This window comes from Paenibacillus sp. S02 (assembly GCF_019454065.1).
GTDB lineage: Bacteria > Bacillota > Bacilli > Paenibacillales > Paenibacillaceae > Paenibacillus > Paenibacillus polymyxa_B.
Window position 1 is genome coordinate 5964559 of record NZ_CP073682.1, and the last position, 57671, is coordinate 6022229.

A 57671-nucleotide genomic window follows, 5' to 3' on the forward strand; every position below is an offset into this window, starting at 1 on the left:
AGTTTTGCATAAGTAACAATTTGGTCTGTGGTTAGATTCAAGGAAACCACGGTATGGTGACCGCCGCCGTTCTCAATCCATGCTTTAACCCCATCTTGGAAGTTTGGCTTCACGTTCCACAGTACACGGGCCACTGGAAGATTTGGAGCAGGAACTGTCGGTTCAAATGCAGTAACCTCATTGATCAGCAGTTTATAATGCGTGCCAAAGTCAGCCATGGAAACAACTACACCGTCTCCTGCCTTGCCGTCAAACACCAGACGGGCTGGATCTTCACGATCGCCGATACCTAACGGAGAAACGATGATTTTAGGCTTGTTGCTTGCCAACGTTGGGTCAACTTCAAGCATATGGGATTGAAGGATCGATTCCTGACCAGCCGCTAATTCATAGGTGTAGTCTTCCATAAAGCCAGTGGATTGGTTATGGCTCATTACTTTAAGCAGACGATCGAGCGCTGCCGTCTTCCAGTCTCCTTCACCGGCGAAGCCATATCCTTGTGCCATCAAACGTTGAACGGCAAGACCAGGAAGCTGTTTCATACCATAGAGGTCTTCGAAGTTCGTAGTGAAGGCAGTATAGCCGCCATGATCCAGGAACCGTTTAAGGGCAATTTCATAGCTTGCTTGCACTCTTACGCTGGCTTCCCAAGCTTCCTTGCTGTAAGTACCATAATCAAATTCATAGAGTTCGGAGTATTCCGCAAACAAAGCATCAATCTCTTCTTCTTTCACAGCATTGACGTACTGAACAAGGTCGCCAATTCCGAAGTAGTCAACGGTCCATCCAAATTGAATTTGAGCTTCGACCTTATCACCTTCCGTAACGCCAACGTTACGCATGTTGTCGCCAAAGCGGGCAACTTTGATATTGAAGCTTTCGTTATAAGCAACCGCCACATCCATCCACTCTGCGATTTGCTTCTGCACTTCCGCACGTTCCCAGTAACCTACAACCACTTTATTCTGTTTCTTCAGACGGGCATTGATGAATCCATATTCACGGTCACCATGAGCTGCCTGATTGAGGTTCATGAAGTCCATGTCAATCGTAGCCCAAGGAATGCTTTCATTGAACTGTGTAGCAAGATGAAGCAGCGGCTTCTGCAGCAATTTAGTACCGCGAATCCACATTTTTGCAGGTGAGAAGGTATGCATCCAAGTGATGACACCGGCAACCTCGTCACGATAGTTGACTTCTTTCATGAGGGTGGTGATTTTGTCTGCACTAACCGCCAGATCCTGCAATACAAGCGGATAAGGCAGAACGCCACTCTTATTTAAGGCATCGGTCATTTCTTGTGCGTGTGCTTTGACTTCCGCTAATGCTTCTTCTCCATACAGATGTTGTGAACCTACGACAAACCAGAACTGTTTTGTACCTACTGTTGACATCATTCATCCTCTTTTCTTAATTTTTTAGTTTATATTACTTTTGCCCGTAGTACGCGTCTTTCCCATGTTTGCGTAAATAGTGTTTATCTAGAATGCGCTGCGGCAATTCTTCAGCAAAATGATTCAATTCTCGTGCGAATAAATTCATTTTCGAAACTTCTTCCAACACGACGCTATTCATTACCGCCGATTTCGCATCTTTGCCCCAAGTGAAGGGAGCATGACCCTTAAGTAGAACACCCGGCACTGCTAAAATATCCAGTCCGCGCTGCTCAAAAGTCTCGATGATGACACGGCCGGTTTCCGCTTCGTAACCACGATCAATCTCCTCTTGTGTCAAGAAACGGGCGCAAGGAACAGAACCATAGAAGGTGTCTGCATGAGTAGTCCCCATTACAGGTACATCCAGACCTGCTTGAGCCCAAATGGTCGCCCAAGTCGAATGCGTGTGTACAATACCGCCGATCTCTGCATAATGCTTATAAAGTACAGCGTGAGTCGGTGTATCTGATGAAGGTCTCATTTCTCCTTCAACAACATTGCCATCAAAATCAACAACCACCATATCGCTAGGTTTCATCGTGTCATAACTAACACCACTAGGTTTGATAACGAATAAGCGGCTCTCACGATCAACAGCGCTTACGTTACCCCAGGTGTATTTCACGAGTCCATGTTTAGGCAAATCCAGATTGGCTTGATATACTTCTTCTTTCAGTTGCTCTAACACGTCAATTCCTCCAGTTTTCCACTAGATTATCTACAGCAGCCTGTTCAATCGCCAGGCCTTGTGTGTAGCGTTCCATGAATGCTTCGAATCCCTTAACGTCGGAACTGTCAGGAGAAATTTCTTGCCCCTCAGCATCTCTAAATACTTTTTGGTCGAGGAAGTCTTCCAGGCTTTCTTGCTGAGCCTTGTTCATCATGTAAGAAGCCAGAATAGCAATACCCCACGCCCCGCCTTCTCCAGCTGTTGACATCACTGATACAGGGACATTCATGGCAGCCGCAACAATTTTTTGTCCGACAATAGGGGTTTTAAATAAACCACCGTGAGCCAGAATGCTGTCAATTGCGACATTTTCTTTCTTAGTCAAAATATCCATTCCGATTTTCAAAGCAGCAAACGCAGTGAAAAGATGAGTCCGCATGAAATTGGCCAAATTGAAACGGCTCTCAGGGGAGCGGACAAACAATGGCCGGCCTTTCTCTATTCCGGTGATATTCTCTCCTGACAAATATCCGTAGCTAAGTAAGCCGCCGCCATCTGGATCTGCTTCCAAAGCCTTGTTCAGCAACACACTGAATAATTGATTCGGATCCGCCTTTTGCCCCATTGCCTCATAGAACTCACGGAACAATCCCAGCCAAGCATTGAGATCACTTGAACAGTTGTTGGCATGAACCATTCCGACTGGATTACCATTCGGTGTAGTCACCAGATCAATTTCCGGATATACCGCTGAAAGATCCTTCTCTAATACAAGCATGGCAAAAACCGAGGTTCCCACAGAGACGTTGCCAGTCCGTTTTCTCACACTATTCGTAGCGACCATCCCTGTTCCCGCATCACCTTCTGGAGGACAAAGCGGAATACCTGGTTGTAAATTTTCGGATTTATCTAAGATTTTGGCTCCCGCGGCGGTTAGTACACCTGCCTGCTCGCCTGAAATATAAACTTTAGGGAGAATTCCTTCTAACTTCCAATCGTAACCTTTGGCTGCAATAAGTTCATCAAACTGCTTAACCATCGATTCGTTATAATCATGTGTAGTCTCATCAATTGGGAATATGCCCGAAGCATCTCCGACGCCAATGGCCTTATTGCCAGTCAGCAGCCAGTGGATATATCCAGCTAACGTCGTCATAAAATCAATTTGAGGGACATGTTGCTCTTCGTTCAATATAGCTTGATACAGATGAGCAATACTCCATCGCTCAGGGATGTTGAATTGGAATTTATCAGTTAACACTTTTGCTGCAGCACCAGTTGTCGCATTCCGCCAAGTACGGAACGGAACAAGCAACTCGCCCTTGCTGTCAAAAGCCATATATCCGTGCATCATTGCAGAGAATCCTATAGAACCAACGGTACGAAGGGTGATTCCATATTTCCGCTCAACCTCTTGCTTCATTTCACTATAAGCCTCTTGCAGACCCGTAATAATACTCTCTAAGTTGTACGTCCAATAACCGTCTACCAAGAGATTTTCCCACTCATAGCTTCCAGATGCGATTGTTTCAAAATGATGATCAATCAGCACTGCCTTAATACGTGTGGATCCAAATTCGATACCAAGTGAAGTTTCTCCCTTAGTAATCGCTTGTTTAATGTCTTGATCCATGCTCACGTTACTCCTCTCTCTGAACAACTGTTATAATCGCAATAATTGAAAGAAGGCGCTTTCTTTAATTTACAACCTTAGTATATTTTTTGTTCGTACATTTGTCAACACGAATACATAGTTATACATACAAATATTCTGATAAACCGAGTATTTATCTACTTTTCCTTTATTATTAATGCATGTTAGGCTATGGATTATAATAAGCTCATAATTATGCTAAAATATGTACATACAAATATTATGGGTAGGTAAATTAGTATTAGGACAACCAGGAAAGAAGGAATAAAGTGAAACCAAAGTATCAGGTCATCCTTGAGGATATAAAGAGCAACATTCTATCAGGAGCATACAGCGTAGGAGAGCAAATTCCAACGGAATCGGCCTTGCAGGATATGTATAAAGTTAGTCGCCAGACGGTACGAAAGGCTATTTTAGAACTATCCAACGAGGGTTTTTTAAGAAGTGAAAAAGGATCGGGCACTTACGTCAGCAACCAATTCCGATCAAAAACCGGCGGGAATTCCAGTAATAAAACCATCGGAGTCATCACGACCTATATTTCCGATTACATCTTCCCTTCTATTATTCGCGGGATTGAAGCTAGATTGAATGAAGATAATTATTCATTGCTATTAGCTAGTACAAATAATGATGTCGCACAGGAAAAGAAAGCTTTGGAGATGATGTTGTCCTTTGGTGTGGATGGCTTGATCATTGAGCCTACGAAGAGCAATCTATATAATCCCAATATCTCTTACTATTTGACGTTCAAGGAGCAGGATGTTCCGTTCATCATGATTAATGCTTATTATGAAGAGTTGGAAGTTCCTTTCTTTTGTCTCGATGATGTACAATCCAGCTATCTGGCAACAAAAGAATTGATTGCTAACGGACACACACACATTGGTATCATTGCCAAAATGGATGATTTACAAGGAAAGCATCGAATGAAGGGCTATATCAAAGCGCTTGGAGAAGCCAAATTACGGTTTCACCCAGAGCAAGTGCTCTCATTCTATACAGAGACGAAGCAGGACCTGTCCGCCAACTTAAAAAAATTCCTAACCGAACAAAGAGACGGGTTAACCGCAATTGTCTGCTATAACGACGAGGTAGGATTAGAAGTTGTACATGTATGCAGACAACTTGGTATATCTGTTCCCGAAGACATATCCATTATTGGTCAAGATAATTCCTATATTTCCAAGAATGCAAACATCAAACTTACGACATTAACACACCCACAGGAACAAATGGGACGTGATGCCGCCGATTGGGTTATTAAGAAACTGCAAGGAAAGAAGGATCTACGCAACCATACCTATTATCAACCTGCATTAATTGAAGGGGAGACGGTAAAGAAGAGACTGAAGTAGATAGTGCTCACATTACCTCCAATTATGAACCGCCAGTTTGCCATTAATATTAGGGTATGCTGGCTTGAATTTATGGCGGGAACGTAAGTTATAATAAATTTCATACAATTGGAGGTAAACATGAATCTAAAAAGGATAAAATATTTTATAGATCTCGTTGAATGTAGTAACTTCACAGAAACAGCAAAGAAGAATTTTGTATCGCAAACTACGATTAGCCAACAAATTGCCTCACTTGAGAATGAGTTCAACATTCAGTTAATTGATAGAAAACAAATTCCGATTGAGCCCACCAAAGCGGGATGGCTGTTTTATGCAGAGGCCGTCGTGCTCTGGAAGCAATATAATCATATGAAAACAAGTATGGAAAATTTTCAAAAATATAATACCCAACTATTAAGTATCGAATATGCTGCAATCACAGATATCCAAAGCTTGTTAAAATTCATCCCTTCATTTAAAGAAAATCATCCAAAGATTAAACTTGAATTAAATAAAGTATTGCTAAAGGATATCGCTGAGTATCTGCAAAAAGGAATACATGACGTAGCCATTGCCTTTGACTCAGAGTTTAAAGGGAAAGAAGAAATCCTAACCCATACATTATATAGTGGACGCTACTGCGCGGCTGTAAGTAAACAACATCCCCTCTTCAGTTTTGAGTCCATCTCAAAGGAAGAATTATATAAGTATCCGCTTGTCATGCTGAATCCAATGGTTATTGGAGACTCCTATTATTTAATGATTCAACATGCCATGGAAGACGGTTACCAGCCCAACATCCTTAGAACCGCAGACGATGTCGAAACAAAGCTGTTTTATATCATCACAGAGAATTTAATTGGCTTTTTCCCAGATAACTATGATCTTGCTGACCTGAAAGAAGAGGTCCGACTCATTCCCATACAAGGTTCACACCATACTTTTAAAATCGAAATAGGCTACTTGAAAAATAATTCTAATCCAGCATTATACTCATTCCTGCAACAAATAAAAAATTCGTTTTAGCAATAGCCCATAAGTTTTTTGTATTATACTTTGTTATTTTTTTCACATAATATATAAGTATAGTAGATCATTTCAGCAAGGAGTGACGACAAACATGGGTAAGTTATTATTAACGGGTGTGGATGGCAATCTGGGCAGACAAGCAGCTGAATTTTTATTGAAATTAGTAGAAAAAGACCAAATTATTTTTTGTGCATATGATCCGGCATCTTTACAAGAGTATGCAGAACAAGGTATTGAAACACATGTGACCAATTTCAATGCAATAGATGGTCTTGCAGAAGCTTTTGCTAATGCAGATAAGCTTGCTTTAATCTCTATGCCTTTTGTGGGGGTAAAACGCCAAAATGCACACAAAAACGTGATCGATGCGGCGAAAGAAGCTGGAGTAAAACAAATCATCTATACTTCATTGGTTAACGCGGCGGATGAATCCAATCCAAGTATTGAAAAACTGGACCACGTCTATACGGAAGATTATATCAAAAGTGTCGGGTTAGATTATATTTTCCTGCGTAATTCGCAATATGCGGAAGCCATGGTTACCAATTACTTCACCTATGTGAAGTCTGACGGCGTGTTGAAAAATAATCAGGGTGACGGCAAGATGGCCTATATCTCACGGAAAGATTGTGCCAAAGCTGTCGCTTATGCATTAGCAGCAAGCAATTATCATGAGGCGATATTAAATATAAATGGTCCTGAATTAATAACAATGTCCGACTTTATTGAGATTGGAAATGAAGTAACGGATCATCATATTACTTACAAGCAGATCACGGATGAAGAAAACTACGCCATATTTGATGCCATGGGTGTTCCCAGAACAACGGATGGCAAATTTGCGGAGGACTCCGAAGCCCCCTTCTCTTCTGAAGGTATGGTTACCTTTGGACAAGCTATTCGCTTAGGAAAAATGGATATATTTACGGACGACTTTAAGAAGCTGACGGGCCAAGATCCCGTAACAGTGAAATATATGTTTGAACATGCGAATGAGTACCAAGTGGGTGAACGACACTCCAAAGATAATTAATCCAAGTCATGATCATGTTGCGGAGAGATCGGAAGCTGATTTACATCCGATTTCTCCAATTGCGCTTTTGCCTACTTTAGTATTCTCCTTTAATTACAAAAAACGAACCCCGAATTGTTCCAGCTAGTTTTGACTTCTGCCTAGCAAACTTAAACTTCCCTTCTAGCTCCTTTGGTACCTCCATCCCCTCAGAAAGCTTAAAACCAACGGCCCGCTTCTTAGTGTCATCAACCGTATACATGACGTTGACCTCAAGACCATCCTCATAAAAGACATAAGCAAATTTAATATTTTCCACTTGAAAACGTGACGTTTCTAAAGGTTTGGCCGCAAACTCAATATCACGTTCTTTCAGAATTCGGTTCACATAATCAAGGGTCTCCTGACTTTCACTAGCTGACACAACCGTAAATTCATGCTTGTATTTGTTCATAAAGTAACGGGCTTCATTAGCACGCAAACCAGCAAGCGCTTCCACTACAGGTGAAGACTCTAAACCGACCGTAGACACATTATTAAAATCAACGATATAGGGCATTTCCATCTCTCCTTTTATCTCATTATGCCCAAAAATACTTGCCGCTACTTATGGTACGGTTCTGGCGCTCACAACTTACTGGTACACATAAATCGTCACCGATCCAAAGGAATATTCTCTCCAACTTCCTTCTGTCTGAGGGAACATGGGCGTTGGGAAGCATGTCAATTTGAACTCAGTTAGGGTATGATCGGCAGCAACAAATAAGAATCAAATTCATCCCCTGTATATAGAGTAATGTCTGCATCCCAAACCCTGTCACCCCCCGTCTGAGTCAGCAGTGCGCAGCCACTTTGATTCTGGCTTCCAATTTCCAGGAGCAATCGGTTTCCTTTAGCTACAACAATTGCGCTATCCCATATCTCAATATCCAAGCAATAGACTTCTCCTGGAACCAGCTTTTGAAACTCATCGAAGGTGTAATAAGGCTTATACTCCGTAGATAATTCATCATCAGTTTTACGTAAGGAAGCGCGCAGCCAGCCCTGGCTAATTGGGAATTTCTCTGTTAGTGCTCCTGAGTTAACGACCTCATTGCCTAGTGAGTCAATATTTCGCAAAGATACGAAAATGTCCATATCATCTGTAGTTGACGATGCCCACAAACGGAGTTTGATAGGCCCAAGAATTTCTGTTTCGTTATCAAACAGATCGGTTTCAAACAGAACACGCTTTGAATTGTTTTCCTCTCTCGAGAATTCTTTCACCATAAAAGGCTTCGCCCAGTGCTTTGACTCGCACTCCTTATCGCCTTCATAGCAAAGCTGGGCCTTGGCTTGCGGAGGCTCTTGCGAAAGCAGATTCGAGCTTGCATCAAGGTAAAAGCGGGTCCATTGGGTGCGCTTAAGCGGATACTCGTTCTCGTAGCGCCATGTGTAGTTATTGCCTCCGCGAGGAATGGCAAGCTTCACTTTCGGTTCTCTCATTATGCCAGTATCGATTCCTTTAAGCCAATAATCCAGAAATTTTTTCTGCAGTTCCCGACCCTGAGCGGTGTAAAATGCACCAACATGGCTCCCGATATGTACTTCAAGCCACTTGTGCTCTGATACCGCATTCTGAAAACCCAGGAAATTTCCACGGGTATGCATTCCGGCGCTAAACCAGTTGCTTGCGGATAATAAAGGCACCTCTACTTTACTCAAATCAGAAAATCGATTCGTCCACGATTGATCACGTAATGGATTGTTTTTTACCATCTCCGGGAAATCAGTGCGATTGGCTTGCAATTGTTCTTCCGAGAATTTTCCATCGGGATTGTATTGATGCGCCAAAACTCCGTTCTTCCACCAGAATGAAAGAAAACCGTTCGCCTGGATTCCGCCCGGATAACAGAATTCTGCATAATAATCTACTGTACCTTCCCAAGGTATGATGCAAGCTAAATGAGGAGGTTGTTCGGATGCCACAGCCCATTGACTCATAGCCAAATAGGAGATGCCCAGCAGTCCTATCTTTCCATTGCTCCATGGTTGCGTTCCAGCCCATTCGATTGCATCATAATAATCTTTCTTCAAAGAATTTGATAATATATCCAGCTTTCCTGGAGAATTACCGATACCACGTTCATCTACTCGCAAGACAATATAGCCTTGCGGCACCCAAAATTCAGGATTTGGTGTTTCCCAACTAATTAAGGGCCCTTTATCCTGCGAGTGTGTATATTCTATTGCGATCGTTGGATTAGCCGGAGCAAATTGCGAGAAATGCAGATCCTTTCCATACGGACACATCGTCATGATTACTGGAAAACTCCCATCCACATTAGGCTGATAAAGATTTGCAGCGAGATAATTCCCGTCTCTCATAGGAATCTGTACTTCTTTCCAAGTAAGTTCATAAAAGTGATTACTTCTTTCGTTAATGTCGATAGGTAATGGATTCATAGCTTGCCTCCATTTGATAGTTTTTCTTCAAACCAGTCAATCAATAAGCAGCGTGCTTCTGTAAAGTTTTAGTACACGTGTACTAAAATCAGTATATTCCTGCAAATACAGCAACTCAACTCTGGTCTTTATGGGGAATGGCACTCTTGGCTGAGGATTTTCGCAAATTATCTCTCGAATTCTTCCGTATTCTTAATCAAGCTACTTATTTCGGCTTGAAGGAACAATTTATGATATAATGCTTTTGATTTCAAGTGCATAGCACAAACGCTCTAAAGGAGATAGAAATGGATATTAATTTAAGGGATAAGATCCTTGAGACTTCAATTGAATTATTTAATAAAAAAGGATATGCATATGTAACATTGAGGGATATTTCCGATGCGTTAAATATAAGTCCTGGTAATTTGACATACTATTTCAAAAAAAAACATGATCTTATGATTGGTGTTATGGCAATGCAGTATGAAGAATACCAAAACTTAAATTTCTCAGCGGAGGTTTCTATCGAAGGGCTGAATCAACAGTTTTTAATTCTTAATGCATTCCGTAAAAAATATTTCTTTTATTTTTCCAGTTTTACAGAATTGCCTAAGTTGTATCCGGAGATAGCTAAAATGCAAATTAAGGTTGTTAATGATTTCTATACGCTTTTTACCAACATATTTAAGGGGTTTGTTAATAAAGGAATTATGAAAGAAGAATTATATGCCGGGCAATATGAAGATTTGTCTATTTCTTTACTATCGATAAATATGTATGGCACACAGGAAATAATTCTTCTCCAAAAATTTCTTACAAATCCAAAAAACATCTTGTCCATCCTATGGAGCCTTATACTGCCTCATCTAACCAAAGAAGGAATGGCCATGTATTGTCGGATAACGCAGGTTGATAAAACTATCCCCCCCAAGCTATGCTACAAGCCAGATCAATCGGATGGAGGCTTGGAAGGCTCAACATGAGGCCGCCAAGGCATCTTTTTGTAGCGGCAAGTTTTTGAATAAGGACCATCCCGATAAAAGGATGGCCTTTAGGACCGCTAATCTACTATTTTAATTGCCTCGATATAAAGTTCGATTCTCACTTCATTCCCGACAACAATCCCGCCTTTTTCCAGATGCGAGTTGAATGTCAAGCCAAATTCATTGCGTTCGATACTGGCTGTTGAATGAAATCCTACACGTTCCCGGCCGCGAGGGTCTTTGTTTAGTCCTTCAAAAACGGTATGAAAAGTGATGGGTTTTGTTACTCCATGCAAAGTTAGATTGCCCGCAAGTTCATATTGCCTTTCGCCAGCAAGGACGCAGCTGGTGCTTTGAAACGTAATGGTTGGATACTTGGCTGCATGAAGGAAGTCGTCGCTCTTCAGGTGCTCATCTCGTTGCGATTGGCGAGTTGTGATACTATTTGCATCTATGGAAGCCTGAATACCCATGGTTGTTAAATCGTTGGGGTCAAAACTCAAGATCGCTTGGAAATGCTCGAATACTCCTTTGATTCTATTAATCATTAAATGCGTCACCGAAAACTCGACGGAGCTGTGGTCCCGATCCACTTCCCAATTGATATTGCTCATAATAAATTCCACCTCTATGGTAAGATTTGAGAAAGGTCACCCTATCTCCAAAACACTGCGCTATTCGCATGCTCCTAATATACAAAAACGCTACTGACAACGGGATGTCAGTAGCGTTTTAGCATTTTTTCGGCTTCCTCGTATATCCGATTTCGAAATGTTCAAGCTCCGCGACGTCATAATTAAATCGAAGGTGAAGCTCGCAGGTATCGATCATCTGAAGACTGATACTCTAAACTTATCCGTTGACATTTTATGGAGAATACTGTATATATTCAAAGCCAATACGAAAGACAGGAAGGGAGGATCTGCATGCACAGAGTGATCAAAATCAAATTTATGCTCTTTTACGGTGAAGCACCTGAAGCAAAATGTTACGGGTACTTGGAGTTGAATCAGGATGGCAATATGATCGCGCTCTACAATAGGTACGGTGAGGAAATAGACATGTATGGCGGACATGAATTTGTTAGGGTACGGACACTTGGCAAATTTGATGACCAAGACCGTGATAATTTTTATTCTTTGTTAGAAAGTGATGGTGTAGGATAATCTGCACGATAGGCTGACGATTCCGGTGCCAAGGCACTACGAAAAGTCAGCCTTTTTGATTCTATTTGCCTTGTAGAGTTGACCGGCACGTTATCATAATCCCCTAACCTCATCTTGTCAAGAAATAATGCGCGAATGAGCGACACCGTGGAGGAGCCCCCCTTATGCTTTCGAAATATGAATGAATTTCCGAGTATGCTGAGCAATTTCGCTTTTTCCAATTCACCCCACTTCACGTAGAATGATCTTCAGGCGTTGCGGGATAAGCGATATACAAACAATGGACGGAACTTAATGAACAATCGGGAGGTAGAAGATGGACAATCAGGCTCAAGATGCAAGAGGAATGAAGAGAGGGGCAATATTAACCGCTCTACTCATCGGTACATTTGTCGCGTTTCTTAACGAAAATTTACTTACCAATGCGTTTCCTGCGTTGATGAGAGAATTTAACGTTGCTGCTTCGACCATACAATGGTTATCGACGGGTTATATGCTCGTGATCGGCGTACTGGTGCCGGTGACCGCATTACTACAGCAATGGTTCACGACTCGCCAGATGTTTATGTCTGCGATGGCGTTATTTTTGACCGGTACCTGCTTGTGTGCAGTATCCCCGGGATTCGGAATCTTGCTGATGGGCAGGGTTGTTCAGGCTTGCGGGACAGGATTATTGATCCCGTTGATGATGAATACGATTCTCGCCCTCTATCCTCCAGAACGCCGGGGTGCCGCCATGGGTCTCATGGGGCTGGTCATCATGGTCGCCCCTGTCATCGGGCCGGCTTTGTCTGGCTTAATTATCGATACCTTTCAATGGCGATGGCTGTTCTACATGGTGATTCCTGTCGCACTGTTTTCGATGACTTATGCATTCATTTACTTAAAGAATGTGACAGAACTGACCAAGCCAAGGGTCGATCTTGTATCCATTGTGATGTCAACCGTCGGTTTCGGCTGCGTCACCTATGGCTTCAGCCAAACAAGTGTCTCTCTTGAGCCAGAAGGTTACGGATCGATTGCAATAGGTAGCCTTTTCTTGCTCTTGCTTGTATGGCGCCAGCTTAAGATCAAAGAGCCGTTGATCGATCTTTCCGTATTCCGGCATTCCACTTTTTCTCTGGTTGCGGTATTGATTGTAATTCTGATGATGGTTCTATTCGCCACAACAACATTGCTGCCGTTCTATATGCAGGATGTGATGAAGTTGACCGCATTCGCGACAGGCTTACTTCTAATGCCAGGTAGCATTTTGAACGGAATGCTGATGCCGGTATCGGGGAGATTACTCGATAAATTCGGGCCGAGACTCGTAATTGTGCCCGGACTGTTCCTGATCGCCATATCGTTGTGGCTGTTTACCGGCATCGACAGTGATACAACACAAGGTTCCGTTCTCTTCAATCATATCCTCTTATTCTTAGGCATGTCGTTCGTCGTCATGCCGGCTCAGACGACAGGATTAAATCAACTTCCACGTCACCTGGTTTCTCATGGCACAGCCATATACAATACGCTCCAACAGATTGCAGGGGGAATTGGCATCGCATTGTTCGTCGGCATCATGTCGTCTGGAGCCAATCGTTATCTTCACCATTCGCTCAATCCCACTGCGATGCATGAGAAGACACAAAGCATGGTTTCCGGTCTACAAACAGTTTTTTGGATTGAATTTATTCTGGCAATACTTATTCTGGTGCTGGGTTGGTTTATAAAAAAGCCACCTGAACATAATTAATTCATTACTAGGCACAGATTGAATCATAAGTTTAACACCGTACAAGAAGCATGGGGCTGTCTCATAAGGGGCGGCCTTTTATTGCGTTGTACCTTAGAATCCCGACTATAAGGAGAGCTGATTTCTGCCTAAAAGTTTATTTTCGAGAATCAAGAATAAACATAGATGCATCTTGTCCCATGAATATTTTACTTCCATTATAAAAAGTTTTGGATTGAATATCTCTATAACCTATTTTAGTCATAATGTCAGCCAGCTCTTCTTGATTAAATCCGTTATGAACTATATCTGAAACTACTTTTTCATTTTTATTAAAATCTACAATTAGTAAATGTCCTCCTTCATTTAGAACATCAAATAATCTGGATAAAACGAATTCAACATCATGAATATGGAGCAGAACCTGAGCCATAAAGATATAGTCAGCATGAAGATCCGATAGACCTTCCTTTTCAAAATCAAAGCATATTGTATCTGCATTCTGAATATTAAAATCAGTAATTTTTTGTTTTATTTGATTAATCATGTTTTGTGAAGTATCCAGAAAAAGCATAGAATTAAAATCGTTTAACAAGTTCATTCCGACAAGACCCGTTCCACACCCAAAATCAATAGCATTCTTACTATTAGCGTCAACTACATATTCACGAATGGCATCAGATGATGCCTTTGCAATCTGAATTCTTTCAGAAGTGTCATATACATTAGCTATCATTTCAAACTTATCCGTATTTCCCATTTTACCTCTCCAATCTGCCTTAATAAAATCCTGAATACAACAATATAGAATGATATTCTATCAAGCATTAGCATTTAGTCCACTTTCTTATTAGTGCTTATGGAAAAACAAAACCTCTGTATGAATGGAGGAGACAACCTTGGGGTGGTTCATGTACACCTTCATTACGATTCGTCTTTGTCGAAATAATCATCTGGCAAATGCAGTTCTCGCAAACAACCGATAAATTTTTCTCTGAAATTCGGATTGCTTTTATATTTCGGCCATACCGCCTTATAGTAAGGCAGCAACTTCTCATGTGGAATAATGCCCCAGTATAAAATCGAGTTATTCAGAACCTGCGGGCCGCCCCCCATCAACATCTGTTCAATGATCTGCCAGCTTCCCTGCTTGTTTTCGCAACTGCGCGCGGCATAGATGGCAGTGGTCTGCATTTTCGGGTCAGCGTGACACAAGAAAGGCGCAAAGTTCTGGAGAGTAATCGCACCGTAATCTTCCAAGATATACCCTGCATAACGCAACGTTTCCGGGTCGTGAATCCTGTCAAGCCTTTGCAAGATCACTTGGATAAACTCCGTTAAATCCTCAGTTTTACTGGAAGCGTGCAGAATCTGTAAAGCTTGCAGAAAATCCTCATGTTCATCCGATTGCAACAGCTCCAGAAGATATTTTCTACCCGCGTCAAAAGAAGTTTTGCAGATGAGCCAAATGGCTGTGGTCCGATTTTTTGGGCTTTGCTCCGCAATATTTTTCAAAAAAGCAAGGGTTGGCTGAGAGACTTTCTTAAACTTGAACATTCCATCAAGCGCTTTTGCTTGGATTTCTTCGTTTGGAGCGCTCTGATAAATCTGGATCAGCGCATTCTCATCACCCGGCATTCGACTGCCAAACCACCCGATATCATAATCCAGAATAATTTCATCCAGCCAATGCTCGTACCAGTCCAGAAAGCTGTCTTCATAGACAAAGAAAAAAGGATGATCGGGATGAAAATCGGAGGTGTACACAATTCTCCCCCTGTATTTCCCTTTAAGTACGAGATACATATCATATTCGCAGCCTTGGGTGCCTATGCACAACATACCGCCCAACACCTTATTACAGGTGTCGTCGTATTCCTCATCGGAAATGTCCTCATCCTTGGTCAGGGGCTCAATTAGATGGTTCCATTCCTCTTTGGTCATCCCGGGATGCAGAACGGATTTGGCAAGGAGCGCCTGGCGCTCGGTGTAGGAAGTTGCCTTTTCAATTGAATAAATTCCATAGTAGGGGCCAGCACCACCGTTGCCGATTTTCGTTAAAAATTGCGCATAAGGCTCAGGAAGTGTGACCTGATTGTGGGCTTGCCAGTCCGCCAGCTCTTTTGCTGTAAGCTTCTCTTTAACCCTATATTGATGTGAGGATGCTCCAAACACCGAGAAATCCGCGTCTTTGCGCATGGCTTGACTCAGTTTGTTTTTTATTCGATCCAGTTGCGTTTCTTTCTTCCCAAACCACATATTTGAACCCTCCTGTTGACCATAGCCAGGTTTCCTTTGTTTGCTTATCCAGTAATTTTATTATTTTTTCTATGGGTCATACCTCTTTAAAATGATATGTATCTAGAGTACCACAGGAAAAATCCATATGAATGGAACCTATATGTGGATTAGACTATAATCACCTTGTTATTCATGTAAGCCACTCCTCATTTCATGGAAATTAACGACATAATTATTTAATTAAACTCATCAAACGCAGCTCATTTTAAACAACATATAGTGAGGGAGAAAGTAATGAAAAGCCAATTAAGAAATATTACAGTCGACGGTTATGCCTTCGTTTATTGGTACTCAGGCGGGTCTCGCTTCATCCTAAACCTATCTCCGAAAGAGAATAAAAACATCAAAATCACGCTCATCTTTCAGGCGAATCCTCCTGAAGAAGAGCCTCATACTTTTTGGTCCTTTTATGACATTTCAGCCCAAAATAATGAAATAGAAACTGTCCTCCATCTAGGTAAACCCAAACATATTGCTGAAATCATCTCTTACTTGATGGCAAAACGACAAGAAATTTGGGTCCAGGGGAAGCCTCACGTTCTGGATAATGCCTGGGATTTACTAAAGGAAATGGGCTATTCCAAGTTAAAACCGATTTGGGTTAGACAGTGGTAGTGATAATGGTTTGTGGACTAGCCCCCTTTGACCACTCAAAGGGAGCTTAAAGTTCATAGATATACGATTATTCGTTATCCGGCGTGGCCGGACTGGCCGAGGGCATCAAGCCTTTAACGGCGCCGAGAAACGGGCGAATGGACTTGATCATGCCGTAGCCCATCTTCACGACCGGGACAAATTTCTGGATCATGCCGAACAGCCGCAAGCCGCCGCCGAGCATACCGCCAAGCCCTCCTGCACCTGCAGTGGAGCCGCCAAGGCCGCCTAACAGCGAGCCCATCATCGGCAGGAATGCCGACACCTTGGCGTCCGGCTTACGGGAGCGCGAACGGCCAGACGGTTTACGTGCGCCGCTTTTCCGGTTGCTGAGACGGACGCCCGAGGCATGCGAACTGGCTCTGCGTTTGAGAGATCGGGAATTTTGCCTCCCGGAAGAAGCGCGTGGGGGAGCTCCAGCACTGGCAAGTGTCAAGCCGCCGCGATTAACGTCGGTGATGTAGCCGACGTAAGTCTCTCCGCTGTGCAGGGTGACACAGACCGGACGGCCCTGAAACTTCTTAGCCCGTGCACGCATCTCTTTCGATTGTGCCATGGAAGTTCACCTCGCTCACTGATTATAATTCAGTTTACGTCAGGGGCGGGCTGCCTGCTTGTGCGAATGGGGCATACGCACGCCAAAAATCGCTTGATGATTAGGCATTTTACAACATCTCCCTCAAGAAACGCGAATGCCCTCACTCCGCCGCTTCCACCAGCCATGCTTGCATAGCCGGAGACTCCGCCCGATTCAAACGTAGGGCGATTTCGGTATTGATCTCATCCGGCGGCATGACCTCGACAAGGACGCATACAGCCTCTCGCGGTTGATTCAAGGCAAACACGCCTTCATCATCGAGCATTTTCATCGCCAGCTCCATGGCCTTCAGCCTCGAATCAAATTCACGCTTCCATGCGTCAGCTTCAAGCTCCGCAATAGAAGGACGCTTCATAAACAATTGTTTAACATCATCGAAGTTCTCATCCCTGAAACAACAATAGGGTGAATCGGCATAGGACCATTTGATGAGTTCCGCGATCGTTGATCCCGGCGTGTCGCTTTCGTCTCCTTGCCTGGCCGCTTCCCTCTCCAAGGCCTCCCATGACCAGGCGGAGATGCTTGGCGCATGTCCCTCTCCAGTAGTAAATAGCGTGCAGTAATAGTAACGTTCACCATTTTCAAAAAGAGTACGAAAGGATGTCCTAGCCACATCGGCAATCTCTGCCGCCAGCGCCTCTATTCCTTGCGTCGGTTTCATGACATTCGCCCCTTAGCCCTATAAAATATATATCTTATTTCCATTATAAAAATTGTTTGTCCTAAATCTACCTACTTTCTACCTGAATCCTGGAAATATGGGCGATTCACTCCCTCATGATAAAAGAGGGTATCTCTCCGTTATTTTTCGGCTTTGAGACACCCTCTTTTGAACTATTTTGCATTCACTACAACATTTCTACCGTCACTTGAGGTATGGGTTTTCGCTCTCCTACCTGGAGTTTCATCCCCATTAGAGCATGCTCATTCAAGGTTCTAATTCAAGGTGCATCTTGGCTTCTGCCTCATCCCATGGCACCGAGTAACCCGCCCCCTTGGCGCAAAAGATAGAGGAGGAGGTATACAGTGGGTCTGCCCCTTTGCGGTAGCCCATCCGCCCTATGACTTCCTCCGTATTATGGCAGCGATCGTAGCCGCTGAACACGCAGCGGATACTGCCTCGTCCATGCGTAAAAGATGCAAATTCGGCACTGTAGTTCATGAAAGTCGACACGGGCACCCTGCCCGTGACCACCGCTTGCGTTCCGGTTGTCTGCGGTGGATTAAAAATACCTGAAGCACGCTGAATATCGGACAGCACCCTGCCCATTTCATCGATAGCGACCTTGATTTTGAAATCGTAATAGGGCTCCAGCAGCACGTTGTCCGCCTTCTCCAGTCCCTGCCGTAGTGCTCGAAAGGCAGCTTCACGAAAATCGCCGCCATGGGTATGTTCTTTATGCGCGCGGCCCCTCAGTAGCGTAATGTTCACGTCGGTGACCGGCATGCCGGTCAGCAGTCCATGATGCTCCCGTTCATAGAGATGATTCCGAATCAGATTCTGATAGCTGACATTCAGATCATCGGCATGACATCTGCTATCGAACATGATGCCGTTGCCCCTTGCTCCCGGTTCAATCAGCAAATGCACTTCCGCATAATGCCTGAGCGGTTCGAAGTGGCCGTACCCTTTCACAGCAGATTGAATCGTTTCCTTATACAAGATTTCCGGTTGTCCAAAAGAGATAGCAAAGCCAAACCGCTCTCTAACAAGCTGCTCCAGGACTTCCAGTTGAATCAATCCCATGACGCGGATAGAAATCTCCTGCAATTTCTCATCCCAAACAACGTTCAGAGACGGCTCCTCCGCCTCCAGCGTGCGAAAAGCACCGAGCACCTTCTGTACATGTATCGAATTGTCGAATACTACCTTCGATTGTAACGTCGGCTCCGAATCGTAAGCTAACTTGTCTGATATCGACCCTAGGCCTTGTCCGGCCTCGGCGGCGGACAATCCGGCAACCGCAAACAAATCGCCAGCTTCTACTTGTTCCACCGGCTGCGATTTAACGCCGTTAAACAAGAAGATCCGCGTAATTTTTTCATCATATTGAACCCCGTCGCTCTCGTAACTAAGCTGTTCTCTCACCTTCAGCCGACCACCCAGCGCCTTAATGAATGTGAGTCTCGCACCGCCTGCATCGTGCCGAATTTTATAAACCCGCCCCTGGAACGAAGCATTCTCGTCATAAGTGGTTGTCGCCAGTAGATGCAGCTGATCCAGAAATTCAATGATGCCTGTATCCTGAAGCGCAGAGCCGTAAGCACAGGGGAAGAGAAGACCCGCCGCTATCATCCTCTGCAAGGTCTCCAGCCAGAAGCCGGAATCCTCTCTCCCCTCCAGGAATGCTTCTAGCAAGGCTTCGTCCCGCTCCGCCATGGCCTCCCGCAGCGGCTCGCCGACTATGCCGTCAGCGAAGCTCTGTGTAATGCAGCATACTTCCCCCGTCAACTGCTGACGGATATCCGCCTCGGTTCTGTCTGCATCCGCGCCGATCCGATCCGTCTTGTTGATAAAGAAGAACGTCGGAATCCGATGCTTACGCAGCAGCTGCCAGACCGTCTCCGTATGACCCTGGACACCTTCAACTGCGCTTACAATCAGGATGGCATAATCAATGACCTGAATCGCCCGCTCCATCTCCGGGGAGAAATCGACGTGTCCGGGCGTGTCTATTAAGAAATAGCTATCTCCTTTATATTCTATTACCGCCTGATCTGCGAACACCGTAATGCCCCTTGCCCGCTCGATGTCATGGCTGTCCAGAAACGCATCCTGATGATCCACCCGCCCCCGCGACCGGATACTGTTCGTATGGTACAGCAGCTGTTCCGCAAAAGTTGTCTTACCTGCATCCACATGGGCGAACAGGCCAATCGTTAGTCGCTTCATAGAATCCCACTTTCAACGCTTCTTGTTAATACTGCTCATTTTATTAAAGCATAGATATCGGGAGAGTGGGTAGGAGTTGGTTTTGAGATAGGATCTTTTTTCATAGACAGAGGATAAAGGCAACGAGTTACATTTATGTTGAGTGATTTCTCCAGATTATAAAATATAATTAATATACTATTAAAGGAAACTCCCTTCGAATCTACTCCAACTTGGAGAACTTCGCCTAACCATCATTCCCGACCTTATTATTGTTATAATCGTCAATAATTGACATCGTTTTATTTGCCACTTCACTACCGAGTGAGGCATACAATTTCTTATCGCCAATCACATAAAATTCTTCTTTAGCTCGCGTCGCTGCAACATTCATCATATTGGGATCAGAGACAGCCCATCTTGCTGCCCCACTGCTATCAGAGTCCGCTCCAAGAACAAAGTAGACGACTTTGGCTTCTTTCCCTTGAAAAGTATGAACTGTACCAATATTCGTTGTCTTCCCGTTTTCTCGTTTTGTGAATTTAATTTCATCTAAAACCTGGGCAAGCTTATAAGCCACATTTCTAAATGGGGTGATCACATAGATTTCATCCGCTAAATCCGGATCTTCCTGCAAACGTTTATCAATCATTCTTTTCAATAAGTCAGCTTGTTCCTTAACAAATTTATCATTTGCTTTACCGGTTGAATCATACCATTGTGATTTCCCTTGTGCCTCATCTGCTGATTTACCTTGTACCATCAACCCCTCATACGAAATTTCATTTGAAATCGTAAACATCGGATAGTTCGAGCGTCTGTGTACCCAAAGGGGTATGCCAATCCATTCATCCTCATTTTTTTGGAAACCATACTGACTTGTGGCATCCACAATGGTTTGAGTAGACGCATCAGCAGAAACAAATTTCTCATCGACTTCATAGTGTCTTCCAATTAAGGTTAAAACATTTGAACCTAGCGTCATTACGGGTTTTATTTGTGATGGATCCCCAACGACCATAACCTTTTTACTTCTAAAAATGGCACCCACACTAGCTTGTGGCAGTGCTTGACCCGCCTCGTCTATAAACAGATTACCTATTGAATCTTCATTAAGATTTTTAAACATTCGACCAAAACTAGCAAAAGTAGTGCTGACAACGGGGATCGTGAAATTCAACCAATTCCATGATTCTGAAATTAGCTGCTGTCCATTCTCTTTTCCCAAGTATTCAGACTGCCTATTCCAAATATTTCTCGCGGCTTTTAAATTCCTTCTGTTTTCATACAGGAATTGCTTTCTAGCTTTTAAAGCTGAAATAAATAGCTCTGATTGTAATTTACGGAATTTCACTGTAAACCATGGATTAGACTTTTGCAGCTCATCATACGATTGTGAAAAATCTGGTACCTTAATGCCACTTTGATACTTGAGTTTTTCTAACAATACAATTTCTCGTTCCACTTTTTTAAAACCATTTTGTTGTTTGATCATCCATCGATCGAAGTTAGCTCTTGTGTCCTGAGTTTGTTTTTGAACATACTCACTTTTCGCAACATTTTCCCTTGACCTATTTTCGAGTCGCCTACGGTCATTTAACCATTTCGTTTTTTGTTTAGATAGATCATTTAAATGATCATTCGCATTATTCAGATCTTTGAAGTACTGCTCAACTTTTGCCTTATTAAATATTTTCTGAAGCCACAAAAAACTTGGCTTTTGAGAAGCAACTACGTCATAATTCCTTTTAGCTTGAGCTTGTAGATCAATTAGGTTTTCTATCTCAACAGAAGCATTTGACCAATCCTCTTGGAGATTTTCAATTTCTTGTCCCAGTCTTTCTAGTTCACGTCTCGCTTCTTCTTCCTGTGAGATTAAATCTGTTCGTTTCTTTTTTTCTTCTTGTTCAAATGCAAACATTTGCTCTTTATGCTTGGTTTTTAATTTTCGAAGAGCATACATTTTCTCGCTATAGTCTTGCATTTTATCTCTTTCGATTTTTAATTCAGCATACAGACGGGAGAATTCTTGATATACACTTTCACCTGTATTCGCTTGATCATGATCCTCTAAATCTTTTTCGATTGCTTCAATGGTTAAAAGTAACTTGTTCATGTTTGTTGACGCGCCGCCCTCTAACGAGAACACACCCCAATTTTCCTCATGTAAAAACTCACTTTTAATCTCGCGATTCTGTCCAAAACCTTCACAGGTTAATTTAGAATTGGAAACCTCTTTAAAATAATCTGCTTCATCTAGTAGCTTTTGAAAATCGCCCGCAATCGTTTCTTTCTTTGGTAACTCCTTAACAATATTTTGGACCGCTCCATTGTTTGAACTTGCAACAACAATGTTTTTATCTGAAATGGAATGTGGTAAAACACCAAGCTTAAAATCTTTCCAATAAACCAGACTCCCTTTAATCCTTTTATCAGAAAGCTGCATAATTTCCGTTGCCTGTTGTACGACTAAATCAGCAAAAATATCTTTTAACAGTGTTGTTTTCCCTGTTCCTGGCGGGCCATTGACACTACGAATATCATTTTTATCATTTAAAGCAAGATTCACCGCAACCTGCTGCATAAATGAAAGCGCGAAACCAGGATTACTTGGGAACCGCCCGAGCGGATAGAACTTAGGTTGTAAAATAGTTGTCTCGAAAATTCGGGGGTTAAAATGAACGGACTCTTTATTGCCATCCAGATTGTGCCTATGTCCCGAAAAGCCATTAAAATATCGATCCAAATTTTTATTAGTGATTGTCTTTGCTTTGTTCAGATCTTCAATAAAGAACGAATGTAGATTTACATCTCCGTTATCCAGGTTTTTCACAAATGCATAGCGGAAATTTTCTGTGGAAATATGATATTTATGAAAAAGCTCAGAGATGGTGGTATGAAAACCTTCTTCAAATTTGCTGTTTAAATCTTCTCTAAATACGTTTTCAACTTTCAAAAAATCTTTCGGTAATTCACCATGTTGGCGGATATAACCACTCATTGTATAAAACAATTTGTCTGCTAGAAAATTCAATTCGTTATCAAAATAGATAGAGAAGGTGAATTTGTCAGATTTACTAACTTCCTCGTAGGTTTTAGCAATCTTGTATTTCTCCCTCAATAGTTCAACAACTTCTTGAAAATCAAAAATATCGAAATATAATGCTAAGCCCGATTTCTTAAAGAACTTATCTGATACATCTTGTTGTTCTTTTTGCTTCATTAAAAAGTCTGAAAAAAACTGATTCCAATCCTCTTCCATTGTATGTATGAGCTTTAGCGATTTGTCTTTTTTATTAATAGAACCTTCGGATAACTGCTCGATCGTAATCCAAGTATTTAAAATATCTTGCCGTTTATTCATGAGTCTCCCCCCATTATCATCTGTAATTACTATTATAAAGCTCTCACCCTGTCATCTAAAGACAAAAAGAAAAGCTCCCCAACTTAGAGAGCTTACCAAATTCTTATTCCAGATCTGTCTTTGAGTTAATCTTAATGACATTGTGCATGTTCAGGTTTACTAAATGCTTGTCATTTCCTGTTGTTATTATTTTTCAGAACGCCCAACGAAGCGCTGAATATCTTCCCCAATCAAGGCCAGCGCATCTCTCCAGAACTCTGGTGAACGCACATCGATACCCATTAACTGCCCGGCATCTGCAACCATGGTGCTGCTGCTGGCGGCCAGGAAGGCTTGAAATTGCTCGGCGAATCCGCCTTCACGTTTCTTATACTGCGCGAATAGCCCTTTAGAGAACAACAGCCCGAACGAATACGGGAAATTCAGAAACTCATTGCCTGTCATATAATAACCAGCCTTGCTAACCCACTGGTAGGAATGAATAGAATCCGGGTCAATACTGCTTCCATAGGCCGCAGACATGGCATCCTGCATCAGGCTGTTCAGTTCTTCCACCGTTAGCGAGCCTGATTTCCTATGCTCATAAAGCTGGCTTTCAAACAGATAACGGGCATAGAAATCAACGATATAATAACCGGCATCCGAGAGACTCCGCTCCAGGATCGGCAAGACTTCTCCTTCCGATGCACTCAGCAGTAACTCTTGATTAATCAGACCCTCACAAAAGATCGACGCCGTCTCGGCAATCGGAATCGGATAATCTATATTGACCATAGTCTTTCCGGCAAGACAGCTGCTATGGTAGGCATGACCAATCTCATGCGCCAGTACACCAACATCCATATAGCTCCCGGTGAAGCTGGTTATAATCCGGCTCTCTTGGATTGGTGCGATATCAATGCACATGCCAAAGTTCCCTTTTCCTGCCCGTGACTCCGCATCAATCCATCTGGAGATGAATACCTTGCGGGCGAACGCACCCAGTTCTGTACTGAACGAGTTAAACCCGGCAACAATAAGCTCTTGTGCCTCCGGGTAGCTAAATTTGACGGAAGAATCCTCGCCAACCGGAGCAAAGATATCATGGAAAGGGAGCGGTCCTGCGTGGCCCAGAAGCTTTGCTTTGTGAAGATAATACTGATGAAAGGCAGGCAGGCTCTCCTTAATCGCTTGCAGCATTGCTTCCAGCGTCTCCTGATCCATACGTGAGGTCTCCAGTACTTTATGCAGCGGCGATTTGTACCCTCTTAGCTCATAGATTCCTATCGCCTCTCCACACACCGCATTAAGACAAGCTGCACTCTGTTCGGCAACACTGCGGCAAGCCTTGGCTTCCGCTTCATATGCCGCCTGCCTAACCTGAGAATCATGGTCGTACACCAGATTGCACAGCTCCGTCAAAGACAGCTGATGCGCTGCCCCTTTCATCTCCACCTCTACACGCAAGGTAGACTGTATCTTCATGTACAGCCTCTCCCACGCTTTGGCGCCGGTAAGCTGCATCCGGGCAATGACTGCCTCAGCTTCTTCACTGAGCAAATACCTTGACTGCTGCTGCAGCTGACGCAAATAAAAAGCATGCCGACCCACATACTCACCCGAGCCAATAATAGTATCAAGCTCTTCCCCACTCATGCTTGCCAGCCATTTGCTGAAACTTGCTAGAGCTTCTTCGGAACCCGCGGCCATTTCTTCCAATACATCCATCTGATTTGCAGCTTCTGTATTCCCGTTGTCAATGCTGAATACCAGTTCTGCATAGCTGAATAAGCACAGATACACGCTCCTGAATGCATTATATTGCCTAAGAAAATCTTCCGTTAGAATCGCAGCCTTCTCTTGAGTGTGTAAATGAAGCTTTGCTCTCGCACCAAGTTCATCTGCAAGCTCTGCTGCATGCTTATAATCCTTTTGATATTTCTCCGACTGGAATGAGGAATACAGACTCTCCAAGTCCCATGTTAAGTTCATCGCCGTTAATCTCCTTATCGTAAACACAAGCGATGCTATACGTATCCTGGCAACCGGCCATATCGGACGTATAGCAGGCTGCGTTATATTTTATTGGGATAATTCGAATATTGTATTCTGCGGCTAAGACTTACATGTTTCCACCTCTTCCGGTACTATGTTAAGCAAAGTTAATGTCAAGTATAACACGCCCACTTATTCCCTAATATGTGATAAGTCGCTGACCAATCTTCTTCTTCACTCACACCAAAAAGCCCCGCATCCGCAGGACTCGTCTCATTTTATCTTATTCATACCCCTATGCGGTGATGGTCAGACCATCAGGTACTCCGCATTCTCGTCGCATTCAGCGCACTTGGTCGGCGGCCCCAATCCGAGAATTCGTAAGCGTACATCCTCTTTTCTGTTCAAGCTTACTGCAATAGCTTACGCAATAGGAGTACCATTGGGTATTTCAATATCCGGCTTCAATAGAATGACATCTCCTTTTTCCGAAACGCCTCCCAAAACTAATACCTCCGATTTGAATCCTGCAATACGCCGAGGAGGAAAATTAACGATCGCTATAATTTGCTTCCCTACCAATTCTTCAGCCTTATACCGCTTAGTTATTTGTGCGCTTGAGGATTTCATCCCGATCTCCGGTCCAAAATCAATCTTAAGCTTTATCGCAGGGATCTTTGCTTCTTCAAAAAACTCCGCTTCCTTAATCGTTCCGACACGAATATCTAGTGCTGCAAAATCATCGATCGTTGCCAACGTTTTGCCTCCTCCACTAAAGTCTTTAACCGCTCACGAAAATATCTCTCACGCTTTCCGGCAGAACTTAATGAGTTCCGCTCGGTGTTGCGCTTTACTGCGCTGGGCGGAACGGCTGCAGGAGTCGAATCCCTTCCTCAATGGATCCCTCCATCAGTTCTAAAAGCTGGGGCACCAGTTCCTGCATCCGGGGGGCGCTCAGGTGCCGATCGAGAGCATCCCGGTTTTCCCAGCGCTCGTAGATGATGAATGTGCCAGGCTGGCCTTCTACCTCGTGAGCCTCGTAGTCAATGTTGCCCAGGTCGTTGCGCGACGGGGTGACAGCAGCAGTCATGAATGCCTTCATCTCGGCTTCTCTCCCTGCCTTAGCTCTCGCCTCCCAGAGTACAGTAACGTAAGGGTTCTTTGTATCGTTCATACTAATTCCTCCTAATTTATAAATACTTCGTATTTTTTGCTTTACCGTTTTCTCAAATGGGGGAATTCCCCGTTTATGCTTGAAATTCCAGTGTATCAATGGCTTAGTTTAATGCTGTTATAATCGTCCAAAAGAACGATTAAAGCCTTGGCCCCCAAGAACATCTTGACGAACCACATCTAAACGACGTGTTTGGTATTCACCCAAAGCTTTTGTTATCGAATTCGGATACTGTTTAATGGAGTCCATAATGGCAACCGTATCATCAAGTGAGTCATTAAAGCCTGCGCCAGTCATTGGTGACATGGTATGAGCTGCATCGCCGATCATGGCTATTCTTCCTTTTGACAATATATTAGGGATGTATTCATTAACAGGTGCCCCGATTAAACTGCGGTCCTTAATCGCGATTTGCAAAATTGCATCATCTTCTTTATTCCAATTTGCTTGGCTGGTTTGTGATAGTTCTTCCAGTAGCGAATCCGGAATATCTCCACCGTATAAGGAATGCTGGGCAACCCCGTCCTTTAACACCCCTAACTCAGACAGCAATTGATTATGTGAATGATCAAACCAGCAAAAACCTATCCATCGCTGGCCAGGATTGGTCCCCCCCTCTATACCTGGCATCACCGCAGTTGTCAGTGTACCGGCAGCACTATTGTTGAAATAAGCGCTCGAAAGTTTCCGTTTTTTCCAGTCTTTCTTTGGCAGCAGTTCTTCGTCCACCTTCCCTACCCAAACCAGATAGCCAGCATAATCTGCAAATGGTTTGTCAGGGTTTAAATAGCGGCGGACAATACTGCGATATCCATCTGCGCCAATCAAAAAGTCACCTTTAAACGTCTGCTCCTCATCACTGGTAGCCCAAGCAGATGATTCATTTTGCCCAACACTAACAATTCGTGTATTGTGCTGAAGGGTAATACCACGTTCTTTAGCAACCGCATTGCGCAAACGTTCTTGAATGGCTGACCAAGCTTCAACATTGTTGTTACCATTGGATGCCAAGTGTCTTAATTCTCGTTCAATTTCACTATTACTATAAGGCTTTGTGTGTAAACGAATAAAAGCACCATTTCTTAATGATGAATCTGCACGTTCAAGAATGGTAACTGTATAACCAGAACGAGATAACGCAAGCCCCATCATTAGACCACCTAAAGATCCACCTACAATAATGGCATGTTCAAACTTGTTTTGTGGCATATTTCATTCCCCCATTTTAGCTTTCTGTGCAAGAGGATTCGTTAAAATGCCCGTTACTGCAGTTTCATCTGGCTGCGGAGCATCCGGTCGAGGAGTTTGTCTGGGAGAATACGGACCAGTCGGGTCAGCAGTGCCGAATCGCGACCGACCGTATAGCGGGTGCGTGGCTTTCTTTCGTGGATTGCGCGTGATATCACTGCTGCCACTTTCTCAGGGCGGATACCGTCCTTTGCCCACGTTTCAGCCTGAGCCTTCACGGCGTCAAAAAGACGATCATGGCGTCGGTGCTGGTCCGGCGTCATCAACTTGGCCAGCCGCTCCGCTGTTGTAATCCCTTGCTCCGACAGGCCAGTGCTGACACCACCCGGAGTGATCATGATAACCTTGAATCCAAACGAGGACATCTCCCTGCGAAGACTGTCATTGATCGCTTCCATCGCATACTTCGCAGCCGAGTAAATTCCGAATCCGGGCATGGAGACCTTGCCGCCAACGGAGCCGATATTGACCACGCGTCCGCCGCTGTTCAATAACGCCGGGGTGAGTGCCTGAATAACCGCGACCTGTCCGATCACGCTGACTTCGATCTGGCGGCGCAATTCATCAAGCGGAACCATCTCGAGAGGCGCATTAACGGCGATGCCGGCATTGTTAACCACTGCCCGCAAAGGGCGACCAAGCGGATCTTTCTCCACCCGTTCGGCCAGCGTCTTTAGTGTGTCGATATTGGTAACATCGACGATCACCGGCTCGATATTTTTGCGTTTGATTTTGTCGGCGTCTTCCTGACGACGAACCCCCGCCAAAACGTGAAATCCTTCAGCGGCGAGCTGCTCCGCGGTAGCCCTACCGATACCGCTGGACGTACCTGTGACGACGACCAGTTCTTGAGTTTTGAATGACATCGTAACCCTCCTAAGTTGGATAAGATATGAATCACTGTATAGCACTGCTATACCAACATTATAGCACTGCTATATAAAAATGTCTATAGCGGTGCTATACATTTTCTAAAGAGTTGTCCGTGCGGTCTGGATATCGTTTTGCCGGGCGTTGCGTGATGCACTCGGCGTACCACATTTCACTTATCACACAACACAAATCCAAGAGAACTAATGCTCGCATCCTCCAAACATAAAAAGATCGCCATCCTCTGGAGGTCCAGGTTGGATAGGCGATCTTTCTTATGCGTCTTCTAAATTGGGGCTTTGCCTGGAGTCTCCAGGCTCTGTCATCGAATCCCTCATTTTGAATCGGCGTTCGGCCTTTGGATCAAAATGATCTGCATTACGCTTTCCCGAATGAGATCAACGACGTCGGGTTGGGGTGGGGGTGCCTTACGAATCTGGGCGGTCACATAGAGCCAAGAGGCCGTATTGGCGGAAGCCCAGACCAGATCTGCCGCAGCCTGGGCTGACACAGCCAGTTTGCCTTCGGCGGCGACTCTCTGAATATTTTGCACTAGTGCTTGGTACGAATGATCTGCCGCCTCGATATGGGCGCCCTCGAGCAACCGCCCCATCATCGCCGAATAAATCCGAGGACGGGCTGCCGCGAAGCGGACATAGTCATCCCATCCTTGACGAAGAGCCCTCTCTGGAATGGTGGACTCCACTGCGGCAATCTTGCTTTCAAATAACTGTTTGAACGCTTCCACTATAGCTGCACTTAGGAGTCCATCGGCATTTCCAAAATGGTGGTAGAGTGTAGGAGCCGTAACCTGCGCGATCGCAGTTACGGCTCGCGTCGAAAATTGGGCTCCACCCTCCTCTTCGAGTACCTTAAGAGCAGCTGCCAATATTTTGTCATATGTGTTCATACGTCCATTATAGCAGTGCTATATGCGTATGTCCATGACGAAGGTTGTACGTCTGTGACCATTATCCCTGTAGCCAAAAAAGGTACTGAGCATTTTTCTTTCAGATTAACTTCCTCATTGTACAGAAGAGATGGAGCTACTGTTGTGGATATTTTAGGTTTGGCAGAGCCAAACCTAGTAGTGAAATCGCAATAATATAGTTCGCCCTACTTGTGATACGGTTCACCGTATCACTTTAACTGCAGTTTTTAATTTGAGGAAATTTGCTTTATTAGAACCCCTTCGGCCTATATTGCTAGCACTTCCTCCTAGATATATAAGGGATAGTGTCCTTGTACCCTACTGTCTGATTAATTAGAATCCGGTAAATGAGGCATAACTTGAATACGTTCCAGCAGTGACCACAATTGTTCTGCTATATCCTTAGCTGGAATGGGTATTGACTGGATAATCCACCACTCTAGTAAACCAACAATAGCCGAAGCCAAAAACTGTAACATCACCTCCTTGTTCATATCTTGTTTTATGCTACTGACATCGATCAGCTCACTAAGGTTCCCTAGAATCACATTCATCATGAGGTTTCTGAACGCAGGGATTCCTTTGTTAACCAGCAGAGTAGTATATATTAAAGCATGTTGTTCCAAATACTCAAATGTGCGGATCATAATGGATTTGGAAAGTAAAAGCGCAGTGCCGTCGAGAGTCATGCAACTTTCAAATAATTTTTTAAAATAAATATCGATACATTTATCCAACAAATCGAACTTGTCAATGTAATGCAAGTAAACAGTCCCGCGGCTAACATCAGCTCGATCTGCTATTTCACTAATTGTAATATCTTCAAATTCTTTCTCTGAGAGCAGTTCGATAAAAGCCCCGATAATTACTTTTTGTGTTTTTAGTATTCGTCTATCCATAAGACCCTCCTTAAAATATATCGTAAAATTTTTCCAATGGATTTAACCATATGCATTTGGGTTCATGAAATATTTATTAGTTATTGAACGATGAATCGAATTTTGTTAATTAATGATCAAATGCAGTTATTTTAACGATTGAAGTGAAGAAGTAACTTTGTTAATATCACGATATCAGACAGTTGTTAATAAGTAAACAAGTGTTTATAAATCATTCATTGTTTGAAACAAATTTAAAAAATAGGAGGGATTTATTATGAAAGCAATTGTTTTAAAAGAGTACGGAATTCCAGCAGTTTTACAAGATAAAGAGATAACTGTGCCAGTAATTACAGAAACACAGGTGCTAGTGGAAATGTATGCTGCTTCGATAAATCCAGCAGATTATGTACTACGTTCTGGGGCTGTTAAGGATATTTTGCCAGTTCAGTTGCCGTATGTTCTCGGTGCAGATTTTGCGGGTGTGGTCACTGAGGTTGGAAGTAAGGTAACTCATTTCAAACTTGGCGATCGTGTTATGGGTATTCCTATTAATAATGGTGGGGCCTATGCAGATTATGTAGCAGTGGAAGAAAACGCACTTGCGATAATCCAACCAGGGATATCTTTTCATGAAGCTGCTGCATTGCCAACGGTTGGATTGACTGCCTGGCAGTCTTTGTTTAAGTATGGCAAACTACAACCTGGACAGCGTATTCTGATTCATGCAGGCGCAGGCGGTGTGGGACATATTGCTGTTCAACTCGCCAAACAAGCAGGTGCATATGTGATTGCAACAGCCCGTGAATTTAACCATGAATTTGTGCGACAGTTAGGTGCCGACGAGGCAATTGATTATACCAAAACTGATTTCACAAAGGCTATAAGTAGTCCAGTAGATATTGTACTGGATATGGTTATGGATAGATCAGCTACCGTTCTGGATGCGAAGATAAGTGAAACTGGGCGAAAAAGCTACTCTGTTTTGAAGGATGGAGGCAAGCTCATCTCACTGGTAGCCATGGCAATTAATGAACATCCCAAAATTCGCGGAATCGAAGCTCAATTTGTTCATGCAGAGCCAAACCACGATGATTTGTTATCCATTCTTCGAAACGTACATGAAGAAAAATTAAAGGTTCATTTAAGCGGGATTTTCCCATTTACATCTCAAGGATTAGCCGAAGCGTACCACAGGTGCGAAACAAATCCTAAGAGGGGAAAGGTAGTAATTCAGAGAAAGCAGGGTTAAGATTTTATAAGCTCTAGTAAACATTTTAATCCTTATGTACAAAATATTGCGCTGCTGATGAATCACATGAGCAGCACCGGGAGAAGTAAGTTGAACAGTTTTAATCCGTATGAGCTTGCGGTATCCGAGAATAAATTTCTTATGCTCGAATCAAAATACCCTCTAATCCCGCAGATTTGGAGGGTATTTTGATGCATATTCATGTACTGCCCAGTGTTGCACATGAATAATCAATGAGGGACTTTTTTGATGGAATTATTATGAAACATACTTATGTATGCAAAAACCTCCGTTACTTATGATAAGGTTCTCCGCGCTGTCTGTAACGGCAAGTTTGAAGGCCATCCTTTACTGTCTGTCAATGTCTATCTCTAAACCGTTTAATCGCATCCTCGGTCACCGGCTCGAAGAGGTTAAGAAGGTTGCCGTCGGGATCGCGGAACAGCATAGAACGGTTCCCCCACGGCATCGTGGTCGGTTCCTTTACCCAATTATCGACAAATGGCTTCAAGCGCACATATTCGGCCTCGACATCGTCGACGCGGAACTCAATAATGACAGTGCGATTATTGGCCTCCACTACGGAACCGGCGCCGAATAGCTGCGCCGTCTGGGAGTGGCCGATTGCAAGGGTGCATGATGGCGCAACGAGTTCGGCAAATACGGGGGCGGGTCGCTCCGCCGCAACCCCCATGACTTTCTCATAGAACGCGACGAGACGATCCACGTCGTCAGTAATGATGCGTACAGAAGCGAAATTCACAAGATATCATCCTTCCTAATAATAGGTTTGACTGTGTCCCTCAGCCGTTGCAAAACATACTCTTACTCATCTATCTCCTTTACATTTACATGTCCAATTATAAAAAACCGCTACTGACAACGTTATGTCAGTAGCGGTTTAGAATTTTTTGGGCTTCCTCGCGAATCCGATTTCGGAATGATTTGGGTTCCAACACGATTACGCCCGCTCCCCAGCCAAGCACCCATTGCAGCAATTCATCCAGCTGACGAACGCGTAAGACCACATCCAATCTATCTTGATGCTCTTTCATATCCTCTATGTAATGATAGTTCGATTCCTTCACCTTATCTGCAATGTCATGGTTAAATCGAAGGAAGACTCGCAATTGGCGATCATCTAAAGGGGTATACTCCCTTAAGTCAAAATGCGCAGGGAGTTCGAATCCTTCGTCCAGTTCGATAAGTTCAGCTATTCGGGACAACCGGAAATGGCGGATGTCTTGGCGTAGATCACACCGGGCCACAAGCATCCAAGACCCTTCAACGAGTACAAGGCCATAGGGAGCGGCGGTACGTTCGCTATGGCGGCTCCCCGTGGAATCCGTAATTCTTTTCGAATAATGAAATCTGATCTTTCGCCCATCTAGTAGAGCTCGGCGGATCTTATCGAGATTTCCCCTTTCGTTTGACAGAGCTGTCTGTTTGCCAGGAGCGAGCAATCGCAGCGACTTGCGTATACGGGAGGTCTCACTGCGGACACTGTCTGATAGAGTGACCTCGATTTTCCTCCTAGCAACATTAGCTCTATCACGATAATCATCATCAAATCTTTGCTCGATAAATTCTGTTCCTATAAGCAAGGTCACGGCTTCCTCTATTGTAAAACTGATCGGAGGTAGAAAATATCCCTCCATTAAAGAATACCCTGTGCCTGTAGTGCCTATAATCGGCACGCCTGCTTCGCTGAGCGCCTGAATGTCGCGATAGATGGTCCTCACGCTGGTTTCAAATCGTGCCGCCAAATCCTCGGCACGTACCACTTGTCTGCCTTGCAGCTCCAGTACGATGGTCAACAAACGATCTGTTTTGTTCATTGACTCCCCCCTTGAAACGTAATACTGTACAACAGAAACTTGCCCCTACTTATGATACGGTTCACCGCGATTGCTTAGTTAGTAAAGCGGATTATTAGTTGCTGAAATTCAAAATTTTTTTAACTCAAAATTGTGGGAAGGTGGCTCCCCAAAAAGTAATCGAAATTGGAGGGCTCGAGAAAGATGTCACCCCCCTATTAGAAACGTTTGGAAACTTCTGTAGCATGAGCAATTGCTTTTTCCTTAATATCTGAAGCTTTCTCTAATGATGCCATTCCTTCAATAAAAATTGCCTCAATAGATTGAATCCCATAGAACTGTAAAACCTTAGTGAGATAGCTGTATCCCATTTCAACTGCAGCAAGAGGACCTTCCGAATAAACGGAACCACTATCTTGAATGTGTAAGGCTTTTTTGCCGGAAAACAGACCTACAGGGCCATTTCGGGTATATTTGAAGGTCTTACCCGGAACTGAAGTCGCATCAGTGTATGCTTTCAAAACTGGTGGGATTGAGAAATTACACATGGGGGAAACATACACATACTTATCAGCAACCACGTATTGATGTCCAATGTCAATTCGTTGTGGCGCTGGATTCGATCGTCGGCAAATGGAAACCGATTATTCTTTATCATTTGCTTGAAGGTAAACCTTTGCGGATCAATGAGCTAAGAAGATTGCTGTCCGATATCACTCAAAGGATGCTCACGTTCCATCTGCGCGAATTGGAGAAGGTAGAGATCGTTAAACGAGTCATTTATCCGCAAATCCCGCCGAAAGTGGAATACTCCATCACGGAATACGGCATGAGCCTGTCTCCGGTTTTGGAAACCTTACATCAATGGGGAGTGGCCCATATCGAGCGAAAGCAGCTCACAAAGGAGAAAAATGAACAAACAGCAACGGACTAGCGTTCGACATTACGCTAGTCCGTTTCATTCTACACCGAGTCACGCCCATAGTGAGGATTGCGTCTTTTGCTCAGTGTTTGGAGATATCAGAAAAGTTTATGCCCACCCAAAACAAAAAATTGCCCTCTGCCGCCAGCGTCTCTATCTCTTGCGTCGGTTTCATAACATTCGCCCCTTAGCCCTATAAAATATGTATCTTATTTCCATTATAAAGATTGTTAACCCTAAATCTACCTACTTCCTGCTTGAATCTTGGAAATATGCTCGATTCATTCCTTCATAGTAAAAGAGGGTGTCTCTCCGTTATTTTTCGGCTTTGAGACGCCCTCTTTGAACTATTTCGCATTCACTACAACATTTTTGCCGTCACTTGAGGTTTAGGTTTTTGCTCTCTCACTTTCAACCCTTGACCATCAAACTATTCAAGTGCTGCACATCTTACAGAGCATTTAAATATAGTATACTGTAGTAGTCTTTACTAATTTCCTAGATTCTACAGGTGGCTAACATGACTAATAAACTTATTTTTAAAAAAATAGGCTTTTCTTCACATGACGCACAACAAATAGAGGAAGATTTGCTAACCAACCATCCCATTATCTACATTCTTTATAATCAGCACTCGCTCCAGGCTTATGTTGGCGAGACGGTTCAATTTAAACGGCGCTTAAAAAAGCACTTGGGTAATCCCCAGCGCAAGGGCCTTAAGCAAACCATACTTATTGGACATAAGCGATTCCACCAGTCTGCGACCTATAATATTGAGACTAATTTAATTAACTATTTGATCGCAGAAAATCGATACAGGCTTCAGAATGTCAGCCAGACGGTAAAAAGTGAGGTACACAATTACTATCGAAAGCATTACTACAACGAAGGTGTTTTTAAAGAAATATGGGAAAAACTCAGAGACGAAGAAATTGTAAAAGAACCACTTGAAAAATTAAAGAATAAGGATACCTATAAGCTCTCGCCCTTTAAAGAATTATCCGATCAGCAGTTTGAGATTAAGAATCAAATCCTTAATTTCTGCAAGAAAAATATTCAAAAAACGGAGTCGCAAGTATTAATTATTAAAGGTGAAGCAGGAACCGGAAAAAGTGTGCTAATAAGTTCTCTGTTCAATACTATTCAGGACTATGCCAATGACAGTGACTCTATTCTGTACGGTACAAATAATTACTTATTAGTGAACCATAGCGAGATGCTAAAGACTTATCATAGTCTGGCTAAAAGCCTTCCTAATATTAAAAAGAACAAAGTTATGAAGCCCACAACATTCATTAATGATCAAAAAATAACGTCAGCTAATATTGTCTTAGTTGACGAAGCCCATTTGCTTTTAACTAAGGAAGATCGATATAACAACTTCAAAGGAAATAATCATCTCGAGGAAATTATCAAGAAAAGCAAAATAACGATCGTCATTTTTGACCCGAAACAGGTTCTAAGAATCAAAAGCTACTGGAACAACACAATGTTAGAAGAAATTACTGAAAAGTATCATCCTAAAACCTTTCATTTACAAGATCAATTCCGAATGAATGCTGATCCTGAGTTTGTTAATTGGATTGACAGCTTTGTATCAAAGAAGCTGATTAACATGCCACAAGTAAGTCAAAATACATATGACTTGCAGATTTTCAGCAATGCTCTTGAAATGAAGAAAGCGATTGAGGACAAAAACAAAAAGTTTGGCTTGTCCCGACTAGTTGCGACCTTTGATTATGAACACAAAAAGGACGGACAGATATACTACGTTGAGGCAGACGGATTGAAAATGCCTTGGAATATTCCAGTTAGCGGCACGACCTGGGCGGAGAAAGAGGATACGATTCATGAAGTAGGTTCTATCTATACCATTCAAGGCTTTGATTTAAATTATGTAGGTGTCATACTAGGTCCTTCAGTTGGGTATGATGAACATACGGGCCAAATCCTTATTGATACAACTAAATATAAGGATGTCGGCGCCTTTAACTCACGAAGTGATCTCTCTGCGCAGGAAATACAACAGGCTAAACAAGATATCATTTTAAATTCAATTAATGTGTTGATGAAGCGCGGTATCCTTGGACTCTATATTTACGCTACAGACCCTAAACTAAGAAAGAAGCTATTGTCTTTGGTTAAAAGGTAAGGAGCCGATGCACCAGGCATAAGCAGTGGTCTCATGAAAGGTCTAAACATATCTAAATACCTCATCTGCTGGCTTAAATTTCTCCCTACTTGTAATACGGTTCACCTTACACGCTATAACGGCTAAATTTAGAGGCACCCATAAATGGATGCCTCTAATACTTAATTTATGAATCTATCTCGGGCTTGCAATATGAAAAAATGATCTGGAAATGTACTCTCAATTAAACCTTTGTACAAAATAATAATCGAATCGTTCCGCCCATATTTTTATTTTGATGGATCGTTTAATCGCTTTGTTATGTTCTTCCAATGATTTTCAACCTGAGTTTCCATTAGATTGTGCGTTGTAGCATTAACATCAAATATTTTTTGTGCTCTCGAAACATAACTTATAAAGTTCCCATATCCTTCTTTTCTTGTCTTCCCGAGATGGGTATAGTTTTTATAGAGACCTTTTCTATGCTTCTTCCTCTCATGCTCATCTGCTTTCCAATTACATAATCGAACTTTCCTATACGCCCTGCTGTAAAACTTAAATAAACTCTTCTCTCTAATTTTCACATTATGTCCATCGAATGAAAAACCTAAATAATCAAGAGTTCCTTTATTAAAGCTCTCATCGAAAATCTGACTATTTGAATAAATAAACTTTTTTGTTTTCTCCTGTTGAATAATTAATCTAGGGGTCTGTATTTTTATATCTTCTACAAACTCCATGTGCACATTATAATCATATTTTTCAATTTCCCCATCAAAAGGTATCACAATAATTAAATCATCGCAGTATCTTCTATATAAGCCGTTGTTACCCTTTACATACTCGTTGATATTTTTATCAAAATCCAAAAGGTATATGTTTGAACAAACTGAACTTAAGCCAGCTCCTTGAGGTATTCCATATTCATTTTTGTTAAACTTAATATTTTCATTATCTGAGCTCCTAAATTTTCTAAAATCTTTTTCGTCAAAATATCTAGTTAACTTCTTTCTTTTATCCTTGTTTCTATATTTCTTTTTCAAGACAGCTTCTATTTTTTCTTTTTCGGCCCAACTAAATTTAGTAATATTTTTAAATACGGAATAATAATCATCCGGCAATTTATCTTCCTCTAATACTACTTGTATCTGCCTTTTTAGATATTTGTGGTCTAGTTCATCAAAGAATTTAGTAAAATCAGCAACATAAATAAAAGCATTTTTTTGACTCTTAATAAAATCAATTACTTCTTTAGCAAAGTGGATATTACTCTTTCCACTCGAATTATTTCTGTACGCAGTAGCTACCTCATTTATAGCTAACTTCTTTACTATATCATTATATTTATCATTCAATTTATCTCCATAATATTTGTAAATATAACTATCAATATGTGAAGCGTAATATATATCTCGTGTTTTAGATTTTCTTTCTTTTTTTTCCTTATTATATTTAAAGAATTCAATTTTGAAATGGATAAATGGATAAAATCCATGTTTTGTTACCCAACATGGATTAGTTATGTCATTAATTACTCTATTGATGGATATTTTATTGTCGAAATGGGTATATCGTTTAGTCCGAAATCTACTTGCATCAATTTTCGCAGAGCAAGTAAGGGTTTGTAATCGTAGCCTATTACTCTGAATCATACTCAGTTACCCCTCACCTGCATACATTTAGTCTCAATTGGATTCTATTTCTAGACTTCAAAAGAACCATTTTCGTTGTGCTCAATTTCTATCACACAACAAGGCTACTTAATTCACTTATTAGTTATACTATAGAGTGTATAGTAGAATGGCAGTTAGATACACATGGAGGTGTCGATGTCCATATGCAGAGTTGCTTAACCTTGTCCGTCGCTATTGCCTGCTTGATAGGAATCGCAAGAAATGTCGCTTGGATAAAGCTTGACAACTGTTCACCATAAACCCTCAACACAATTTCTATGAGGCCTTTTCATTATACCACTAGTTCATATATTTTCCACAATGGAAGATTTAAATTTCGCTACCATCTTAATACAAGATCTGTACTGATCCTGAACTTCATCCCACGATAACATTTTAACTTTCCCCTCCAACCTCAGCTGTTTGCTCACAATTCAAGCATAAGAGCCGTGTGGGGATTCGGCAAACATCAAATTCTCTGTAATTAAGATGATAAATATGAAAAGAAAACAGCTTAACTTTATAGCCCTTTGATATTCCTGATATTTATTTACAGAGATAGGAGTACTAACCTTAATCTTAGTTAAGATTGGAGTATACAAATCTATGGACTGCTCAGGAGTATGAATATGAGCTTTAACAAGCATTTTAATTTGATCTGTCGTTGCCATAAGAAATCATCGCCTCCCGTTTAAATTATATCATTATGCTATCCAAAAAATATGGACCGCTTCTGCTTTACTATTACTTATGATACGGTTCCCCTCGATTAATCTTCACTGCCCGATAAATCTGTTCCACCAGCACCAGCCGCATCAGCTGATGCGGCAAAGTCATCCTTCCGAAGCTCAGCTTCTGCTGGGCACGGCGGAGGACTTCGTCAGAAAGGCCGTGACTGCCGCCAATGACGAAGACAACATGGCTTGTGCCGTAGGTGCCGAGCTTGTCCAATTCCTCTGCGAGTTCTTCCGAGCTCCACAGTTTGCCGTCGATGGCGAGTACAATGACGTGTGCTTCGCTTTTCACATGAGCAAGGATGCGCTCTCCCTCTCGCTCCTTGACCTGTCGAACCTCCGCCTCGCTCAGTGTATCGGGAGCCTTTTCATCGGCTACTTCGATCATTTGAAACTTAATGTACGGGCCCAGCCGTTTAGCGTATTCCTGAATGCCCATGACCAAATACTTCTCTTTTAACTTGCCAACACCTATAAGTTGAATAAACAAATTCCATACCCCTATCTATGTCGAATGATAATGTAAAATCGTATTTACGATCCCTAACATGAAAAGATACCTTTAACATAGTTATTTTAGCACCTGAAACGTCTCTTACCTATCTATTTCCTCTCTGTTACGAGCATATTCCCTGTTCAGATCATAGCGGATCATTCATTTACGCTCTGCACAATGAAATGCCTATCCGTTTCGTATTCATCAAGACTCTGCATTAGCATCTGCTGATATCCACTGATTTGTTCCGCTGTCGCTGACTCACGCAATGATTCGAACAATGCTGTACATCTCTTAAATTGACCATCATTACCCGACTGATCAGCTAGTTGCATCGCCTGCACAGTAAGTCCCACTGCATCCTGTAATCTGCCGCACTTCCGATAGTACAAAGCCAAATGATAGCAGTAGCTATAATAGTAAGATACATTCTCTGCGTCTTCATAACTCTCGAATTCATCAATCTGCTCTGCAAACGTATGTAAAATATCTGCCACATCCAAATGATACATAAGCGCTGCCTGTAATATGGTATTTAGCCCCGGTAATATTTCCTCTAGATTATCCTGCAAAAAGGCTACGTATTCCTCGATCAGCTCTATATTTCCAGACAAAATTTCTACTGCATATAAATTAGTTTTGGCTAAAAACCTGAACTCCTCGACAACCTGATTGTCTTCTTCCTTTAAATCCTCCATCCACCCCAGCTCAGCATACTTATAGATGCACTCCCTTGCCTGCTCATATGCACCCTGGTTCTGGTGAGCCATTCCACACATCAGGTGACTGAGCCCAAAATAGTATACCAACGGACGTTCTAAATTGACATGCGGGATGGGTAATTTCATTGCTTTATGATACTGCCGTTCTTCGTAAATGCGTTGCACACATTGGTACAAAATATCCGCCGTCTCCCTCACCTTTTTCCAATTTTCAAAAGCCACAGCCATCTCTAACATTTCAACAATGATGTCCGGTTTGAGTGATTTCAGGATAGAAGTTCGCAAAGAGGGTTCCTCCTTTAAAATGACTAGGATAAAAAGCACTCGCTCTTAATATATTCCTTTGTGAAACTCCAAATAAGTAGTACAATAAATTAACTATAGTACTTAATCGCAGTTTTTTCAATAAATTTTACCGCCTTTATGTCTCTGCTAATTACATCGATACTCTCCTAACCTTTAGGAGAGGTGGCTAATATGACAAAATTACGGAATTCGGTTGGAGAAAGAATTAGAACGATTCGGAAGGCTAAGGGATTAACACAGCAACAACTTGCGGAGCTTTCAGGATTAGATGATTCATATATTGGATCGGTAGAGCGTGGCGAAAGAAACTTTTCGATTGATACCTTGGAGAAAGTGTTAACTGCCTTAAACGTGTCTATCAGTGAATTGATGTTTTCCAAAGAACATATGACTACAGACGAAACTATAAGGCAAGAGGCGGTAGATGAATTTGTTGCGTTGACCAGCAGATTGAATGAGGAGCAAATCGGCATTCTAAGACGCGTTAGTAAAGAAGTTTCACGTGCGTTTGAGTAAGTCATTCCACCCTAAAAAAGCCTTGAATAAAACCAAAAAAGAGCACCTCACAGGTGCCCTCCATAAATCTTCACAAACATACTTAAGCGTACAACATAAAAAAGCTCACTTCATGTCCCAGTTGCTTTAGATAATTATAAATCTGCGAACGGTGATGGAACACATGGGTCAAGGTCTCAATCTGCCATTGAACCTGTAGATGTCCGTGCTCCATATAAAAGGCCTTCGTCGAACGGTTCAGATAATCGTCTTCGCTAAGCGAAAGAATGTAAGCCTTATAAGCCTCAAAATTCTGCCTGAAAGTCGCAGCCAAGCGCTCGGGATCTTTCACCCCGGATAGGCTGTTTTCGACACTCCCCACTTCACCCTCAGACTTCTCCTGCATTATCGCAAGATCCGAAGCAGGAATAAGCACAAAGTGATGTACTAACTCCAGTAGTGAGCGGAAATTGTCCTGCGGGCGAAAGCTCCAATCCTCTGGACGTATTTTACGGATCAAGGCTTCCCCCGTCCGTACTCCGGTCTCCAGCTCATTCAGCAGATGATCGCGAACTTGCAGTGTTCCACTCATATTCACATCTCTCCTTTGCCATTCTTATTCATATTTTGAGTATAGCCAAAGCCTCTGGGCGTGTATTGTAAAAATCGGACAACTTCCGTAAATCCTTAGCCGCAGTAAGCGGAGAATCTCCATAAAACCTGCGGAAATCGCGGATTAAATGCGCTTGGTCGAAAAAGCTGTGCTTCAATGCCAGCTCCGTCCAATCCAGACCCCCGCCGCTTTGAATACTGTGCAGAACGCTCTGGAAGCGGACGACTTCACTGAACTTTTTGGGGCTGATTCCGATCCATTGTCCGAACTTGCGGTTAAGCTGTCTTTCACTGATCGCCTCACGCTCCGCAAGCTCCTTAACCCCCACACTCCCAGCGCTCACAAAGATGCGATGCAGCAGGTTTTTCATCAGGTCACAATCGTTCGTGCGTTTGCGCAGCAGAAGCTGGTTAAGATACTCATCCATTATGCGCACCCGTTCATTGAAATTCTGCGCTTCCATAATGCGCTCACCTATGACGGCGATGCTTTCGGGCCAGAGATCTTCCAAGCGATAATTACCACCTGTAAACAAGTGAGTCGGCATACCGTGAAAATAATGTGCCCCACCGGGAAAAAATCGCACCGCAAAAATGCGTGTCTCGGACCCTGCTTGTCTGGCAGACACAAACGGTTGCGTAAATGTCCCACAGTACGAGAGTTCCTGACGCTTACTCACCGGGTCGTATTCAAATAGAATATCCGTACAGCCGTCAGGTAATACCCGCTCCATGGTTTCTTCATGCGGCAAGCTTAACAAAGCAGTGTCTTCGCACGAAGCTGCTAGATTCTCTTCTACTACCCTATTAGCCGGACCGGACTCCCAATAACAGGCCACGTAAGCTTTCAGCGCAGCAGACGGCTTTTGTTCGATATAATACGTGGAGAGATCACTTCCATTGACTTGAAGCGGACGAAATAGTGAATGCAGCAAAGGGTCCATCCATCGTTCACTCCTGTCTCAGCACGTGGTGGGAATAAATATAGCTCTATGTATGGGGTATTTTTGCAATAAATCCTGATATACAAAAAGGACGTTTCTGCCCGAAACGCCCGTGCTTGTTTTTTAGACGACCAAAAACTCTGCTTTGTTCTCACATTCCTTGCACTTCACTGGAGGGTCCCAATCCGAAAATTTCGTTTCCTTGAGATCGACGACATCCGGTGCATCCTCGTATTCATCGACGAACATATCAATTGCCAGTTCCACATGCTCTTTACATACCACGTACATTCCAATTGCATCCCTTTCCGTTTGAAGCTCTTCCTGTTGTAGGTGTGTCAAAACTGCCTACTTTTGTTCTACCACACTTGACGGGGAAAGGAAAGGGCTTGCTTTTTACCCCAGGCGTCTGGTTGTAAAAATAAGAAAATTACTGACATTCAGGTCCTCGTGAAAATGGGGATATTTCTCCAACATTTCGGCAGAAGGCTTGGGTTCGATCATACCTTCCAAGAGCAAACCCGCCTCAATAATGGTCTGTACATAGCTGCCCATCGTACGATGAAAGTACAAAAACTTTTCCTCCTGATCATAAGGGATCGCTTGCTCCAATGGGCCTTCATTGAAATATTGATCCACTTTCCAATACAGCTTTTTCCCTGTCTCATCCTTCACCCAACCACTCTGCGGTGTCTGAAAGCACGGATGCAGAATAGAAAAAATAAAGCGGCCCCCTGGAACTAATAATCGCTGCATTTCGGCAATCGCCTGCTCATAATGGGCCAAGTCCTGTATGACCATATTGGACACGATCAGATCAAAGCTCTGGTCCCCGAACATCTCCAGCCTCTCCAGATTACCGTGGTGATATGTAATTCCCATTGATGATGGTGTTCGCTCTTTGGCTAGCCTCAGCATCTCTGTCGAGTAATCGACAGCCTCTACCAACGCACCCACCCTGGCCATTTTACGGCTTAGATAGCCTTCGCCACAGCCAGCATCCAGCACTTTTTTGCCCCCGAGAGGTCCCATACAGGCTTGCAATGCCGGGTTCAGCAGTACTTCGCGAGATCGGTCCCCTTCCTCAGTGTACTTGGCAGTAAAGTTTTCTGCATGCATATTCCAACGTCGAATGGCCTCTTCCGTGTCCCACTTATTCATATTCATCTCCTTCTTTCTTTTGTATTTACAAATCCGGTGCTATACTACAATCCACGTAGGGCCATAGATTCTACACTCATTTCTGTATTTTTTCAATAATAACGCTTACAAAATTAAAATATCTAATTAACACATGATTTTTACATGAATTATACAGGTATTCCATATTCAAATAGTGTGGTAGTGTTTTATTGGAAAGCGCTTTCAAAAATAACTTTGTAAAGGGGCCTGTTATGTTAAAACGAAGACCCGTTTCATTGCTGTCGTTGACGCTTGCCATTACCCTGTTGTTATCTACGTTCGCATCCGTTGCCGCTGCTGCCGAATCTGACGGACAAGCACCGCAAACTGCGGCTGCGAGCAGCATGCAATCGTATGTGGAAGCCATGCAGCCTGGATGGAATTTAGGAAATTCTCTGGATGCTGTCGGGGCGGATGAAACAGCCTGGGGCAATCCGCGCATTACCCAGGCGTTGATCCAGCAAATTGCCGCCCAAGGGTACAAAAGCATACGCATCCCCGTCACCTGGGATAAGCACATTGGAGCAGCACCGAACTATACCGTTGAGTCTGCCTACATGAACCGTGTGGAAGAGGTTGTTCGCTGGGCACTAGATGCCAATCTGTACGTCATGATTAATGTCCATCATGATTCATGGACGTGGGTAAGCAGTATGGAGCCCAAACATGATGAGGTGCTGGCACGCTATAACGCATTATGGACACAAATTGCCCAACGCTTTAAAGATCAACCTAACAAGCTGATGTTTGAAAGTATTAACGAGCCCCGTTTCTCTGAAGGGGGAACAACGGATGAAGCAAAAATGAATCAGATGCTCCAAGAACTGAATGTATCCTTCCACAAAATCGTCCGCGCCTCCGGCGGTAAAAATGCCACTCGCCCCCTTGTTCTGCCTGGCTTGGATACATCACCTGCTCGGGCTAAAATCAACGAGCTGTATAACACGATAACCAAGCTGAACGATCCCAACCTGATTGCAACCGTCCACTATTATGGCTTCTGGCCTTTCAGTGTGAACATTGCCGGATATACTACATTTGAGAAAGATACCAAGAACGATATTGTTCAAACCTTTGATAACGTCTATAACACCTTTGTAGCCAAGGGGATCCCGGTCATTATCGGTGAATACGGCCTACTCGGCTTCGATAAAAATACAGGCGTTATTGAACAGGGCGAAAAGCTGAAATTCTTCGAGTTCCTGACCTATTATATGAAGGAGAAGAAAATAACAGGTATACTCTGGGATAACGGCCAGCACTTGAACCGGACAACGTACAAATGGTCTGATCCTGAACTCTTCAATGTCATTAAGTCCAGCCTAAAAGGACGTTCCTCCAATGCAGCCAGTGACCTCATTCACTTGAAGAAGGGCACTCCTGCTCAGGATGCCAAGGTCATTTTGAACCTGAACGGCAATCAGCTGAAAACACTCAGTGTGGGCAGCAAGCAACTGACACAGGGCACCGATTATGCGCTGAGCGGAGAAACATTAACCTTAAAGGCCAGCTTGCTCACTAGCCTGACCACTTCCGGTAAATATGGGGAGAATGCCGTCATTACCGCTAAGTTTAACAAGGGGACAGACTGGAATTTCAAAGTAGTTGTGTATGATACTCCAAAATTAAGTGCTGTCGAAGGGACTACACAAGCCTTTACCATTCCAACGGACTTCCGCGGTAGCCAGCTTGCCACGATGGAAGCCGTTTATACCAATGGTGGCAATGCCGGTCCACAGGATTGGACATCTTATAAGGAGTTTGGCAATACCTTTGCCCCTGCCTATGATGCCAATGGCATCAAGCTGCTGCCTGAACTTTTTAATAGTGTAAAAGATGGTGAAGTCACGCTGAAGTTCCATTTTTGGAGCGGCGATGTGGTGACATACAAGATCACCAAGAGCGGAACCCGTGTAACGGGAACGACATCTTAAACTAAGGCGCAGCAGAAGATCGAAAAAAGGCGTTCCCGGGAATGAGCCGGAGAACGCCTTTTTTATAGTTAAGCCTATAACATACCTTAGCCTTCCGGCTTATCTGTTAATTTTAACGTCACCGATTCTTCCTTGCCTGCCCGGTAAAAAGTAACTTTCAGCTCATCGCCAATCTTCTTGTTATCGTACAAGTAGCGACGTAAATCAAGCGTAGAGTTAATCGGTTCGCTATCAAACGCTGTAATGACATCGTTCAGCTTCAAGCCACCCTCCTTGGCAGGACCATGGGCCTCCAGAACGACTGCCCCATTTTTCACGCTGTCAGGCAACTTGAGCTCCTTGCGCTGAGTTTCATCCAGCGGTGCATATTCATTATTGAGGTCTACCGTGTATACCCCCAGATAAGGGCGGGTGATCTTGCCGTCCTCAACCAGTTCATTCACCGTCTTCATTACCTCATTGGCGGGAATGGCGAAACCAAGTCCCTCAACACCTGTATCGGCGATTTTCATCGTATTGATGCCAATCACACGTCCGTCCAGATCGACCAGCGCGCCGCCACTGTTTCCCTCATTAATCGCCGCATCGGTCTGGATGACATGCTGCTCCCAGTCATATACGCCATCCTGGTTAATGGAAATCGGAATGATGCGATTCGTATAACTCACAATACCGGAGGTAAGCGTGTCTCCCAAGCCGAGCGGGTTGCCAATAGCAATGACCGTCTCACCCAGACGAAGTTTGCTGGAATCGCCGATATCCGCTACCGTGCTAATGCCTTTATCGTCCACTGCGAGTACAGCGATATCACTAATGCGATCCTTTCCGATCAGCTTTGCCTCTTTTCTGACACCGTCTACCGTTACAATATCCAGATCATCTGATCCTTCGACCACATGGTTATTCGTCATAATGAAGGCTTTGCCCGAACTCACTCGGAAAATGACACCCGATCCAAGCGCGGATTGTTCCGTGCTTTTACCATCTTCCTCTTTCAGATTCACGATGCTGACGACGGCTGGGCGCACCTTGGCTGCCGCCTGCACAATCCGATCATACGGATCACCCGCTGCTTGCCGCAAGGGATAGTGACTGGCTCCGGTTACCGCTGTAGTGGAGGGCAGACCTGTAATAAAGCTGAACAACAGCACAGCAACCACTGCACTGACTGCACCGCTAATGACAGCAGCTTGCACCGGACTTACTCCACGCTTCCTGTGTGGCCAACGTCCCCGTCCTCCACGGCGCGCCTTAAATGCCATTTTTTTAGCCGCACGTGTGGATACCTTTGTTGAATAAAAATCGTCCTCAAACAAGCCCATGCTAATCCTCTCCCCTTCGTTGTCATGCACCGACACTCACTAAAAAATTAGGGCTATTCGGGCTTGCGCCAACCTATGCTACAGAGAACCTGCTCCGTTGAACATCTCAAATGGATTGAATATCCCTTATCATCGGAATTCAGCAACCAATCATTCCGGCCTACTTATTAATCACCACAAATGGTGCCTTCCTAAGCAACCGAATCTCATAAATTAGCATACACGCCGAATCTGACTCCGAATAGAGGAAAAAAGAGGAATGATTTCCAAACCAATGGACTACAATAGTAACAAGTCTTCTATTCTATTACAAAATGATCGTCTCATAGAGACGTTCTGGCCTGTTCCCGTCCGCTTAAAGCTGCCTATACTTTCGATGAGAGCCTTCCTTCAGAAGGCTTTCCGTTGTTAGCTTTATTGTATCACAGCACCCAGCAAAACCACAGGCAGAACCAAGCTCATTGCACGCCATTTCTAAAATATTTTTACAGGAGGAATATATGATGAATTCACATCGTTCGGCTATGGATGAAGTTCGCATGGCTGCCAAGCTTGCGGATTTGAAAGACGAGCATTACCGCAATACACTGGCGCTAAGTACATTGATTGAACTACTGGTGGACAAAGGCGTAGTGACCCGTGAAGAGGTAGAACGCAAAGCCGCCGAGCTGGACAGCTTTATGACTCACTTACCTTATCCCAAGGTGTAGGACGATCATAGTACGTATCGCACAATCGAAACTCACTGTCCTTGTAAAAACAGCCGCGGTCTTCCATCGCCCCACGTACAGTCAGCTTTGCAAGTTCCATCATGTTGTGGTCGCGGCTCAAATGTGCCAAATACGTTCGCTTCGTCCGTCCTGTCAACAGCTCGCTAAGAATCGCGCCCGCCATCTCATTGGATAAATGACCGATATCGCTGAGAATACGGCGCTTGATGTTCCACGGATAACGACCCATACGCAGCATTTCCACATCATGATTAGACTCCAGCACCAATACATCCGCGTCTGATATCGCCTGTTTCACTTTGTCGCTGACATAGCCGAGATCGGTCGCTACACTGAGCTTCTCTGCCCCATCATAAAAGCTATACCCTACGGGCTCAGCCGCATCATGGGATATGCCAAAAGACTCCACGCGCAATGACTCAAATTCCCGCGTTGCGCCTGTCTCCAATATTCTGCGGTTATCGTCTGCAATTTGCCCAACAGCATTGCTGATGGCAAACCATGTCTTCTCGTTAGCATATATAGGTAAATTATATTTACGCGCCATGGCGCCTAGTCCTTTAACATGATCGGAATGCTCATGCGTGACCAAAATACCATCCAACTCTTCTCCGCTCAGATCGCGTTCTTTCAGCAATTCGTCAATACGCTTCGCGCTGAGACCTGCGTCGATGAGCAATGTCGTGTCTTCGTTCCGTACAACGGTAGCGTTGCCGGTCGAACCGCTCGACAGCACGGTAAATGAAATCCCCATATCTGTTCAAGACCCTTCTGTATGTTCTGTCTTTGGACTAATGACATCTCCGTTCATCTGCACATAGTACACACCTTTCCCGTTATCCATCATAAACCGCCACACGGGGGCAGCCACCTGGCTATCGGAGTTAAAGGTCTGTCCGTAATAACCGAGCCGGATATCCTTCACAATCGAGTCGCGCGGCAAATAACCGTCAATCAGCCTTGCCAGTGCTTTGGACGCAGGCAGCATTTTCTTTGCCTCATCCGAAGGCTGGAGATCGACCTTAATTTTGCGATACCCTGTAATCTTCTGATTGCTGTAAAACAGAGCCAGCTTCACATTAAATAGCGGCCACTTGCCCTGAACCAGCGGATGAAGTACAAAAGCATCTGCCTGTCCGGATGCCAACTCCTCCTGAACATCCAGCGGATCATACTGAAAGTTATCGATATCCTTGATTTGTGGCTCCAATGCCTCAACTAGCGCGTCATGGGTGAATACCAGTTTACTGTCCACCGGCTTCACCAGCTGCACACGATCATCCTTTTCTCTACTATGAACGTATGTGTAAGAAAGTTTAGGCAGCTGCGGGGTATCCCCGGGAATCGGAGCCAGCACCTGAATGCTTTTCTCTTCCATTAAACGCTGCGTATTTTCATCCAATGAAGTAAAATCCAGATTCGGCCCTGCCGTTTCCTGCGCATCATGCCACAGTTGATAACTCAATACCACATTGAGCAGCAAAAATGTACAAATCAATACGTTTTTGGCGCGGCTCCAATCCATTCCCGTTCCCCCTTCCTGTCACCTCTTTGTCTCCTGGTCTGGCTGCGTTTGTGTTGTATTCGATGCTGTCGTTACAGGGACAGCATGAATCTCAGCAACAGAACCGTCGCTGAGCGTAACGCGCCACTCAGGAGAAAGCTTCAATCCATCATTAATCAGCTCCGGCTGATATACGGGAGTCAGATCTCGAATTGTCTTCCCTTTGCCTACAGTCTCCAGTTGCTTCCTCAAGGGCTCGCCGCCCGGCAGCATAACCTTCTTCGAGGATTGTTCTCCTCCCTTGAGATACAGCAACGAACGTTCATAGACAGAAGCCGTTTCCTGCTGGATTTGCAGCGAAATCGTACCAAAGCGGAATGATGGTGTGTCCAGCACCGGATAAGCCCCATAATACTGCTGAAACATTACAGTCGTACGATTTTCATCGCTACTTCTCAATTTCAGCTGATACGAAGCATCCCAACCGCCATGCTGATTCACAAAATCAACCGCGGCGAGCACATCCCTAATCGGGCTACTTCCACCCGCCCCCGGCGCACTGGGATCGGTATAGCTCATCCAACGTTGCTCCTGCTTGATTTGCAGACTACGCTTGCTGTCCGTATAAATTTGGGAGCCGTCCTTCTCCTGAATATTGCGCGTAATCCCCGGATCGAAGAACAAATTCCGCTGCATTTGCTCCGTCGTAAACAACCCAGCATACACCACAGGCTGCACAGTTTCCAGGCCATTCACGGGAATGTAGTACTGATTATCCACCAGCTCGTACAACGGGGCATTTTCACCGAAATTCACATGCTGCCGAATGTCCTCTACCGTCATATCGAACTGGTTCGCCTCATACACCACATCGCCTCTGGCACTGAAAAAGAGCGCGTGTGGCTTGGCATTTTTTTCGTCAATATAGATCCAAATGCGGTTAATCGTCTCTCCCTGAAACACTGAATCTGGCGTCAGACGCATGACCCGCTCCAGTAATGAAACCGGGACTCCGCCTGAAAAAGATAATTCGATGCCTTCATTTTCGCTGCGAATCCGCGCCCAGTCTGCAGATTGAATACTTCGACGTTGAAAGTTGTTAAAGCTTCGGCTTTCCAGCCGTGTATAAATTAAATCGTAAAAAGTAACACCCGGATAAAAAACAGTATGCTTCTTCTCACCTTGGTGAATGAGCATTTTATCAGGAAACACGAGGTTCTCAATCTTTTTCTCCTGTCCCATGCTTTCGGTTTTGACATAGTTCGTTTCTGAAGTGAGTACAGAATCACTGCCCGGAAGGCGGTAAATCAAAAAATAAGTCTGTACCAGGCTGGAAGCAACCAGCAAAATAAGCGTCCAGGACTTCAAACGTTCCTTCACTGTGCTTCCCTCCCTTCACTCGACATGGGTAGCGTAAAGGTCGTACAGGTTCCCTGACCGTATTCCGACTCCAGAAAAATCTGGCCCCCATGCGCCTTTACAATTTCCCGGGCAATCGACAGTCCCAGTCCCGTGCCGCCCATATTACGCGATCTCGCCTTGTCTACACGATAAAACCGTTCAAAAATCCGGTCCAGGTCTTTTTTGGGAATACCAATTCCGGTGTCTTGTACCGAAATGGACAGCATTCCCTCACTGTTGCGGCGAGCTTCAATCCGAATACTCCCGCCCTCCGGCGTATATTTCAACGCATTGGACATCAGGTTGTCCAACACCTGCTCAATTTGGTCCCGGTCGATCACGACCTTACCGATTCCCTGCTCTACGAACATCCCTGAGCGAATGTGCTTTTGCTTCATTTGAAAGGAAAACCGATCTGCGACTTCGTCCAGCATCTCCATCACATCCGCAGGCTGCATCCGCAAAGGCGCTTCATTGGAATCAAGACGTGACAGATGCAGCAAATCCGTAACCAACCGGATCATACGCTCTGTCTCGTTGCGGATCACGCCCACGAAACGCTCTGCGAGTTGCGGTTCAGCCATCGCGCCATCATCCAGCGCTTCAGCATAGCTGCGGATGGTCGTCAACGGAGTGCGCAGCTCATGTGATACATTCGCTACGAATTCCCGGCGTGTCGTCTCCATCTCCTCCTGCTCCGTCACGTCTTGGAGCACGGCAATCGTTCCCGTAATGCCAAATTCCCGCCGATGAATCGGCGTGAATGTCACACGGATGACGATGGGTTCATCCTGACCGGCTGGCTCCAGCTGCAAGAGCGTGGAGGCCGAAGAGCCGCTATACAGGGCCTCGGTTTCCTCCGGATCGATCCCCAGCAGTACCGCGATATGCCTGCCGGTCATTTCGTTCTCGTTTACGCCCAGCATGGCACTGGCCCGACGGTTGACCAGAATAACCCGGCCATTGTCATCAGTAGCGACCACACCGTCGCTCATATTGGTCAAGATGGAGGAGAGCTTCTCCTTCTCCTCTTCATTTTGGGACAGCGCCTCACGCAGACGGCCTGTCATATAGTTAAAGGCCACGCTGAGCCTGCCGATCTCATCATCACCAAATACAGGCATCTGCTGGTCGAATTTGCCCTCGGCAACCTCTGTTGCATGACGTGTCATCACCTTAATCGGGTGCGTAATCGTGTGGGCCAATACCACGCCCAGCACAGCCGTCAACGCGAGCGCAATGAGCATACCTGAAAGAAACACATTGTTAATGCGTTTCATCGTATCGTAGAGCTCGGTCATCGAAGCGGCGATGTACACCGCGCCGACAATCTTGCCTTGGCTGATAACAGGCTTGGCGACGACCTTCTTGCGGACGTTATCCTCGTCCACCATGTATTCCTCGTTATCACGGATACCTTGGAGTGCGCGGCTGACCACTGTCTGCGTATTTTTGCGTCCGACATAATCGGCGTGTGAACCTTGGGAAGTAATTAATACTTTGCCGCTGGCATCCAGCACCTGAATTTCCGCGCCGCTGAAATCAAACAAATTATTCACGCGTGCACGCAGGCTTTCCACGCTGTCTTCTTCCATTTTGCCGTCACTGCCACTCAGATCCTGCTCCGCCAGCACGGACAACATCTCCGCCCGTGCTTGCAAATCCTGCGTAAAATTACTCGTGAGAGAGTTCTTCATCGAGCTGACAAAGTAGACCCCAATCAGCTGCATAGCCACCAAGATTAGCAACACATAGATAATAATCAGCTTTGCATGAATGGTACGAAAGAAAGACAGCCATCTCATGCCCGCAGGCCACCTTTGCCCCCGCTCACGATATACCCAAGGCCACGGCGTGTCAGGATGGTCTCCGGCTTGCTCGGGTTCTCCTCAATCTTCTCGCGCAACCTCCGAATGGTCACATCCACTGTCCGCACATCCCCGTAGTATTCGAAGCCCCATACCGCCTGGAGTAAATGCTCCCGCGTCATGACTTTTCCAGCATTCTTCGCCATGTAGTGCAACAGCTCATATTCACGGTGCGTCAGGTCAAGCGGTGTTCCGTTTTTGTAAGCTGTATACATATCCGTATCAAAAAAGAGGTCTCCCACGCGCAGCCCCTGCTTATCCTCCTGCGGTCGGCTTTCCGACGTGCCTGCCCCGCCGCGTTGCTGTCTGCGCATCTGTGCCTTCACCCGTGCCAGCAATTCCCGTGTGCTGAACGGTTTTGTCACATAATCGTCCGCGCCCAGCTCCAGCCCCAGCACTTTGTCGATTTCGCCGTCCTTGGCGGTCAGCATAATAATCGGCGTCTGGAGCTGATGCCCGCGCACCTCGCGGCATACATCCATGCCGTCCATGCCCGGCAGCATCAGGTCCAGTAGAATCAGGTCAGGCTGTTGCTTGACTGCGATATCCACCGCGGTGATTCCATCGAAGGCGCAAATCACCTGGTAGCCCTCTTTTTCCAAATTAAATTTCAAAATATCAGCAATTGGCTGTTCATCATCCACTACCAGAATCGTTCCTTGCATACAGCATTCACCTCTTTTCACGGATCATAATCTATAATTAACTTTCGTTTGTCAGTACCTATAAGATGTTTATTCTATTCTATCATACCCGTGAGCCATTCCATTACTTCTCCAGACCCTTTTCTTTACGCAGAAAAAAACCATGCCTGCACCTAATGTTAAGCATGCAGAAAAACATGGCCTTTCCCCTTGATTCTCATAAATCATGTAACTCTCGATATAAACATCCAATCTATCTTAAATACGTCATCGGATTGCGTGGCGTATTATCTTTACGAATTTCAAAATGCAGATGCGTTCCGGTCGAGCGTCCTGTGTTGCCCATGACCCCGATCGACTCGCCTTGCTGAACCACCTGTCCTACATGAACGCCAATGCTGCTCAAATGCCCGTACACGGTTTGGTAGCCGTTGCCATGATCAATCATAATGACATTGCCGTATCCATTCTGCTGACCTGCAAATGATACCACGCCTTCATCTGATGCGTGAATGTCAGCACTACCGACCAAGTCGACACCCTCATGCATACGTCCCCAGCGTGCGCCAAAGCTACTCGACATCGATGCGCCGGACACCGGCCAAGCGAACTGTCCTGATCCTTCTCCCACGACCTTCGTTCCTCTAAGAACCACCTCAGTAATAGACGGCTGCAGCACCTTTTGACCGAGCCATTCCTCTTGCACGACCTCACCGTTCTCCTTGGTCAAACGATAGTCCATCTCTTTGAGACCTGCTTGTCCCGGTCTGACCACTTTGGTAACTCCTGCCTTCAGTTCATCGCTCTGGCGAATCTCAATCTCAGGCTCGATGGCAATCTGTTCGACGACCTTCTCTACTGTTCGCACCGTAACCGGAGCCTTCGGAGCAGTAAGCTTCAATTCGTCCCCAATTTGCAAATATAGCTCACGCGAGCCGGGATTGTTCTGCTTAATCTCCCAAGCGGTCATATTAAATTTATTCGCAATCGACGACAAAGAATCGCCTTCTTGCACTGTATACGTGATAGGAGCCTCACGTCCCTCAGTCAACACTTTGACTGCTTCAGCCTCTGTCAGCACCTTGTTCGGGTCTGCTTTCACAGGCTCGTACGCGATTTTCTCACGGATACTGGCAGACTCCAGCCATGCTTTAGGGGTTTTAGTACTAGCACTCGCATGACTGCTGCCCACAGATGTTTTGCGAACCAGCCCCTTGATGCCTGTAGACGTACCCTCACCTACAGGTGTGTACTTCTTCTGTACTTGCTTTAAAGCCGCCTGTGCAGTCGCTTTGTCCTTTACAATGCCCACCGTCTGTCCGTTGACCTTCACTTCTACCCCTTTGGCATACGCTGTCAGCATACCATCCAGCTTCTTCAGCGTGGCTACACTGTCGATATCCGCTTTATATGCCTTCTCAATGTCTGTCGTTACCGCGCTCGTATTGAGCACCATATCGACGCCGGGATACTTGTCCTTATACTGTTTGCTCTTCGTTGCGTACAGCTGTTTAAGTTGTTGCTCATTCAAGATATTTCCGACCTCGACGCCTTTTACATACACTTTATAATAAGGAACTGTGTTAGCCCCGACATACTGATTACTCGCAAAAATAAGACTGCCTGCAATCACCACACCGCCTGCTGTCCAGCTCAACCATTTTCTCCGATCGCTCCACCACTTTGCTATTTTCCCCGCTTCCACAGCAGGCTTGTCTGCAACGTTTGAGTCTGCATTCCTGCTGTCTGGTGAATCCTGCTCCTTCAAAACCTTCATGACTCTCTCCTTTTCAGCATATCTTATCTCTATATAAATGCGTTCGTTATTGGTCTTTCACACTATGAATCTAGCCTGTATTCACAAGCATCTATGATATTAGTCGCTATCTACCATTGCATAGTTACGTAAAAGGTTTCAAAAATTTAACCTTTTCACAACACTGTTTACTTTAACATAGCCTTTACAAAGAATTCAACTACACTCCAATTCCTTCCTGACACGCAAAAAAATCCGCGCATGGCGCGGATTCTATAGTCCTATTTTGAGCATAAACATTTCCCATGAATTCATCGTTTATTTTCAGGATTTTGTAAAATACTCATTTAAGCAAATCCATCAGCTTGTTATATTCCTCTTTGGTCAAATACTTCGCAAGCACCTGCTGAATATCCTGAAGCTCCTGCTCGGTGAGACCGCCTTCCATCGCAGCTGATATTTTCTGCATCTCCTCCGGCGGCAGCTTATTCATCAGAATCGCAAAAATTTCCTGCTTCTGTGCCGCTGGTAAGTTGTTCTTCTTCTCCGTTAAATGGTCGGGCGTAATCACTAAATCATGGCCCTCAATACTCGTTTCGGGTGTAGCTGTACCTTCTGCCTGCTTCCGTGACTCGTTGCCTGATGTTCCGGCCGACGTGGCCCCCTCCTGAGATACCTTGCCATTGGCTGCGCCACCAGCCTCACTTCCGCTTTCTTCTACGCCCTGTCCCATGACAGGCAACGCATCATCAGGCGGTGTTACACTTCCCGAGCCACTTCCCGTCGTCTTGTTCTTCCCCGTGTCTGTGCTTTGGTCAGTACCAGTGCTGCCTTTTAGCCAACCCAATCCCCATATGGGCTGATGATCGAGCTGAATGTTAAACTGCCGCAGCAGCGATTGAACATAAGCATTAACGACTACACCTGTCACTGCAAGCGTTAGTGCGCTAACCAACACCACCGTCATTCCTTTTTTGAGCAGCCATCCAAGCCACCTCATATCCCGTTACCTCCTTATACGCATCCTGCCATGTGTGTATCATCATGAAGTGCATATAGATCAGTATTGACGAGATATGACGATTTTTAACCCATGGAATATGTAAAACTAGCACAATTCAATAGGAGATGCCACATTCTGATTGAATCAGCGCGTACGACGCACCCAGAAACGGAAAATGTCACTGCGGACATAATCCAGAGAATACAACACCTGCCTGTTCATTTCATCATAGTGAAGCTGCTTCAATAGTAATACCGTGGCCTGCGGATGCTTCAGCAGACGTGTCATATGTGCGTCGTCACAGTTTGGAACGGTAAGCTCGGAATACGCTCCGACGATTCGCACCCCGGCCTTGAACTCAAGACTCTGAAAAAGCGAGCCTGAAAAAGAGTCACCTTCCAGAATGGGTCCGGCTAATTTCTCTGGCATCCAGTTTATAGAGTGGGCTACAGCCTCTCCGTTGGCAGTGCGTGTACGCTCTAGGGCAATCATGGGCTCATTTTCGGAAAATCTCATCTGTTCGGCAATATCAGGAGGACAAACCGAAATTCTCTGAATGGATTCCAGTTGCTCGTCTTCCCGTAACCCTGCCGAACGAATCATGTCCCCGATGCTGTACAGGCGGTCCAGCGAGCTTGGAATACTCGGCAGCGGGCAAGTGGCAAACGTGCCCCTCCCGTGTTTTACTAGTAGCTTACCTTCCGATTCCAGTTGGCGAATAGCTCCCCGTAGCGTCGTACGCGAGACACGAAACGATTGGGAAAGTGCAGTTTCCGACGGCAGCCGATCCCCCGGACCCATTTGATTAACCTTCATATATTCTTCTATACGCTGCTTTATGTTCTCTTGTTTTGTTGGCACCGTCCGAAGCCCAGCCTTTCTATTGTGTTAAGCCATATAAATCGGATTCGTAAAAGCAATCATCATCACGCAGTCTTCCATGCAGCCGTAAAGCTCGGCTCTTATCCAGCCCTTTCCTAGCGGATCTTGCAATGACAGCGTATATTCTCCTGTTTGAGCAGGGATCTGAATCTCGGAGCATATTCCATGACTACTTGTCAGCAGAAGACGAAGATTCTGAGGCTTGAGGTTATAATGGGCTGCCCTTGCTTCCACATCCAATTGAACCGTCACCGATAGTGAATCCTCTTCAGTCAGCTCTATACATTCGCCGATGTGATAACGATGTTCTCTGCCCTTAATCTGTGCCCACATCGTCAGTAACGGTCCCATCGTAACTGACACTGAACCGTGGCGAATCGCCTCAACTGCCCGGCCTGCTAAATCTTCTCGCTCTTCTACTTCATCATGAACCCCCAGATACGTAACAGCCGGAAGTGCATCATCCGGTTTAGACACATGCCAGTCCCGACCGCTTACCGCAGTGATGCGATACCCTTGATTCAACAAATCGGTCCACATGGCAAACGCCCGCTGGCTATCCCGCTTAATAGATGGCATAAGCGTTGACCAGACCTCTATATAATCCACCTCATGCCAATCCTGAATCGTGTACTCCCAAAAGCACCCCGTACAGATCGGACTTCCAATCCTGAACGGATGGGCAATCCCTGCAATGCCTCCCTGCTCATGCACCTGCCCAATCCCCTCATGAATGTCATCTGGTCCTAGCACACGCCAGTCAATAAAGCGGTCAACCCCAAGCGTCAGCATATGCCCGTAAAAGGTCGTCCACTCCATCCCTGAAATGATCGGGAGACCGACCTGCCCCTGAACCCGTTCCTGACCCGCAAGTGCCGATTGCGTGTTGTGATCCGTCATAGCGATGCATTCAAGCCCCAGATTGACTGCGCTTTGAACAAGCTCCTCCAGCGTTTGCTTTCCGTCGCTGTGAAGCGTATGGGTGTGAAGCTCAGCTGGAATCCATTTAAGCATATGCTGCTTCCTCCCCCAATACATGAAT

General features: G+C 44.5%; 54 protein-coding genes (2 of these 54 only partly in view). 13 read left to right on the forward strand and 41 right to left on the reverse strand.

Translation table 11 applies throughout. From position 1 onward, the window contains the following. The 3 genes in view from araA to KAI36_RS26600 are tightly spaced (at most 34 nt apart) and all read right to left on the reverse strand, a layout consistent with a single transcriptional unit that may run on beyond the window. Nucleotides 1–1394, reverse strand: the 5' portion of a protein-coding gene (araA, locus tag KAI36_RS26590) for an L-arabinose isomerase (protein ID WP_220028219.1). 31 nt of this gene lie to the left of the window's left edge; the window shows 1394 of its 1425 coding nt (coding positions 1–1394); the start codon lies at nucleotides 1392–1394; its stop codon lies off the left edge, out of view. 34 nt (nucleotides 1395–1428) lie between these two features. Next, nucleotides 1429–2124 (reverse strand): L-ribulose-5-phosphate 4-epimerase, encoded by a 696-nt coding sequence (locus KAI36_RS26595; protein WP_068939259.1) that lies wholly within the window; start codon nucleotides 2122–2124, stop codon nucleotides 1429–1431. Between the two features lies 1 nt (nucleotide 2125). Continuing rightward, nucleotides 2126–3739: a xylulokinase gene (locus tag KAI36_RS26600; protein ID WP_220026469.1), complete on the reverse strand. Its 1614-nt coding sequence runs from the start codon at nucleotides 3737–3739 to the stop codon at nucleotides 2126–2128. 290 nt (nucleotides 3740–4029) lie between these two features. Here KAI36_RS26600 and KAI36_RS26605 point away from each other — a divergent pair, with 290 nt between their 5' ends. The 3 genes from KAI36_RS26605 to KAI36_RS26615 all read left to right on the forward strand — a co-directional run bounded on the left by KAI36_RS26605 (nucleotide 4030) and on the right by KAI36_RS26615 (nucleotide 7162). After that, nucleotides 4030–5118 carry a GntR family transcriptional regulator gene (locus KAI36_RS26605; protein ID WP_220026470.1) on the forward strand — a complete coding sequence of 363 codons (1089 nt, stop codon included), beginning with the start codon at nucleotides 4030–4032 and terminating at the stop codon, nucleotides 5116–5118. A 120-nt stretch (nucleotides 5119–5238) separates the two neighbouring features. Continuing rightward, nucleotides 5239–6126: a LysR family transcriptional regulator gene (locus tag KAI36_RS26610; RefSeq protein WP_220026471.1), complete on the forward strand. Its 888-nt coding sequence runs from the start codon at nucleotides 5239–5241 to the stop codon at nucleotides 6124–6126. Nucleotides 6127–6220: 94 nt separating this feature from the next. Further along, complete coding sequence (locus tag KAI36_RS26615) at nucleotides 6221–7162, forward strand: NAD(P)H-binding protein (protein WP_220026472.1); 942 nt, start codon at nucleotides 6221–6223, stop codon at nucleotides 7160–7162. Nucleotides 7163–7238: 76 nt separating this feature from the next. Here KAI36_RS26615 and KAI36_RS26620 read toward each other — a convergent pair whose 3' ends face one another. Together KAI36_RS26620 and KAI36_RS26625 are read right to left on the reverse strand one after the other, a co-directional pair. Further along, nucleotides 7239–7700, reverse strand: coding sequence for a hypothetical protein (locus KAI36_RS26620; RefSeq protein WP_023991087.1), 462 nt, complete (start codon nucleotides 7698–7700; stop codon nucleotides 7239–7241). Between the two features lie 179 nt (nucleotides 7701–7879). Next, nucleotides 7880–9586 (reverse strand): CocE/NonD family hydrolase, encoded by a 1707-nt coding sequence (locus KAI36_RS26625; RefSeq protein WP_220026473.1) that lies wholly within the window; start codon nucleotides 9584–9586, stop codon nucleotides 7880–7882. Nucleotides 9587–9873: 287 nt separating this feature from the next. Between KAI36_RS26625 and KAI36_RS26630 the strand changes: the two genes are divergently transcribed. Beyond that, nucleotides 9874–10551, forward strand: a complete 678-nt coding sequence (locus tag KAI36_RS26630) for a TetR/AcrR family transcriptional regulator (RefSeq protein ID WP_220026474.1) — start codon at nucleotides 9874–9876, stop codon at nucleotides 10549–10551. Between the two features lie 77 nt (nucleotides 10552–10628). On the opposite strand, the gene KAI36_RS26635 is transcribed toward KAI36_RS26630, so the two are convergent. Then, nucleotides 10629–11165 carry a YceI family protein gene (locus KAI36_RS26635; RefSeq protein ID WP_220026475.1) on the reverse strand — a complete coding sequence of 179 codons (537 nt, stop codon included), beginning with the start codon at nucleotides 11163–11165 and terminating at the stop codon, nucleotides 10629–10631. A 312-nt stretch (nucleotides 11166–11477) separates the two neighbouring features. Between KAI36_RS26635 and KAI36_RS26640 the strand changes: the two genes are divergently transcribed. Further along, a complete protein-coding gene (locus tag KAI36_RS26640) occupies nucleotides 11478–11717 on the forward strand; it encodes a hypothetical protein (RefSeq protein ID WP_025722834.1) in 240 nt (79 codons plus the stop codon). 316 nt (nucleotides 11718–12033) lie between these two features. Next, nucleotides 12034–13455 carry an MDR family MFS transporter gene (locus KAI36_RS26645; RefSeq protein ID WP_220026476.1) on the forward strand — a complete coding sequence of 474 codons (1422 nt, stop codon included), beginning with the start codon at nucleotides 12034–12036 and terminating at the stop codon, nucleotides 13453–13455. 136 nt (nucleotides 13456–13591) lie between these two features. On the opposite strand, the gene KAI36_RS26650 is transcribed toward KAI36_RS26645, so the two are convergent. Both KAI36_RS26650 and KAI36_RS26655 read right to left on the reverse strand, forming a co-directional pair. Continuing rightward, nucleotides 13592–14194 carry a class I SAM-dependent methyltransferase gene (locus tag KAI36_RS26650; RefSeq protein WP_220026477.1) on the reverse strand — a complete coding sequence of 201 codons (603 nt, stop codon included), beginning with the start codon at nucleotides 14192–14194 and terminating at the stop codon, nucleotides 13592–13594. A gap of 164 nt (nucleotides 14195–14358) precedes the next feature. Next, on the reverse strand, nucleotides 14359–15693 hold the full coding sequence (locus tag KAI36_RS26655; RefSeq protein ID WP_220026478.1) for an SMI1/KNR4 family protein: 1335 nt from the start codon (nucleotides 15691–15693) through the stop codon (nucleotides 14359–14361). A gap of 276 nt (nucleotides 15694–15969) precedes the next feature. Here KAI36_RS26655 and KAI36_RS26660 point away from each other — a divergent pair, with 276 nt between their 5' ends. After that, nucleotides 15970–16350, forward strand: a complete 381-nt coding sequence (locus tag KAI36_RS26660; protein ID WP_220026479.1) for a hypothetical protein — start codon at nucleotides 15970–15972, stop codon at nucleotides 16348–16350. Between the two features lie 67 nt (nucleotides 16351–16417). Here KAI36_RS26660 and KAI36_RS26665 read toward each other — a convergent pair whose 3' ends face one another. From KAI36_RS26665 to KAI36_RS26715, 11 genes are all read right to left on the reverse strand, one after another. Beyond that, nucleotides 16418–16945 (reverse strand): hypothetical protein, encoded by a 528-nt coding sequence (locus KAI36_RS26665; protein WP_220026480.1) that lies wholly within the window; start codon nucleotides 16943–16945, stop codon nucleotides 16418–16420. Nucleotides 16946–17087: 142 nt separating this feature from the next. Beyond that, the gene (locus KAI36_RS26670; protein ID WP_220026481.1) at nucleotides 17088–17648 is read right to left on the reverse strand and encodes a DUF4303 domain-containing protein; all 561 of its coding nucleotides are present in this window, start codon (nucleotides 17646–17648) and stop codon (nucleotides 17088–17090) included. A gap of 267 nt (nucleotides 17649–17915) precedes the next feature. Continuing rightward, nucleotides 17916–19880 (reverse strand): elongation factor G, encoded by a 1965-nt coding sequence (locus KAI36_RS26675; RefSeq protein WP_220026482.1) that lies wholly within the window; start codon nucleotides 19878–19880, stop codon nucleotides 17916–17918. Nucleotides 19881–20106: 226 nt separating this feature from the next. Then, the gene (locus KAI36_RS26680) at nucleotides 20107–23223 is read right to left on the reverse strand and encodes a DEAD/DEAH box helicase (RefSeq protein WP_220026483.1); all 3117 of its coding nucleotides are present in this window, start codon (nucleotides 23221–23223) and stop codon (nucleotides 20107–20109) included. A 186-nt stretch (nucleotides 23224–23409) separates the two neighbouring features. After that, nucleotides 23410–25194: a M3 family oligoendopeptidase gene (locus tag KAI36_RS26685; protein ID WP_220026484.1), complete on the reverse strand. Its 1785-nt coding sequence runs from the start codon at nucleotides 25192–25194 to the stop codon at nucleotides 23410–23412. Between the two features lie 426 nt (nucleotides 25195–25620). Next, nucleotides 25621–25953 (reverse strand): chaperone CsaA, encoded by a 333-nt coding sequence (gene csaA, locus KAI36_RS26690; protein WP_220026485.1) that lies wholly within the window; start codon nucleotides 25951–25953, stop codon nucleotides 25621–25623. Between the two features lie 94 nt (nucleotides 25954–26047). After that, nucleotides 26048–26371 (reverse strand): putative quinol monooxygenase, encoded by a 324-nt coding sequence (locus KAI36_RS26695; protein ID WP_025720756.1) that lies wholly within the window; start codon nucleotides 26369–26371, stop codon nucleotides 26048–26050. A 117-nt stretch (nucleotides 26372–26488) separates the two neighbouring features. Beyond that, complete coding sequence (locus tag KAI36_RS26700) at nucleotides 26489–27580, reverse strand: FAD-dependent monooxygenase (protein ID WP_220026486.1); 1092 nt, start codon at nucleotides 27578–27580, stop codon at nucleotides 26489–26491. 53 nt (nucleotides 27581–27633) lie between these two features. Further along, the gene (locus tag KAI36_RS26705; protein ID WP_025720760.1) at nucleotides 27634–28485 is read right to left on the reverse strand and encodes an SDR family oxidoreductase; all 852 of its coding nucleotides are present in this window, start codon (nucleotides 28483–28485) and stop codon (nucleotides 27634–27636) included. Between the two features lie 338 nt (nucleotides 28486–28823). Next, nucleotides 28824–29399 (reverse strand): TetR/AcrR family transcriptional regulator, encoded by a 576-nt coding sequence (locus tag KAI36_RS26710; protein WP_220026487.1) that lies wholly within the window; start codon nucleotides 29397–29399, stop codon nucleotides 28824–28826. Between the two features lie 350 nt (nucleotides 29400–29749). Continuing rightward, nucleotides 29750–30319 carry a TetR/AcrR family transcriptional regulator gene (locus KAI36_RS26715; RefSeq protein WP_103049405.1) on the reverse strand — a complete coding sequence of 190 codons (570 nt, stop codon included), beginning with the start codon at nucleotides 30317–30319 and terminating at the stop codon, nucleotides 29750–29752. Nucleotides 30320–30575: 256 nt separating this feature from the next. On the opposite strand from KAI36_RS26715, the gene KAI36_RS26720 reads away from it, so the two are divergent. Continuing rightward, the gene (locus KAI36_RS26720) at nucleotides 30576–31550 is read left to right on the forward strand and encodes an NADP-dependent oxidoreductase (RefSeq protein ID WP_220026488.1); all 975 of its coding nucleotides are present in this window, start codon (nucleotides 30576–30578) and stop codon (nucleotides 31548–31550) included. Between the two features lie 358 nt (nucleotides 31551–31908). Here the strand turns inward: KAI36_RS26720 and KAI36_RS26725 are convergent, their stop codons facing one another. The 3 genes from KAI36_RS26725 to KAI36_RS26735 form a co-directional block, all read right to left on the reverse strand. Beyond that, nucleotides 31909–32313 (reverse strand): VOC family protein, encoded by a 405-nt coding sequence (locus tag KAI36_RS26725; protein ID WP_220026489.1) that lies wholly within the window; start codon nucleotides 32311–32313, stop codon nucleotides 31909–31911. 127 nt (nucleotides 32314–32440) lie between these two features. Then, nucleotides 32441–33388 (reverse strand): helix-turn-helix transcriptional regulator, encoded by a 948-nt coding sequence (locus KAI36_RS26730; RefSeq protein ID WP_220026490.1) that lies wholly within the window; start codon nucleotides 33386–33388, stop codon nucleotides 32441–32443. Nucleotides 33389–33585: 197 nt separating this feature from the next. Then, nucleotides 33586–33888, reverse strand: coding sequence for an NAD(P)H-dependent oxidoreductase (locus tag KAI36_RS26735; RefSeq protein WP_346730194.1), 303 nt, complete (start codon nucleotides 33886–33888; stop codon nucleotides 33586–33588). On the opposite strand from KAI36_RS26735, the gene KAI36_RS26740 reads away from it, so the two are divergent. Further along, complete coding sequence (locus KAI36_RS26740; protein ID WP_220026491.1) at nucleotides 33879–34301, forward strand: winged helix-turn-helix transcriptional regulator; 423 nt, start codon at nucleotides 33879–33881, stop codon at nucleotides 34299–34301. The two genes, KAI36_RS26735 and KAI36_RS26740, sit on opposite strands and share 10 nt — an antisense overlap. A gap of 508 nt (nucleotides 34302–34809) precedes the next feature. After that, a complete protein-coding gene (locus tag KAI36_RS26745) occupies nucleotides 34810–36441 on the forward strand; it encodes a DUF2075 domain-containing protein (RefSeq protein WP_220026492.1) in 1632 nt (543 codons plus the stop codon). 269 nt (nucleotides 36442–36710) lie between these two features. Here KAI36_RS26745 and KAI36_RS26750 read toward each other — a convergent pair whose 3' ends face one another. The 4 genes from KAI36_RS26750 to KAI36_RS26765 all read right to left on the reverse strand — a co-directional run bounded on the left by KAI36_RS26750 (nucleotide 36711) and on the right by KAI36_RS26765 (nucleotide 40330). Continuing rightward, on the reverse strand, nucleotides 36711–38072 hold the full coding sequence (locus KAI36_RS26750; RefSeq protein ID WP_258296437.1) for a reverse transcriptase domain-containing protein: 1362 nt from the start codon (nucleotides 38070–38072) through the stop codon (nucleotides 36711–36713). Between the two features lie 455 nt (nucleotides 38073–38527). Next, nucleotides 38528–38764 carry a hypothetical protein gene (locus tag KAI36_RS26755; RefSeq protein ID WP_220026493.1) on the reverse strand — a complete coding sequence of 79 codons (237 nt, stop codon included), beginning with the start codon at nucleotides 38762–38764 and terminating at the stop codon, nucleotides 38528–38530. A gap of 73 nt (nucleotides 38765–38837) precedes the next feature. Then, nucleotides 38838–39317, reverse strand: coding sequence for a 23S rRNA (pseudouridine(1915)-N(3))-methyltransferase RlmH (rlmH, locus tag KAI36_RS26760; RefSeq protein ID WP_013312768.1), 480 nt, complete (start codon nucleotides 39315–39317; stop codon nucleotides 38838–38840). Nucleotides 39318–39478: 161 nt separating this feature from the next. Beyond that, the gene (locus tag KAI36_RS26765) at nucleotides 39479–40330 is read right to left on the reverse strand and encodes a DNA-binding protein (protein ID WP_220026494.1); all 852 of its coding nucleotides are present in this window, start codon (nucleotides 40328–40330) and stop codon (nucleotides 39479–39481) included. A gap of 192 nt (nucleotides 40331–40522) precedes the next feature. On the opposite strand from KAI36_RS26765, the gene KAI36_RS26770 reads away from it, so the two are divergent. Continuing rightward, entirely contained in the window at nucleotides 40523–40867 is a 345-nt protein-coding gene (locus KAI36_RS26770; RefSeq protein ID WP_220026495.1) for a helix-turn-helix domain-containing protein, read from the forward strand. Nucleotides 40868–40949: 82 nt separating this feature from the next. Here the strand turns inward: KAI36_RS26770 and KAI36_RS26775 are convergent, their stop codons facing one another. From KAI36_RS26775 to KAI36_RS26790, 4 genes are all read right to left on the reverse strand, one after another. Beyond that, entirely contained in the window at nucleotides 40950–41438 is a 489-nt protein-coding gene (locus tag KAI36_RS26775) for a DinB family protein (RefSeq protein ID WP_220026496.1), read from the reverse strand. Between the two features lie 28 nt (nucleotides 41439–41466). Continuing rightward, nucleotides 41467–42402 carry an AraC family transcriptional regulator gene (locus tag KAI36_RS26780; RefSeq protein ID WP_220026497.1) on the reverse strand — a complete coding sequence of 312 codons (936 nt, stop codon included), beginning with the start codon at nucleotides 42400–42402 and terminating at the stop codon, nucleotides 41467–41469. 123 nt (nucleotides 42403–42525) lie between these two features. Next, entirely contained in the window at nucleotides 42526–42693 is a 168-nt protein-coding gene (locus tag KAI36_RS26785) for a CxxH/CxxC protein (protein WP_007433184.1), read from the reverse strand. 105 nt (nucleotides 42694–42798) lie between these two features. Beyond that, nucleotides 42799–43563, reverse strand: coding sequence for a class I SAM-dependent methyltransferase (locus KAI36_RS26790; RefSeq protein ID WP_220026498.1), 765 nt, complete (start codon nucleotides 43561–43563; stop codon nucleotides 42799–42801). 233 nt (nucleotides 43564–43796) lie between these two features. Between KAI36_RS26790 and KAI36_RS26795 the strand changes: the two genes are divergently transcribed. Continuing rightward, nucleotides 43797–45518: a cellulase family glycosylhydrolase gene (locus tag KAI36_RS26795; protein ID WP_220026499.1), complete on the forward strand. Its 1722-nt coding sequence runs from the start codon at nucleotides 43797–43799 to the stop codon at nucleotides 45516–45518. 86 nt (nucleotides 45519–45604) lie between these two features. Here the strand turns inward: KAI36_RS26795 and KAI36_RS26800 are convergent, their stop codons facing one another. Continuing rightward, nucleotides 45605–46840 (reverse strand): S1C family serine protease, encoded by a 1236-nt coding sequence (locus tag KAI36_RS26800; RefSeq protein ID WP_104497462.1) that lies wholly within the window; start codon nucleotides 46838–46840, stop codon nucleotides 45605–45607. Between the two features lie 503 nt (nucleotides 46841–47343). Here KAI36_RS26800 and KAI36_RS26805 point away from each other — a divergent pair. After that, nucleotides 47344–47550, forward strand: a complete 207-nt coding sequence (locus tag KAI36_RS26805) for a hypothetical protein (RefSeq protein WP_007433188.1) — start codon at nucleotides 47344–47346, stop codon at nucleotides 47548–47550. Here the strand turns inward: KAI36_RS26805 and KAI36_RS26810 are convergent. From KAI36_RS26810 to KAI36_RS26855, 10 genes are all read right to left on the reverse strand, one after another. Further along, nucleotides 47519–48325, reverse strand: coding sequence for an MBL fold metallo-hydrolase (locus tag KAI36_RS26810; protein ID WP_053326502.1), 807 nt, complete (start codon nucleotides 48323–48325; stop codon nucleotides 47519–47521). The two genes, KAI36_RS26805 and KAI36_RS26810, sit on opposite strands and share 32 nt — an antisense overlap. 6 nt (nucleotides 48326–48331) lie before the next feature. Beyond that, nucleotides 48332–49096 (reverse strand): two-component system regulatory protein YycI, encoded by a 765-nt coding sequence (yycI, locus tag KAI36_RS26815; RefSeq protein WP_220026500.1) that lies wholly within the window; start codon nucleotides 49094–49096, stop codon nucleotides 48332–48334. An 18-nt stretch (nucleotides 49097–49114) separates the two neighbouring features. After that, entirely contained in the window at nucleotides 49115–50455 is a 1341-nt protein-coding gene (locus KAI36_RS26820) for a YycH family regulatory protein (protein WP_220026501.1), read from the reverse strand. Next, the gene (gene walK, locus KAI36_RS26825) at nucleotides 50452–52281 is read right to left on the reverse strand and encodes a cell wall metabolism sensor histidine kinase WalK (protein WP_104497458.1); all 1830 of its coding nucleotides are present in this window, start codon (nucleotides 52279–52281) and stop codon (nucleotides 50452–50454) included. The genes KAI36_RS26820 and walK overlap by 4 nt, the downstream gene beginning before the upstream one ends. Continuing rightward, nucleotides 52278–53009 (reverse strand): response regulator YycF, encoded by a 732-nt coding sequence (gene yycF / locus KAI36_RS26830; RefSeq protein ID WP_071644132.1) that lies wholly within the window; start codon nucleotides 53007–53009, stop codon nucleotides 52278–52280. Before yycF ends, walK begins: the two co-directional genes overlap by 4 nt. A 232-nt stretch (nucleotides 53010–53241) precedes the next feature. After that, nucleotides 53242–54765, reverse strand: coding sequence for a M23 family metallopeptidase (locus KAI36_RS26835; RefSeq protein ID WP_220026502.1), 1524 nt, complete (start codon nucleotides 54763–54765; stop codon nucleotides 53242–53244). Between the two features lie 322 nt (nucleotides 54766–55087). Further along, on the reverse strand, nucleotides 55088–55744 hold the full coding sequence (locus KAI36_RS26840) for a hypothetical protein (protein WP_220026503.1): 657 nt from the start codon (nucleotides 55742–55744) through the stop codon (nucleotides 55088–55090). A gap of 147 nt (nucleotides 55745–55891) precedes the next feature. Continuing rightward, complete coding sequence (locus KAI36_RS26845) at nucleotides 55892–56608, reverse strand: GntR family transcriptional regulator (protein ID WP_220026504.1); 717 nt, start codon at nucleotides 56606–56608, stop codon at nucleotides 55892–55894. Between the two features lie 27 nt (nucleotides 56609–56635). Beyond that, complete coding sequence (locus KAI36_RS26850; RefSeq protein ID WP_220026505.1) at nucleotides 56636–57643, reverse strand: CehA/McbA family metallohydrolase; 1008 nt, start codon at nucleotides 57641–57643, stop codon at nucleotides 56636–56638. Then, nucleotides 57636–57671 carry the end of a hypothetical protein gene (locus KAI36_RS26855; protein ID WP_220026506.1) on the reverse strand. The gene runs 432 nt beyond the window's last position, so the window shows 36 of its 468 coding nt (coding positions 433–468); its start codon lies beyond the right edge, outside the window — the gene reads right to left on this strand; the stop codon is at nucleotides 57636–57638. Before KAI36_RS26855 ends, KAI36_RS26850 begins: the two co-directional genes overlap by 8 nt.

What these genes read in the sequence shown, in the direction of transcription:
- KAI36_RS26600 (WP_220026469.1), bottom strand. Translation starts at nt 3,739, where the DNA reads ATGGATCAAGACATTAAACAAGCGATTACTAAGGGAGAAACTTCACTT.
- KAI36_RS26610 (WP_220026471.1), top strand. Translation starts at nt 5,239, where the DNA reads ATGAATCTAAAAAGGATAAAATATTTTATAGATCTCGTTGAATGTAGT.
- KAI36_RS26615 (WP_220026472.1), top strand. Translation starts at nt 6,221, where the DNA reads ATGGGTAAGTTATTATTAACGGGTGTGGATGGCAATCTGGGCAGACAA.
- KAI36_RS26620 (WP_023991087.1), bottom strand. Translation starts at nt 7,700, where the DNA reads ATGCCCTATATCGTTGATTTTAATAATGTGTCTACGGTCGGTTTAGAG.
- KAI36_RS26625 (WP_220026473.1), bottom strand. Translation starts at nt 9,586, where the DNA reads ATGAATCCATTACCTATCGACATTAACGAAAGAAGTAATCACTTTTAT.
- KAI36_RS26630 (WP_220026474.1), top strand. Translation starts at nt 9,874, where the DNA reads ATGGATATTAATTTAAGGGATAAGATCCTTGAGACTTCAATTGAATTA.
- KAI36_RS26635 (WP_220026475.1), bottom strand. Translation starts at nt 11,165, where the DNA reads ATGAGCAATATCAATTGGGAAGTGGATCGGGACCACAGCTCCGTCGAG.
- KAI36_RS26640 (WP_025722834.1), top strand. Translation starts at nt 11,478, where the DNA reads ATGCACAGAGTGATCAAAATCAAATTTATGCTCTTTTACGGTGAAGCA.
- KAI36_RS26645 (WP_220026476.1), top strand. Translation starts at nt 12,034, where the DNA reads ATGGACAATCAGGCTCAAGATGCAAGAGGAATGAAGAGAGGGGCAATA.
- KAI36_RS26650 (WP_220026477.1), bottom strand. Translation starts at nt 14,194, where the DNA reads ATGGGAAATACGGATAAGTTTGAAATGATAGCTAATGTATATGACACT.
- KAI36_RS26655 (WP_220026478.1), bottom strand. Translation starts at nt 15,693, where the DNA reads ATGTGGTTTGGGAAGAAAGAAACGCAACTGGATCGAATAAAAAACAAA.
- KAI36_RS26660 (WP_220026479.1), top strand. Translation starts at nt 15,970, where the DNA reads ATGAAAAGCCAATTAAGAAATATTACAGTCGACGGTTATGCCTTCGTT.
- KAI36_RS26665 (WP_220026480.1), bottom strand. Translation starts at nt 16,945, where the DNA reads ATGGCACAATCGAAAGAGATGCGTGCACGGGCTAAGAAGTTTCAGGGC.
- KAI36_RS26670 (WP_220026481.1), bottom strand. Translation starts at nt 17,648, where the DNA reads ATGAAACCGACGCAAGGAATAGAGGCGCTGGCGGCAGAGATTGCCGAT.
- KAI36_RS26675 (WP_220026482.1), bottom strand. Translation starts at nt 19,880, where the DNA reads ATGAAGCGACTAACGATTGGCCTGTTCGCCCATGTGGATGCAGGTAAG.
- KAI36_RS26680 (WP_220026483.1), bottom strand. Translation starts at nt 23,223, where the DNA reads ATGAATAAACGGCAAGATATTTTAAATACTTGGATTACGATCGAGCAG.
- KAI36_RS26685 (WP_220026484.1), bottom strand. Translation starts at nt 25,194, where the DNA reads ATGAACTTAACATGGGACTTGGAGAGTCTGTATTCCTCATTCCAGTCG.
- KAI36_RS26695 (WP_025720756.1), bottom strand. Translation starts at nt 26,371, where the DNA reads ATGAACGATACAAAGAACCCTTACGTTACTGTACTCTGGGAGGCGAGA.
- KAI36_RS26700 (WP_220026486.1), bottom strand. Translation starts at nt 27,580, where the DNA reads ATGCCACAAAACAAGTTTGAACATGCCATTATTGTAGGTGGATCTTTA.
- KAI36_RS26705 (WP_025720760.1), bottom strand. Translation starts at nt 28,485, where the DNA reads ATGTCATTCAAAACTCAAGAACTGGTCGTCGTCACAGGTACGTCCAGC.
- KAI36_RS26710 (WP_220026487.1), bottom strand. Translation starts at nt 29,399, where the DNA reads ATGAACACATATGACAAAATATTGGCAGCTGCTCTTAAGGTACTCGAA.
- KAI36_RS26715 (WP_103049405.1), bottom strand. Translation starts at nt 30,319, where the DNA reads ATGGATAGACGAATACTAAAAACACAAAAAGTAATTATCGGGGCTTTT.
- KAI36_RS26720 (WP_220026488.1), top strand. Translation starts at nt 30,576, where the DNA reads ATGAAAGCAATTGTTTTAAAAGAGTACGGAATTCCAGCAGTTTTACAA.
- KAI36_RS26730 (WP_220026490.1), bottom strand. Translation starts at nt 33,388, where the DNA reads ATGAACAAAACAGATCGTTTGTTGACCATCGTACTGGAGCTGCAAGGC.
- KAI36_RS26740 (WP_220026491.1), top strand. Translation starts at nt 33,879, where the DNA reads ATGCTTTCAAAACTGGTGGGATTGAGAAATTACACATGGGGGAAACAT.
- KAI36_RS26745 (WP_220026492.1), top strand. Translation starts at nt 34,810, where the DNA reads ATGACTAATAAACTTATTTTTAAAAAAATAGGCTTTTCTTCACATGAC.
- KAI36_RS26750 (WP_258296437.1), bottom strand. Translation starts at nt 38,072, where the DNA reads ATGATTCAGAGTAATAGGCTACGATTACAAACCCTTACTTGCTCTGCG.
- KAI36_RS26755 (WP_220026493.1), bottom strand. Translation starts at nt 38,764, where the DNA reads ATGGCAACGACAGATCAAATTAAAATGCTTGTTAAAGCTCATATTCAT.
- KAI36_RS26770 (WP_220026495.1), top strand. Translation starts at nt 40,523, where the DNA reads ATGACAAAATTACGGAATTCGGTTGGAGAAAGAATTAGAACGATTCGG.
- KAI36_RS26775 (WP_220026496.1), bottom strand. Translation starts at nt 41,438, where the DNA reads ATGAGTGGAACACTGCAAGTTCGCGATCATCTGCTGAATGAGCTGGAG.
- KAI36_RS26780 (WP_220026497.1), bottom strand. Translation starts at nt 42,402, where the DNA reads ATGGACCCTTTGCTGCATTCACTATTTCGTCCGCTTCAAGTCAATGGA.
- KAI36_RS26785 (WP_007433184.1), bottom strand. Translation starts at nt 42,693, where the DNA reads ATGTACGTGGTATGTAAAGAGCATGTGGAACTGGCAATTGATATGTTC.
- KAI36_RS26790 (WP_220026498.1), bottom strand. Translation starts at nt 43,563, where the DNA reads ATGAATAAGTGGGACACGGAAGAGGCCATTCGACGTTGGAATATGCAT.
- KAI36_RS26795 (WP_220026499.1), top strand. Translation starts at nt 43,797, where the DNA reads ATGTTAAAACGAAGACCCGTTTCATTGCTGTCGTTGACGCTTGCCATT.
- KAI36_RS26800 (WP_104497462.1), bottom strand. Translation starts at nt 46,840, where the DNA reads ATGGGCTTGTTTGAGGACGATTTTTATTCAACAAAGGTATCCACACGT.
- KAI36_RS26805 (WP_007433188.1), top strand. Translation starts at nt 47,344, where the DNA reads ATGAATTCACATCGTTCGGCTATGGATGAAGTTCGCATGGCTGCCAAG.
- KAI36_RS26810 (WP_053326502.1), bottom strand. Translation starts at nt 48,325, where the DNA reads ATGGGGATTTCATTTACCGTGCTGTCGAGCGGTTCGACCGGCAACGCT.
- yycI (WP_220026500.1), bottom strand. Translation starts at nt 49,096, where the DNA reads ATGGATTGGAGCCGCGCCAAAAACGTATTGATTTGTACATTTTTGCTG.
- walK (WP_104497458.1), bottom strand. Translation starts at nt 52,281, where the DNA reads ATGAGATGGCTGTCTTTCTTTCGTACCATTCATGCAAAGCTGATTATT.
- yycF (WP_071644132.1), bottom strand. Translation starts at nt 53,009, where the DNA reads ATGCAAGGAACGATTCTGGTAGTGGATGATGAACAGCCAATTGCTGAT.
- KAI36_RS26835 (WP_220026502.1), bottom strand. Translation starts at nt 54,765, where the DNA reads ATGAAGGTTTTGAAGGAGCAGGATTCACCAGACAGCAGGAATGCAGAC.
- KAI36_RS26840 (WP_220026503.1), bottom strand. Translation starts at nt 55,744, where the DNA reads ATGAGGTGGCTTGGATGGCTGCTCAAAAAAGGAATGACGGTGGTGTTG.
- KAI36_RS26850 (WP_220026505.1), bottom strand. Translation starts at nt 57,643, where the DNA reads ATGCTTAAATGGATTCCAGCTGAGCTTCACACCCATACGCTTCACAGC.